Raw genomic sequence first — 53,237 nt, 5'->3', positions numbered from 1 at the left:
GGGCGGCGGCGTTGACGATGACGTCCGGGCGCAGCTGGCGCACGGTGTCGCGCATGCCTTCGGGGTTGGCAAAGTCGCCGCAGTGGTCCTGGCTGTCAAAGTCCAGCGCGGTGACCTGGCCAAGAATGGACAGGCTGCGTTGCAGCTCCCAGCCCACCTGGCCGCCTTTGCCAAGCAGCAGGATGTTCATGCAGCGTTGCCTTCGTATTGCCGGGCAACCCAGTCGCGGTAGGCGCCGCTTTGTACCTGGGCCACCCATTCGGGGTTGTCCAGGTACCACTGCACGGTCTTGCGGATGCCGGTGTCGAAGGTCTCGGCAGGTTTCCAGCCCAGTGCGCGCTCGATCTTGCGCGCGTCGATGGCATAGCGTCGGTCGTGGCCGGGGCGGTCTTTCACGTACGTGATCTGGGTGCGGTAGCTTTGGCCGTCGGCGCGGGGGCGCAGTTCGTCGAGCAAAGCGCACACGGTGTTCACGATGTCGATGTTGGGTTTTTCGTTCCAACCGCCGACGTTGTAGGTTTCACCCAGGCGGCCCGCTTCGAGCACGCGGCAGATGGCGCTGCAGTGGTCTTTTACGTAGAGCCAGTCGCGCACCTGCATGCCGTCGCCATACACGGGCAGGTTCTTGCCGGCCAGTGCGTTGACAATCATCAGCGGGATGAGCTTTTCGGGGAAGTGGTAGGGCCCGTAGTTGTTGCTGCAGTTGGTCGTGAGCACCGGCAGGCCGTAGGTGTGGTGCCAGGCGCGCACGAGGTGGTCGCTGGCGGCCTTGCTGGCGCTGTAGGGGCTGTTGGGCTCGTAGCCATGCGTCTCTGTGAACGCGGGGGCGTCGGCAGCCAGGGTGCCGTAGACCTCGTCAGTGCTCACATGCAGAAGCCTGAATGCTTCTTTATTGATAGCTGGCAGCGCTTGCCAGTATTGCCTTACAGCCTCCAAAAGCCTGAAAGTGCCGACCACGTTGGTCTGTATGAAGTCTTCGGGGCCGTGGATGGAGCGGTCCACATGCGACTCGGCGGCGAAGTTGATCACGGCGCGCGGCTGGTGCTCAGCCAGCAGGCGGGCCACCAGGGGGGTGTCGCCAATGTCGCCTTGCACGAACACGTGGCGCGTGTCGCCCTGAAGGCTGTCCAGGTTGTGCAGGTTGCCTGCATAGGTGAGCTTGTCAAGGTTGACAACGGGCTCACCCGCCGCGGCTACCCAGTCGAGAACGAAGTTGGCGCCGATGAAACCCGCGCCGCCGGTGACGAAGATAGTCATGATCTAGAACCCAAAAAGAATCTTCTGAATATGGAGTGCTCTTGCGCCACCAAGCGGGCATACCCTTTGCGGTAGAAGCGAGGCGTTACACATTGTGTCAATTTGACAGATTGTGCCTGCACGTGTGAGCCAAGTCGTTTGCGCTCTGCCATGAACTCCGGCAGCTTACGCAGCGCGTCTCGGTAAACCCGCCACATCAGCAGAAACCGCCCTGAGAGGGTGTGGCGGGCCACCATTGCGATATGTGCCAGCAGCAGCAGAGGGCCGAAGCGCCATAGCATGCCTGCGGGGATGAGCTTGATATGCATCCACAGCGTGTTTCGAAGCCCGTGGTAAGCGATAAAAGCGTTATAGCCACCGCCGCTGCTCGCTTGGCCTTCATGCAGTGCCATCAACTGGTCTACATAAATAGGGCGATAACCCAGCAGCACAGCACGCAAAACCATATCGGTATCTTCGCAATAGCAAAAAAAGCGCGGGTCAAAACAGTAGCCGGATACGGTCTTGAGGTGCTCTGCGAGTGCACGGGTGAACATACAGCAGCCCCCCGTGGGGCCTATGTAGATGTCATCCAGTGTTTTGCGATCTGCCGGCATCAGGCTGGCATACATGGATATGCCCAGCGTATCTACCTCTGCAGTATTTGCCAGTTTGTGCATGCGCCCTCCGGCCAAGCCTGCCCCGCTGCCTGCAGCAACCAGCGCTTCGCTCAGTGTGGCCAACATTTCCTTCTGTGCAACGGCATCGTTGTTCAGCAACATGATTTGCTGGCATCCCGTTTGGCGAAGCAACAGATCGATGAGTGCATTGCTGCCGCAGGCAAAGCCCAGATTGGTGTCTGAGCGATAAATTTGCAGACTTCCGCCTTGAGGCGGCCGACACCCATTGCACAGGTGTTGGAAATCTTCAGTGGACGACGCGTTATCCAGCACCAGCACCCAGTCTGGCAACAAGGTGGACTGCTGAATGGACTCGAGGCAACGCAAGGTTTGGCGGGCGGTGTTGTAGTTGATGACAAGCACGCCAATCCCCGACCCGGGTGCACACGGCGTATCGTGCCGCGACATCAGAATCAGGGCAGGGGCTTCGGCTACCGTTTGCGGCGCATCGCTCATCTCATTGCACCCGCTCTGTGCGGCCGTACGCGTCTTCCAAACGCACGATGTCGTCTTCGCCCAGATAAGCGCCAGACTGGATTTCGATGATCTCCAAGGGCTCTGTCCCCGGGTTACGCAGCCGGTGTGGGTGGCCGACGGGAATGAATGTCGACTCGTTTTCGTGCAGGCAAAAGCAGCGCTCACCGTGCGTGACTTCAGCAATGCCTTTCACCACCACCCAGTGCTCGGCGCGGTGGTTGTGCATTTGCAGGCTGAGGCTGGCGCCTGGGTTCACCACGATGCGCTTGACCTGAAATCGTTCGCCACGATCGATACTGTCATACCAGCCCCAAGGGCGATGGACCTTGCGGTGCGTGTGCGCCAAAGCATCACCATCACGCGCAAGGTTTGCCACCACCTGTTTGACCTCTTGGGTAAAGCGTTTGTCAACAACCAGCACGGCGTCAGGAGTTTCAACCACGATGAGGTTTTGCAGCCCCACACCTGCTACGAGGCGGCTGCTGGCCAATAGCAGCGAATTGGTGCAGTTTTGCTGCACCACGGCGTCGCCAAGCAGGGCATTGCCTTGAGCGTCATGTGCGCTCACACCCCACAGAGCATCCCATGCCCCCACATCTGACCACCCCGCTTGTAAAGGTACCACGCACGGCGCCAAGCCCCATTCAGGGTGTGTTGGCAGCTTTTCCATCACTGCGTAGTCAATGGAATCAGATGGGCAAAGCGAAAAAGCTGTGGCATCCGGCCGAGTGAAGTCAAGGTCGTGTCGGGCTGCTTGCATCGATTTCTCACAGGCTTGAAGGATGTCGGGGCGGCAAACGCCTATCGCCTTCAACCATGAGCTGGCGCGGAGCATAAACAGGCCGCTGTTCCACAGGTAGTTACCTGCATTCAGATATTGCTGGGCCGTGTCAGCATCGGGTTTTTCGGTGAAACCCTCGACCCAAAAAACTCCTTGCGCCTGAGTGCTCTGATGGCGTATGTAGCCATAGCCGGTTTCGGGATAGTCGGCCTTTACCCCAAAGGTAACAACTCGCCCCTGGCTTGCTGCTGCGTAAGCCGTTTGCACTGCGCTGTGAAATGCTGCCAAGTCTGTAACAACGTGATCTGCCGGCATTGCAAGCATGACGGGGTCTGCCCCCTGGGCGGTAGCTTGTAGCGCGGCAAGGGTTAATGCTGGTGCGGTATTTCGCGCCACAGGCTCCAGAAGAATGGTTGCGCCAAACACGCCCGCTTCTACCAACTGGCTAGCTGCCAGAAACCGATGATCTTCATTGCAAACCAAAACCGGTGCTTTAGCGACTGGGATGACAGACTGCAGGCCCTGTAGGCGCGTAGCGGTCTGCTGCAGCATGGTTTTCGTGCCCGAGAACGCCAAGAACTGCTTGGGATAGCTTTCTCGCGAGAGCGGCCACAAGCGAGTGCCTGAGCCGCCGCACAAAATGACGGGGAACAAGAGGTTTGTCACGGGTTGGACGATTCAGCTGACCCAACCTGGCGAACCGATTCAAGATCTGCCTCCAGCAACGCCAAACGCTGGTTCAAACGGCGCACGTCGCGCTCAATGCGCGTGTTCACCATATCTGCATGCAGGGCTTTGACCACCAGCACCATGCAGGCCAAAAGCAGCAACAGCGCTGGCGGATAGCTGAACCCCGTCCACCTGGCCAGACGATCGATGAGACCAGGCCAGGCGCCTAAAACTGCAGCAGCAGCCGCCACCACAACCCAGAACAGGCCGTGCATGAGGTAAAGATGGTCCCGGCGTATCAGATAGAGGATTAGCACCGCCAAGCCAATGCCCATCAGCGAAGTGGTAATTTGCAAAGATGGCATGAAACTCCAAGCCCGTTCAGGAAACAATTGGGAGGTCCAGAAGACGCTCTTAAGGGCGGGACATGAGTGGTTGCACGGCTGGAGCAAGCACGCAATCCAGATCAGCCAACCACTTCAAACGACCCGAAGTGTAAATGACGACATAGCGACGGCCTCGTTCAAGACTCTGAGGCATACCAAAGCACATCCGCAAGGCCTTCGCCCGCTCATTGGGTAGCCACCAGTTTTCGCGGGAAGCGAAAAACGCGTCTTGAAAACGCCACAAATGCCCGTATCATTAGCACTCACCGCAGTCGAGTGCTAACAATGCCTCGACTGCAGGCAGTTTGGAGGTATCCGGAAGTGCCGGATGCCAGGTCAATCAAGCTTTTTTTACTGAAAACAGGAGCAATGCAATGAACCTTCGCCCTCTGCACGATCGCGTGATCGTCAAGCGTATCGAAAGCGAAACCACGACCGCCTCCGGCATCGTGATCCCTGACAACGCCGCCGAAAAGCCCGATCAAGGTGAAGTGCTGGCCGTCGGCCCTGGCAAGAAGAACGACAAGGGCGACGTGCTTGCCCTGAACGTGAAGGTCGGTGACCGCGTTCTGTTCGGCAAGTACTCGGGCCAGACCGTCAAGGTCAACGGCGACGAGCTGCTGGTCATGAAGGAAGACGATCTCTTTGCAGTGGTTGAGAAGTAATTCTCCCTCTCTCTGATTCACTCATTTTTTCATAGCTGCTAGCGCTTACCAGATAAGCGTCAGCGGCCAATTTGAACCAATTTAGGAGCTCCAAATGGCAGCAAAAGACGTAGTTTTCGGCGGCGAAGCCCGCGCACGCATGGTTGAAGGCGTGAACATCCTGGCCAACGCGGTCAAGGTCACGCTGGGCCCCAAGGGTCGCAACGTGGTGCTGGAGCGCTCGTTCGGCGCCCCCACCGTGACCAAGGACGGTGTGTCCGTGGCCAAGGAAATCGAACTCAAGGACAAGCTGCAGAACATGGGCGCCCAGCTCGTGAAGGAAGTGGCCTCCAAGACCAGCGACAACGCTGGTGACGGCACCACCACCGCTACGGTGCTGGCACAAGCCATCGTTCGCGAAGGCTTCAAGTACGTGGCCGCGGGCATCAACCCGATGGACCTCAAACGCGGCATCGACAAGGCTGTGTCGGCCCTGGTGGAAGAGCTGAAGAAGGCTTCCAAGCCCACCACCACCTCCAAGGAAATCGCCCAGGTCGGTTCGATCTCCGCCAACTCCGACGAAACCATCGGCAAGCTGATCGCTGACGCCATGGACAAGGTTGGCAAGGAAGGCGTGATCACTGTGGAAGACGGCAAGTCGCTGGACAGCGAACTGGACGTCGTGGAAGGCATGCAGTTTGACCGCGGCTACCTCTCGCCCTACTTCATCAACAACCCCGAAAAGCAATCCGCGATTCTGGACAACCCCTTCGTGCTGCTGTTCGACAAGAAGATTAGCAACATCCGCGACCTGCTGCCCACGCTGGAGCAAGTGGCCAAGGCTGGCCGTCCCCTGCTGATCATTGCCGAAGAAGTCGAAGGCGAAGCCCTGGCTACGCTGGTGGTCAACACGATCCGCGGCATCCTGAAGGTTGTGGCTGTGAAGGCTCCAGGCTTTGGCGACCGTCGCAAGGCCATGCTGGAAGACATCGCCATCCTGACGGGCGGCAAGGTCATCGCTGAAGAAGTGGGCCTGACGCTCGAAAAGGTGACGCTGGCCGACCTGGGCCAAGCCAAGCGCATCGAAGTGGGCAAGGAAAACACCATCATCATCGACGGCGCCGGTGCCGCTGCTGACATCGAAGCCCGCGTCAAGCAAGTGCGCGTGCAGATCGAAGAAGCCACCAGCGACTACGACCGCGAAAAGCTGCAAGAGCGCGTGGCCAAGCTGGCTGGCGGCGTGGCCGTGATCAAGGTGGGCGCTGCCACCGAAGTTGAAATGAAGGAAAAGAAGGCCCGCGTGGAAGACGCACTGCACGCAACGCGCGCAGCTGTGGAAGAAGGCGTTGTGGCCGGTGGTGGCGTGGCCCTGCTGCGCGCCAAGCAAGCCGTGGGCGACCGCGTCAAGGGCGACAACGCTGACCAGGAAGCCGGCATCAAGCTGGTGCTCAAGGCCATCGAAGCGCCCCTGCGCGAAATCGTGAACAACGCCGGTGGCGAAGCCTCGGTGGTGGTGAACGCTGTGTTGGCCGGCAAGGGCAACTTCGGCTTCAACGCTGCCAACGACAGCTACGGCGACATGCTTGAGCTGGGCATTCTGGACCCCACGAAGGTCACCCGCACTGCACTGCAGAACGCCGCTTCCGTGGCATCCCTGCTGCTGACGACCGAGTGCATGGTGGCTGACGCACCGAAGGAAGAAGCCGGTGCTGGCGGCGGCATGCCCGACATGGGCGGCATGGGTGGCATGGGCGGCATGGGCATGTAATTGCCCGGCACATACCGGGCAGGCTGCAAGCCCACCCGGTAACGCCAAAAAACAAACCCCGCAGGCTGCAAGGCCTGCGGGGTTTTTTACTATTGTTTCGATAGCTGCCAGCGCTTTACCACAAAGCCTTACAGCCTATTTTTACTCAAATTTTCAGCGCGGCATGCGCAGTGCCGCGCTCTCACGCGCCAGTTGCGTGATGCGCGCCCAGTCGCCCGCGCGCACCGCATCGGTGGGCGTGAGCCACGAGCCGCCCACGCAGCGCACATTGGGCAGCGCCAGGTAGTTGGACGCCGTGGCGTGGGTGATACCCCCCGTGGGGCAAAAGCTCACCTGGCCAAACGGGCTGGCCCAGGACTTGAGCAGCGGGATGCCGCCTACGGCCTCGGCCGGGAAGAGCTTGAGGAACGAAAACCCGTCGGCCAGGGCCGCCATGATTTCGCTGGAGGTGGCCACGCCGGGCAGCAGGGGCAGGTTCAGCCCCTTGCAGGCGCTGCCCACTGCAGACGTATAGCCGGGGCTCACGGCAAACCGCGCCCCGGCCTCGCTCGCGCGGCGCGCGTCGTCAGCGTTGAGCACCGTGCCTACACCCACCACGGCCTCGGGCAAGTTGCGAGCAATGGCTTCGATGGCGGGCAGGCCCGCAGCTGTGCGCAGCGTGACTTCCAGCACCTTCACGCCACCGGCCAGCAGCGACTCGGCCAGGGGGAGCGCGTCTTCCACGCGGTCGATCACGATGACGGGGATGACGGGGCCATGGCTGGCGATGTCGAGGGGATTCACGGGTTTATTCCTTAATTTTGAGTACCGCGAGCGGCATATGAAACTGGCGCGATGCAATGCGAGGGCCACCGTGGAACTGGCTTTGCCAGGCCACGGGTGGCGTCCCCCTGGGGGGATGACGCGAAGCGGCTCAGGGGGGCAGCCTTTACAACCACGTGCAGGCTCCTTGTTCGGCGCCGCCTGCGTGGCGGCGAAAGTTGGTAAACAGTTCACGGCCAAAGCCGGTGGCGGAAGGCGCGGTGTATGGCGCCACGGGGCGTGCCGCCCAGGTGGCTTCATCGACCAGCACATCGAGCGTGCCGGCCACGGCGTCCACCCGCACAATGTCGCCGTCCAGCACCTTGGCCAGCGGGCCGCCAGCCAAGGCCTCGGGTGTGACGTGGATGGCGGCGGGCACCTTGCCCGATGCGCCGCTCATGCGGCCGTCGGTGACCAGCGCCACCTTGAAGCCCTGGTTTTGCAGCACGGCCAGCGGCGGGGTGAGCTTGTGCAGTTCGGGCATGCCGTTGGCCTGCGGGCCCTGAAAGCGCACCACGGCCACCATGTCCTGCTGCACCTCGCCCGCAGCAAAGGCGGCGAGCAAAGCCTCTTGCGAATCGAACACGCGCGCAGGCGCTTCGATGATGTGACGGTCTTCGGGCACGGCCGACACCTTGATCACCGCACGGCCCAGGCGCCCTTGCAGCAGGCGCAACCCGCCGGTGGGCGAAAACGGCCGGGTCACGGGGCGCAACACGGCTTCGTCACCCGACACCGCCGGGGCGCCCTGCCCGCCTGCGGCAATGCCGCCCGCGTTCACGCTCATCACATCGGGGTGCATGAAGCCGCCGGACAGCAGCTCGCGCAGGATCCATGCGGGGCCGCCTGCGGCCTGGAACTGGTTCACGTCGGCATCGCCATTGGGGTACACGCGGGCCAGCAGCGGCACGGCGGACGAGAGTTCGTCAAAGTCCGACCAGTCGATCAGGATGCCCGCGCTGCGCGCAATGGCCACCCAGTGGATCAAATGGTTGGTGGAACCGCCCGTGGCCAGCAGGGCCACCATGGCGTTGACGATGCAGCGCTCATCCACCACGCGCCCGATGGGCGTAAAGCGCTGGCCACGCTTGCCAATGTCGAGCACCGTGCGCACGGCCTGGCGCGTGAAGGCTTCGCGCTCTTCGGTGCCGGGCGGGGCAAACGCCGCGCCGGGCACATGCAGGCCCATGGCTTCCAGCAGCATCTGGTTGCTGTTTGCGGTGCCGTAGAAGGTGCAGGTGCCGGGGCTGTGGTACGCGGCAGACTCTGCCTTGAGCAACTCATCACGCCCCACCAGCCCTTGTGCGTACTGCTCGCGCACCTTGGCTTTCTCCTTGTTCGGCAGGCCGGTGCCCATGGGGCCTGCGGGCACGAACACGCACGGCAGGTGCCCATAGTGCAGCGCACCAATCAAGAGGCCCGGCACGATCTTGTCGCACACACCCAGCAGCAGCGCACCATCGAACACATCATGGGACAGCGCTACCGCAGTGCCCATGGCAATGGCATCGCGGGAGAACAGCGACAGCTCCATGCCGGGCGTGCCCTGCGTCACGCCATCGCACATCGCAGGCACACCGCCTGCCACCTGCACCGTGGCGCCGTGCTGGGCGGCCTCATCCCGCAGAACGGCGGGGTAACTTTGGTAGGGCTGGTGGGCCGACAACATGTCGTTGTAGGCCGTGACCACGCCAATGTTGGGCGCCTTTTCGACCGTGACCTTGAACTTGTCAGAGCCCGGCAGTGCAGCATAGGCGTGGGCCAGATTGGCGCAGCCCATGCGGTCCTGGGTGGGTTTGCGGGCCAGCATGCTGTCGATGCCGGCGAGGTAGGCGCCGCGGGTGTCTGCGCTGCGCTGGACAATGCGCTCGGTCACGCGCGCTACAACTGGGTGCATGGAAGTCTCCATCGGTGGGTGGCAGGACCCCGTGCATGGCGCCGGAGCCCGTTGTCTGAGGCCCTAGAATGTAACTCGATAACCACCCCACTTCAACCCATGTCCCTGCAAACCCTGCCCCTGCCGCCCTCCGAACTGGGCGAATCACCCTTCTGGCACCCCACGGAAAAATCCCTTTACTGGAGTGACATTCAGGGACAAGCAGTACACGCATGGCATCCTGAAAGCGGTCGCCACCGGCAATGGCGCATGCCCAGCGAGCCCGGCTGCTGCGCGCCTGCGGCGGGCGGCGGATTGGTAATCGGGTTACGAAACGGCTTCTACCTTCTCGATACGGCGAAGCACAGTGCCGATCCCACCGCCCTCGCCTGCCTGGCCCTGCTGCCACCTGATCAGCACGACACCGCTGTGCTGCGCCTGAATGATGGCCGGTGCGACACCGCAGGCCGGTTCTGGGCGGGCTCGGTCATCAGCCCTCGCACCGCGCCGGATGCCGCGCTGTGGTGCCTGCAGGCCGACGCGCCCAGTGCCACGGGCTACCGCGTGCGCCAGATGGCCGCCAACAACTTCACCGCCAACGGCCTGGCTTTCAGCCCCGACGACCGCACGATGTACTGGTCCAACACGCCCGAGCACCGCATTGACCGGTTTGACTTTGATGTGGCCACGGGCGACATCACGAACCGCCGCCCCTGGGTGCAGTTCGAACGCAAGGTGGAAGGCAAGCCTTATGGCGGGCGGCCCGATGGCGCGGCGGTGGATGTGGAGGGCCACTACTGGGTGGCGATGTACGAAGGCGGCTGCGTGCTGCAACTCTCGCCCGCCGGGGACGTGCTGCAGCGCATCGCCACGCCCGTGGTGTGCCCGACCATGGTGTGTTTTGGGGGCGACGATTTGCGCACGCTGTACATCACGTCGGCCCGCGCCGGGCGGCCTGCCGAGGAGCAGAACGCCAGGGTGCCCGCCGGCGCCCTGTTCAGCACCCGGGTCAGTGCACCCGGCCTGCCGGTCAACTTCTTTCAACTGCAGCGCTGACCGGGGGTGCACTGGGGTCGCAGATGGAAAATATGGATCAAAAGTGCCTCTAGCGCTTACCCCATATGCGCAAGCAGCTATCAATTTTGCAATCAAGCCGCCCCACCTGCAAACCTGCAGCTATCCCAGCAGCCGCTTCAAAAGCCCTGCGGTGGAGCCATCCAGCCCCGTGGCGTCACCCGAGTCCAGGCGCGCCTCAATGTCCTTGGCCAGCACCTTGCCCAGCTCCACGCCCCACTGGTCAAAGCTGTTGATGCCCCACAGGCTGCCGCTCACGAACACGCGGTGCTCCTGCAGCGCGATCAGCGCACCCAGCGAGGCGGGGCTCAGTTCATCCAGCAGCAGGAAGGTGCTGGGGCGATTGCCCGGGAAGTGGCGGTGGCCGTCCTCACTCTCTTTACCCACCATCAGCGCCTGCGCCTGCGCCAGCGCGTTGGCCAAGAGCTTGTTGTGGTGACCCTTGAGGGGGTGGGTGGGCTGGCGCACGGCGATCAGCTCCAGCGGCAGCACGTCAGTGCCCTGGTGCAGCATCTGAAAGAACGCATGCTGGCCGTTGGTGCCCGGCTCGCCCCAGAGCACGGGCGATGTGGCATAGGGCAGTGGCTGGCCATCCAGACCCACGCGTTTGCCGTTGCTTTCCATTTCCAGCTGCTGCAGATAGGCAGGCAGGCGGCGCAACGCCGCGTGGTAGGGCGCGATGCAGCGGCTGTTGAACCCATGGAAGTTGCGGTACCAGATATCGAGCAGACCCAGGCGCACGGGCAGGTTCTGCGCCAGCGCCGCGGTGCGAAAGTGCTCGTCCATGGCATGGGCGCCGGACAGCAGGTCGCGAAAGCCTGCCGAACCGATGGCGATGGCAACGGGCAGGCCGATGGCCGACCACAGCGAATAGCGCCCGCCCACCCAGTCCCAGAAGCCGAAGGTGGTGGTGATGCCCAGCGCCTGGGCGGCCTCGACGTTGGTGGTGAGTGCCGCAAAGTGGCGCCCCACACCCTGCCCACCCTGCGCAGCAAACCAGGCCAGCGCCGAGCGCGCGTTGGTCATGGTTTCGGCGGTGGTGAAGGTTTTGGAGGCAATGAGGAACAGGGTGCTTTCGGGGCGCAGCGTGCGCAGCGTGGTGTGCAGCTCGTGCCCGTCCACGTTCGACACAAAGTGAAAGCGCTTGCCCGGCACGCGAAACGCCTCCAGCGCCAGCACGGCCATATGGGGGCCGAGGTCTGACCCGCCGATGCCGATGTTCACCACATCGGTGATCGCCTCATCCGCACGCACCGTGTCGGCATAAGCCAGCATGGCATCCAGCGTGGCATGCACGCGCGCCAGGTCGGCGGCTATCGTGCTGGAATCACCCGGCAATGCCATGCCTGCGGGGCGGCGCAGCAGGGTGTGCAGCACCGCACGGCCTTCGGTGGTGTTGACGGGCTGACCACCCAGCAGGGCGTCACGGTGCTGCTCCAGGCCACTGTGTCGGGCCATGCGCAGCAGCAGCGCCTCGGTGTCGCGGTCCCACAGGTTTTTGGAAAGGTCGGCAAACACATGCGGCGCCGACTGGCTGAAATGCGCAAACCGCTGCGCATCCTGCGCGAACGATTGCCGAAGATCCTGCTGGCGGGCACCGGTTGAAAAATGGGCCTGCAACAGGGGCCATTCGGGGGTTTGGTCGCAACGAAGGGTCATGGATTCAGGCGAAAGAAATGGTCAACACGGCCGAAATGGTAACTTGATTACACAAACATCGTCGATTTTCATCGCTCGCAAAATGTCAGATTACGTTTTCGAGCCCTGCTCCTACAGACTCTCCGCACAAGCTGATGTAACGAGATTACAATTTCCAGCCTCAAACGTGCACAACAACACCCTGATACGGAGACCCCATGAGTTTTGACCTTGTCCTGTTTGGTGGAACAGGTGATCTGGCCTGGCGCAAGCTCATGCCCGCATTGTTTCAGGCGTTCCGGCACGGCACGCTGCCCGAGGGGGGCCGCATCATTGCGGTCGCGCGCGACGAGCTGAGCCACGAACAATACCGCAGCCTGATCAAGGCGCGGTTTGACAGCGTGGAACTGGCCAAGCGCCCCACCCCGGACGAGTTCGAACGTTTTGGCGCCCTGCTGCACTACCTGCGCATGGACCTGTCCAAGACCGAGGACTACACCCAGCTGGCCACCATGCTGCGCGAGCGTGGCGCCGACTCGGTGGTGATGTACGTGGCCACCGCGCCCAGCCTGTTCACCAACGTGTGCGAGCAGATCGCCGCCGTGGGCCTGAACGGCCCCACCACCCGCGTGGTACTGGAAAAGCCGCTGGGCCACGACCTCCAATCGAACCAGGCCATCAACGACACCCTGCGCCGCGTGCTCAAGGAAGAGCAGGTTTTTCGCATCGACCACTACCTGGGCAAGCCCTCGGTGCAGAACCTGTTTGCCATGCGCTTTGGCAACGCACTGTTCGAGCCCCTGTGGCGCCGCGAAACCATTGCCAACATCCAGATCACCATTGCCGAAGAACTGGGCGTGGAAACGCGCGGTGCGTTTTACGACCAGACCGGCGCGCTGCGCGACATGGTGCAGAACCATGCGCTGCAGCTCTTGTGCGCGATTGGCATGGAGCCGCCCATCAACTCCAGCGCCAACGCCATCCGCGATGAAAAGCTCAAGGTGCTGCAGTCGCTCAAGCCCTGGAGCATGGAGACCATCGGCCAGCACGTGATTCGCGGTCAGTACGCGGCGGGCAACGTGCACGGCGCGCAAGTGCCCGGCTACCTGCAGGAAAAAGGCGTGGCCCCCGGCAGCACCACCGAAACCTTTGTCGCGCTGCGCACCGAAATCAGCAACTGGCGCTGGGCCGGTGTGCCGTTTTACATCCGCACCGGCAAGCGGCTGGCGGGGCGCGACGCGCACATCGTTGTCAACTTCCGCCCCGTGCCGCATCCCATTTTCAAAACGCCCGTGGGCGCCGCCAACCGACTGGTGATCAACCTGCAGCCCAAGGACGGGCTGGAGCTGCACCTGCTGGCCCAAGGCGCCGCCCAGCACCAGGCCGAGCCCGCGCTGTCGCAGGTGCACCTGAACCTGGACTTCGACCAACGCTTTGGCACCGAGCGCGTGGGCGCCTACGAACGCCTGCTGCTCGACGTGATTGCAGGCCGCCTCAACCTCTTTGTGCGCAGCGACGAGCAGGAAGAAGCCTGGCGCTGGGTGGAGCCCATCCTGCAGCACTGGAAGCACGACCCCGTGGGGCCACGCGCGTACACGGCGGGCAGCTGGGGGCCGAGTTCGGCCAGCGCGATGATTGCGCGCGATGGGTATTGCTGGAGCGAGGAGATGTGAGCCTGCCCCAGGCCTTTGAAAAAAGCAGCCTTCGCGCAGGAGGGCGCTTTTTGCTACCAACTCTATAGCTGATAGCGCTTACTGGGAAAGCGCCAGAGGCCAAGAAAGCACTTCAAACCCAGCCCAAGCAGCCGTCGCCCCAGCCCCCGTCAAGGCACCGGCCCCACCAGCTCAATCGGCAACCCATCAGGGTCGGCAAAGAAGGTCAACGGTGCGCCAGTAAAAGGGTCGATGCGCACCGGCTCTGCCACCACACCGTGCGCGGCCAATGCAGCCACGCTGGCCTCCATGTCGGCCACGCGCAGTGCCAGATGGCGCAGGCCGCAGGCCTCGGGGTACGACGGGCGCGCGGGGGGGTGGGGAAAGGAGAAAAGCTCCACCTGCGTGCCATCGGGCAGTTGCAGGTCCAGCTTGTGCGACTGGCGCTCGGCGCGGTAGTGCTCGTGCACCACCCGCAGACCCAGCACCTCGGTGTAGAAGCGGCGCGAGCGGGCGTAGTCGCTGGCGATGATGGCCACGTGGTGCACACCGCTGACCCGCAGCGCGGGGCCTTGCACAGGCGGCGCGGCCGGGCCGGTGCTCATCCTTCGGAGCCCGCGATGTCAAGCGCGCGTGACGCGCCATACAGCGCTGGCGTGGCGCTCGGGTCAATGATCCAGCAGGGGATGGACGAGAGGTAGGGCTGAAAGCGGCCCTTGGACTCGAACCGTGCGCGGAACGAGGATTTGTCGAACCACGTGCCCAGGCGCGGCACGATGCCGCCGCCAATGAACACACCGCCGCGCGCGCCCAGGGTAAGGGCCAGGTTGCCCGCCACGCTGCCCAGAAAGCCGCAGAAAAGGTCCAGCGCCTCCAGCGCCAGTGCGTCGTTGGACTGCAGGGCCAGCTCGGTCACTTCGGCGGCCGAGCTGATCTCCTTGCCGCCGCGCTGGGCCAGCCTGCGCAGCGCGTGGTATAGGTCCACCAGCCCTGCGCCACACACGGCGCGCTCTGCCGACACATGGCCATAGCGTTCTTGCAGGATGGCCAGCACATCGAATTCGCGCTGCGTCTGCGCGGCCAGCGACACGTGCCCGCCCTCGCCCGACAGCGGCACGCCGTTGCTGGACCCCGGCGGGAACACCAGCCCCGACACCCCCAGGCCCGTGCCCGGGCCCAGCAGCGCGATGGCGGCGCCCGGCACTGCCTCGCCACCGCCCACGGGGCGCAGCAGGTCGGGCGCGAGCAGGGGCAGCGCCAGCGCCAGCGCGGTGAAGTCGTTGATGACCACCAGGCGCTCAAAACCAAACGCGTCGCGCACCGCCCGCTGCGAAAAGCTCCAGCTGTGGTTGGTCATGCGGATCGCGTCGCCCGTGACCGGGTTGGCAATGCCAAACGCCGCCTCGCGCGGGGTGGGCACGCCCACTTCTGTCAGATAGGCCGCCAGCGCAGCATCCACAGTGGGGAACTGCGCACAGGGCAACACGCGCGTGTCGTGCAAGGCGCCGCCAGGCTCGTTCTGCCAGGCCAGTCGGATATTGGTGCCGCCGATGTCGGCAAGAAGGCGCTGAGGGTGCATACGGCAAAAGGAGGAAACCAAAGGCCACACGCCCCCGTTGCCCTGCGGCAAATGGCGGCGTGCGGTTCGCATTTGCTATTGTTTATATAGCTATTCGCGCTTGATGGATAAGCGCTGGAGCCTCTTTTTACCTGAATTACCTCTTCAGGCAAAGACCAAAGCCCCTTCTTGCGGCGACCCAGGGGCCGGGGCTCCCAACCGCTCAGCCCGTCAATCGATCTTCGGACCTGGCGTCGAACCAGTGGGCGTTGGCGGGCTCTACCGCCAGGCCCACGGCGTCGCCGGGCTGCACGCGGGTCTGCGCATCGGTGCGCAGCGTGACGCTGCCTGCGGCGGTGTCCACCATCACATAGGTGTCGGGGCCCGTGGGCTCCACCACACTGACCCGGCCGCGCCAGGTGGCGGACTCCTGCATCACCAGGTGCTCGGGGCGCACGCCCAGCAGCACCTCGTTGGCACTGGCGGGGGCTGCCAGGTTCAACGCTGCGCCCTGGATGCCAAACTGCCCGCCCGTGGCCGCACCGCGCAGCAGGTTCATGGTGGGCGAGCCGATGAAGGTGGCCACGTAGGTATTGGCCGGGCGGTTGTAGATGTCGTCCGGCGTGCCCAGCTGCTGCACCACACCGCCCTTCATCACCGCGATGCGCGAGCCCAGCGTCATGGCCTCGACCTGGTCGTGTGTGACGTACACGCTGGTGATGCCACTGGCTTGGTGCAGGCGCTTGATCTCGGCGCGCATCTCCACGCGCAGCTTGGCGTCCAGGTTGGACAACGGCTCGTCGAACAAAAACAGCTGCGGCTGGCGCGCCAGGGCCCGGCCCATGGCCACGCGCTGGCGCTGGCCGCCAGAGAGCTGGCTGGGCCGGCGGTCCAGCAGGTGGCTGATCTGCAGCATGGCCGCCACTTCGTCGATGCGCTTTTGGCGCTCGGCCTTGGGCATCTTGCGCATCTCCAGCGCAAAGCCGATGTTGTCGGCCACGCTGAGCGTGGGGTACAGCGCGTAGCTCTGGAACACCATCGCGATGTCGCGGTCGCGCGGGGGCATGCCCACCACGTTCTTGCCGCCGATGCGGATCTCGCCCTCGGTGGGTTCATCGAGCCCCGCAATGATGTTGAGCAGCGTGGACTTGCCGCAGCCCGAGGGGCCGACCAGGATGAGGAACTCGCCGGGTGCGACGTGGATGTCCACCTTGCGCAGCACCTCCACGCTCTTGTCGCCCTTGCCAAAGCGCTTGTTGATGCCTGCGATGTCCAATGAAGAAGCCATGATTTATCCCTTCACTGCGCCAGCCGTCAGGCCACGCACAAAAAATTTGCCTGCAAGAACGTAGATCACCATGGTCGGCAGGCCCGCGATGATGGCGGCCGCCATGTCCACGTTGTAGGCCTTCACACTGGAGCTGGTGTTGGCCAGATTGTTCAGGCCCACGGTGATGGGCTTGGACTCGGTGCCCGAGAACACCACACCGAACAGGAAATCGTTCCAGATGTTGGTGAACTGCCAGATCAGCGTGACCATGACGATGGGCGTGGACAGCGGCAGTACGATGCGCCAGAAGATCTGCCAGAAGCTCGCGCCATCCATGCGCGCGGCATTCACCAGTTCCTTGGGGATGGCCGCGTAGTAGTTGCGAAAGAACAGCGTGGTGCCCGCCAGCCCGGCCAGGCAGTGCACCAGCACCAGCCCGGTGATGGAACTCGAAAGCCCTAGCCATCCCAGCACCTGGCTCATGGGCAGCAGCACCACCTGGAACGGCATGAACACACCAAACAGCAGCATGCCGAACAGCGCATCGCTGCCGCGAAACTTCCACAGGCTGAGCACATAGCCGTTGACGGCGCCCCACGCGGTGGAGATGAGCACCGCTGGAACGGCCATGGCCACCGAGTTCCAGAAGAAGGGGCGCAAGCCGTTGCAGTCCACCCCCGTGCAGGCGCTCTGCCATGCCGTGCCCCAGGCCGACCAGTTGAGCGCAGCGGGCAGTGCCAGCAGCGAGGTGCTGCGGATTTCCTCGGCGTCCTTGAACGACGTGACGAGCATCGCATACAGCGGCAGCAGAAAGAAGGCGGTGGCCAGGGCCAGCACCGTGTGGACCAGCAGGCGGCCCACAGAAGGGAACAAGGAGGGCTTAGCGGTCATGGGCTTTGGTCCGCAGTTCGCTGTAAAGGTAAGGAATCACCAGGGCCGCCACGGTGGCCAGCATCATGGTGGCGCTGGCCGCGCCCAGGCCAATCTGCCCGCGCGAGAAGGACATGGTGTACATGAAGGTGGCAGGTACATCGGTGGCAAAACCAGGGCCGCCTGCGGTGAGCGCCATCACCAGGTCAAAGCTCTTGATGGCCAGGTGCGAAAGCACCATGAGCGTGGAGAAGAACACCGGCCTGAGCGCGGGCAGCACGATGCGCCAGTAGATACGCGGCAGCGAGGCGCCATCGACCTGCGCGGCCTTGATGATGCTGTCGTCGATGCCCCGCAGGCCCGCCAGGAACAGCGCCATCGCAAAACCCGCGCTTTGCCAGATGCCTGCAATGACCACGCAGTAGATGGCCATCTCGGTGTCCACCAGCCAGCCAAACTCAAAATTGGGAAAGCCCCAGTCGCGCACCATTTTTTCGATGCCCAGGCCCGGGTTCAGCAGCCACTTCCAGGCCGTGCCCGTGACCACGAACGACAGCGCCATGGGGTACAGGTAGATGGTGCGCAGCGCGCCCTCGGCGCGGATCTTCTGGTCCAGCAGCACGGCCAGCACGACGCCGATGGCCAGGGACCCGCCCACGTAGCCCACGCCGAAGATGCCGAGGTTCTTGAGCGCGACCCACCAGCGGTCCATCTCCCAGAGTTTTTCGTACTGCGCGAGGCCCACCCACTCGTAGTTGGGGAGCATGCGCGATGCGGAGAGGCTCAGCACGCCATTCCAGACCATCAGGCCATAGATGAAGGCAAAGCCCAGTACAAAAGCCGGTGTCACGACCAGCTTGGGCAGCCATGTTTCAAAGGTGTTTTTGCTCATGGCCACGGTATGTGTTTGTCATCGTCCTGCATGTAAAAAAAGCGGGGGACACGCAGGAGTGCCCCCCAAATGAACAAAGTAACCTCTGACTAACTCGCTAACTCACTACCTACTCAACGGATCACCACCACACCTCGTACTGCACGCCCACCAGCGTGCGCGAGGTCTTGCCATTGGCGCCAAAAGTTGCGGCATTGGCCAGTGCCGCCGCCTGGTTCCAGTTGGCCTTGGTCACGTACAGACGCAACTCGGGACGTGACCAGAAGTCTTCCGACAAGGCCAAGGCGCCCGCCAGCGTGACCTTGGACAGGCGCTGGTCAGCACCAGTGCCCTTGCGGGTGGTGGTGGACAGTTCCACCAGGCCCTTGAAGTTCTTGGTGAACGCATAGGAGCCACGGCCACCCAGCGAGAAGTCCTTGGTCTCCACGCCGGTCAGGTCCGCCTTGTTCGTCTGGTAGCCGATGAGGGCCTGGCCGCCGAAGGGGCCGCTTTGCCAGTTGATCGAATCGGCAATGCGCACCACGCGCTTGCCGGGGGTCAGGCCGTCAATCGCCTCGAACTGGCCATCGATGCGGGCATGGCCGCGCGATGTCTGCAGGAACAGTGCGTTGCTCATGCCCGGCAGCAGAAAGTCCTTCTGGTTGTGCGAAATGGAGATGCCCGATCCCGAACCCCCGTTGGCCTGGTTCTTTCCGTTCACCGCTGTCAGCAGCACCCGCAGCTTGCCGCCGGGGTTGGTGTTGATCTCCGACAGGTCAGCGTTGATGCGCTGGGCCTTCACGTTGTTCGGCAGGTTGCCGTCAAACTTGTCGCCGGTGAACACACCCACACCCAGCTTCATGCCACCCACCGGAATGTCGGTGACGCCAGCGCCGATGTTGTCGCCGTAGTTCATCAGGAAGTAATCGACGATGTGCACGTCCTGAATGCGCAGGCGGCGCTGGCCCACCCAGAACTTCGCCTCGGGCGAGAACGAGAAGCCGCTCATTTCCACATAGGCCTGCTCGGTGCTGATGTCGCCGCTGCCCCACTTGGCGGGCATGTAGTTCACTTTCCACTGGATGCCGCCGCTCTCGAAGCCGCGTGCAAAGTTGACTTCGATACCGTTGTCGCCCTCATTGCCCAGCCGGTATTTCTGCAGCTCTCCCCCCAGGCCGATGTGACCCTTGACGCCGTCGGAATGGTTGAACACCGGGCCACCGCGGGAGTAGCCGTTGAACTCGAAGCCTGCGACTTCCATGGCGAACGCGGTTTGCGTCAGGCATGCGGCGGCCAAAGCCACCGCCGTGAGGCGGTTTCTTGTTGTCATGATGAATCCCTCTCAGGTAGGTTTTATTGGGTCTTCGCGGCGGTCGCGATCTTCTTCATGGCGTCGGCGACGCTCACCTTGTCGTCGTTCCAGAACTGGCTGACGACATCCTTGATGGCACCTTCGGTAGCAGGCGCAATCGCCATGCCGTGGGCCACGCTGGGTACCAGGCCACCACTCTTGGCGGTGTCGGCAAAGTCTTTGCTGGACAGCTTGGCGCAGTCGTCAAACTTGTCCATGGGCTGGCCCGCGCGCACGGGGATCGAGCCCTTGTTCAGGTTGAACACCTCCTGGAAGCCGGGGCTCATGATGGCGCTGGCCAGATCGCCCTGCGCCTTCTGTGCGGCGGCATCCTTGAGCTTGAACAGGATGAACGAGTTCACATTGAAGGTGAACGCATTGGCCGTGCCCGGCGCCGCGGCGCACATGAAATCCTTGCCCGGCGCCTTGCCCGCGGCAATGAACTCGCCCTTGGCCCAGTCGCCCATCAGCTGAAAGCCGGCCTTGCCCTGGATGAGCATGGCGGTGGCCAGGTTCCAGTCGCGGCCGGGGGCGCCGGGGTCGGTGTAGGTCTTGATGCGGCGGAAGGTCTCCAGCGACTTCTTCATGGTGTCGCTGGTGAGTGCGGTGTTGTCGAGCCTGACCAGCGCATCCTGGTAGAACCTGGCGCCGCCCACACCCAGCACCACCGATTCAAAGGTGGTGAAGTCCTGCCAGTTCTGGCCGCCGTGGGCCACCGGGATCAGGCCAGCAGCCTTGAGCTTGTCGGCCGCAGCAAAGAACTCGTCCCACGTCTTGGGCATGGCGGCAACGCCCGCTTTCTTGAGGGCATCCGAGCTGGCCCAGATCCAGTTCACGCGGTGCACATTGACGGGCGCCGCCACGTAGTTGCCCTTGTACTTCATCACATCGGCAACCACCTTGGGCAGCACGTCGTCCCATTTTTCGGACTTTGCCAGGGCGTCCATGTTGGCCAGGACGCCTTCGGAGGCCCATTCCTGGATGGCCGGGCCCTTGACCTGCGCAGCCGACGGGGGGTTGCCGGAGATCACACGGCTCTTGAGCACCGTCATGGCGCTGTCGCCGCCGCCGCCCGCCACCGCAAAGTCGCGCCACGTGTGGCCCTTGGCCTGCATGATCTTCTTGAGCTCGACAGCCGACTTGGCCTCGCCGCCCGAAGTCCAGTAGTGCAGGACCTCGACCTCCCCCGCGCTGGCGGCCATCGCGGCCGCCAGGCCCACCGCCAGGGCGGCGGTCTTTGTCATCTTCCACATACCCTTGTCTCCTCGATGTTATGAATCCGGTTGTGCACCGCGAACCCGCTGCCGTCCAGCGCAGTCGGTACTTTAATTACAATAATTAATTTTCTTATCGGGGCTTTCCCTGATCGTCGCTCCGCGGCAACTGCGGGTGCTTTGTTATGCTCATTCGCATGGCCACCATACTGATAGTTGAAGACGATGCACTGCTGCTGGACGCCCTGACCGGGCAACTTCAGCAACTGCAATTCGGGGTCTGCACAGCCTCCAGCGTGGCCGATGCCACGGCCCTGCTGCAGACGCAGGCGGTGGACGGAATCATTCTGGACCTGGGCCTGCCCGGCGCCGACGGCATGGATCTGCTGACCTGGGCGCGCACCCACATCAGCGGCTTGCCCGTGCTCATTCTCACCGCACGCGACGGCGTGGAAGACCGTGTGCGGGGCCTGAACGCCGGGGCCGACGACTACATCACCAAACCCTTCAACATGCAGGAGCTGCAGGCACGCCTGCAGGCCATGCTGCGCCGTGCGCGCCAGCCCGCCTTCACGCAGGCCAGCAGTGCATCCGGCGTGCCCAGCACGGCGCTGGGGCCGCTGCTGCTGGACCACGCCAGCCGGACGGCCGCGCTCAACGGCGAACCGCTGGACCTGACACAACGCGAATGGGAGCTGCTGGAACTGCTGGTGCACCGCAGCGGTGAAGTCGTCACGCGCGACGACGTGCTGGCCGCCTGGCGCGCGGGCCCACCAGAGCCGGGGCAACCCGCAGCACCGCCTGTCAACTCGAACGCGCTGGAGGTCTACGTGCACCGCCTGCGCAGAAAGCTGGACCTGTCGAACCTGGCCATCCGCAACATCCGCGGCCTCGGCTACATGCTGGAAAAGCCGTGACTGCGCCTCTGGGCTTCCGTGCATCTGCCCGCAGTGCGGGGAACGCCTCCGCACCAAGGCGCCGGGCGGCGCCCGCGGTGTGGCTGGTATGGCGCGGCGGCCCTGCCGCAGACCGGCGTCGGTGATTCATGCGCCAGATCCCCGGCGTTTCCCTGCAGCGCAAGCTGCTGCTGTGGCTGCTGCTGCCCCAGCTGGTGCTGTGGCTGTCCGGCGGGTTTCTCGCGTGGCGCATTGCGCTGCAAAACGGCGAGAAAGGCATTGACCAGACGCTGACCCAGTCCGTGCGTGCGCTCGCGCGGCAGATCAAGCCGATTGGCGACGGCCTGCTGGTGGACTTCCCCAAAGCCGCGCAGGACATCCTGGAGCAAGACCCGGCCGACCGCATCACCTACATGGTGTCGTCGCCGCCAGGGCGCTTTCTGCTCGGCAACGCCCAGCTGCCCCCGCCGCCGCCGGTGGAGGTCCGTGTGGGTGACCCGTACCTGTACCACGGCCGCCTGGACGACCGCCCTGTGCGTGTGGCACTGCTCGATGTGGACTACGGCACACCGCAGACACGCCAGACCCTGCGCGTGCAGGTGGCCCAGAGCCTGACGGTGCGCGAGCGCATTGCCCAGGAGCTGCTCGAGCAGATGCTGCTGCCCATGGGCCTCATGGGGCTGGCGCTGAGCGCGCTGGTCTACGCCGGTGTGCTGCACGGCCTGCAGCCCCTCAAACGCCTGGAGGCGCAGATCGAGCAGGCGGGCGCCCGGCCCCAGGGCGGCACAGACCCCCTCACCCCCATCGAGCTCACTTCGGCTCCGCAGGAAGTGCATTCGCTCGCCAGCACCATCAACCGCCTTCTGGAGGCCGTGGCACGCGGCCAGGAGAAAGAAAAGCGCTTTCTGAACGACGCCGCCCACCAGCTGCGCACGCCGCTGGCCGGCCTGATCGGCCAGACCGAACTCGCCCTGCACGAGAGCCACGAAACCGCGGTGCAGGAGCGCTTGAAAAAGGTGCTCTCTGCCGCGCAGCGCAGCGCCCACCTGGTGCACCAGTTGCTGCAGCTGGCGCGGTCAGAGTCCAGCGTGGAGATGCAGTCCATTGACCTGGCCGCGCTGGCCCGCGATGTCGCCCGAGAATGGGCAGCCCGGGCCCTGGCGCAGGGCATGGACTTGGGTTACGAGGGTGAAGACCGCCTGCCCTTGCAGGGCCAGCCACTGCTGGTGCGCGAGGCATTGAACAACCTCATCGACAACGCCCTGCACTACGGGGGTGCAGGCGCCACCGTGACCGTACGCGTAACCCGCGAAGAGCCCGGCCGCTGGGCCCTGCTGGTGGTGGAGGACGACGGCCCGGGCGTGTCGGCCGAGCACCTGGGCGATCTGTTTGCGCGCTTCTGGCGCGGGTCAGACAAGGCGGGCGGGTGCGGGCTGGGGTTGTCGATCGTGGAGGAGATCGCGTTGCGGCACGGGGGGCGAACGGTGGCAGAGGGGATGGTGCCGAAGGGGTTGCGGGTGGGGATGCGGCTGCCTGCGGGGTGAATTTTCGGGGTTATTTGGCTGGATGCGCCAGTGTTTCATGCCTTGGTAGCTATGATTTTTATAGTATTTACCTAGCTACGGGACGGTAGATGGCCGGCGGAAGTTGACGGCTTCATGCGTCTGTTGCGCGTGCTGAGTCTGGGGGCTTGCGCGCATCGAATGGCATGGCTTCGTTGAGGGCGGAGGCCGGGAGTCGCCCGGCGGGCGAGTAACTTTCTTTCGCGTCGGCGAAAGAAAGTCACCAAAGAAAGGGCGACCCTGCTGTCTGCGACCCCTTCGCTGCGCTGCGGGGCAACCTGGGGTGCTCGGTCACGGGGTGCACCGCAGAACTCGCTGCGCGCCTGCGGCGCTCCGCTCAAACAGCTGCGGTGAGTCAGTTCACGAAGCGCGTGTGTCCTTCGGCACTCGCGCCACCCCGCGCCCTGCGCGCCCCAGGCGCATCCAGAAGGGAACCCGAGGGACATCCACACGGGCCATTGCTTCGCTGCGCTACGCTCGGCCCCGTCTCGCGGGCGCAAGCGCCACGCGCTGCGCAAACTGGGCCGAGCGTAGCGATGGCCCGAATGGATGTTCGGCTGCCCAACCCCCTGCTGGCTGCGCCTGTGGTGGGGCGGTTGCGGGGTGAGCATGGGCGTCGGAGCGCCCATGCCTCGTGAACTGACTCGCCGTGGTTGTCCGAGCGGCGCGCGCCAGCGCAAAGCGAGTTCCACGGCGCACCCCGCAACCGCCCCGACGCAGGTTTGCCACTTCGCCCAGCGAAGGGGTCGCAGACTGGGGGTCGCCTTTCTTTTGGGTACTTTTCTTTGGCGAAGCAAAGAACAAGTACCTCGGCCGCCGGGCCGAGACCCGGCCTCTGCCCTCAACACAGGCATGCTGCCCATCAGCGAGCTTGCGAGCAGCACCCAAGCTTCAACAAGCTCTCACGGATAGGGAGGCGCCCTGGCGTGGACAAGCTCCGCCCGAGCGGGTAAGTGCGGAGCCCAAGCCTCAACAGCCCCTCCCTCTGAGAGCAAAACAAGAAGCTACAAAAACAATAGCGGCTAGCGCCCGCCACACAAGCGCTAGCCGCCAATATCACTTCAAACAGGCCTCAAGCCGCCAGAATCATCTTCTCCAGCTTCTCCGCATCCGCAGCAAACGCCCGAATCCCTTCGGCCAGCTTCTCGGTCGCCATCGCATCCTCGTTCAGCGCAAACCGGAACCCTGCCTCGTCATAGTTCACCGCAGGCAGGTCCATGCCCTTGGCCGCCTCTGCATACAGCGCCCGCTGCAACGGCGCCTCATTTGCCGCCAGCTGCGCCAGCAGCTCGGGCGCAATGGTCAACAGATCGCAGCCGGCCAGGGCCGTGATCTGTCCGATGTTGCGAAAACTTGCGCCCATCACCTCGGTCGCGATGCCGAAGTGCTTGTAGTGGTTGTAGATCTGCGTGACCGATTGCACGCCGGGGTCATTCGCACCGGCACGTGCTGCCTCGTCCCAGCTCGCGCCCGCCTGCTTCTTGTACCAGTCGTAGATGCGACCTACGAAAGGCGAGATCAGCTGCACCTTGGCATCGCCACAGGCCACGGCCTGGGCGAATGAGAACAGCAGCGTGAGGTTGGTGTGGATGCCCTTGCGCTCCAGCTTCTCGGCGGCCTTGATGCCTTCCCAGGTGGCGGCGATCTTGATCAGCACGCGGTCGATGTGAATGCCTTCGGCCTGGTACAGCTCGATGATGCGTTCGGCGCGCGTGACGGTGGCACTCGTGTCGAAGCTCAAACGCGCATCGACCTCCGTGGAGACGCGGCCCGGAATGGTGGCGAGAATCTCGCGCCCGAAACGCACCAGCAACCGGTCGATGATTTCATCCATGGGCCGGCCCCGGAACCGGGCCACGGTGTCCTGCAACAGCGGCGCGTATTCGGGCTTTTGCACGGCCTTCAGGATGAGCGACGGGTTGGTGGTGGCATCCTGGGGCTGGAACTGCGCCAGTTGCTTGAAGTCGCCGGTGTCGGCAACCACGGTGGTGAACTGTTTGAGGGCGTCGAGTTGGTTCATGGCGCCATTATTCCGTATCGGCTGCGGGCCACGTTCAGCGCCCGCGGATCCGCCATGCACAGCGTGTAATTGGTTTACCAAATACGATGGAACGCAGTTACCATTTCTGGCTTCTTTGTTGCCATACTCCGGGCCGACTGCTGCGCCCTTCCCAGGAACACCGCCGACATGCTGGATCGCATCACCGCCTCGCTCACGTCCCTGGCCCCCGCCGAGCAGCGCGTAGCCAAACTGGTGCTGGCCGACCCCCGCGCCTTCGCCCGGCTGCCGGTGCGTGAGCTGGCCGACCGCGCGCATGTGAGCAAGCCCACCGTGGTGCGCTTTTGCCGCAGCATGGGCTACGACGGACTGGCAGATTTCAAGCTGAAACTGGCGGGCAGCGTGAGCGAGGGCGTGCCTTTCATCCACCGCAGCGTGGATGCCGACGACAAGACCGGCGACGTGCTCGTGAAGGTGGTCGACAACGCCGTGGCGGCTTTCCTGCAGTACCGCAACGCCGCCAGCACCGTGGCGCTGGAGCGCGCGGCGGAAGCCATTGCCGCCACCTGGAAAACCGGCAAACGCATCGAGTTCTATGGCGTGGGCAATTCAGGCATCGTGGCGCAGGACGCGCAGCACAAGTTCTTTCGCCTGGGTGTCACGTCGATTGCCACCAGCGACGGCCACATGCAGGTGATGAGCGCCACGCTGCTTCGCCCCGGCGACTGCGCCGTGATCATCTCCAACTCGGGCCGCACCCGCGACCTGATGGATGCCGCCGACATCGCGCGCAAGAACGGCGCCACCACCATCGCCATCACCGCCAGCGGCTCGCCGCTGGCCAGCACCTGCCAGATCCACCTGGCGGCCGACCACCCCGAGGGCTACGACCGCTACAGCCCGATGGTGTCGCGCCTCATGCACCTGCTGATCATCGACGTGCTGGCCACCTGCGTGGCGTTGCGTATTGGCAGCTCGCTGCAACCCATCCTGCAGCAGATGAAGGAGAACCTGCGGGCCAAGCGGTACGCTTGAGCTAGCGGCACAGCGAAAGCAGGAATCCGGCGAAAAGCAGGTACCGCCTTCGGTGCGGGACCCGTGCCAGCCAGAACATCACAGGCTCCTTGGGGAGCCTGTGATGCGGGTGATGAGCGAATGCCGTCGTCAGTTGATCTTGACGTGGCGCATGTCGACACGGTTGTCAGCCCTGTGCACCAGCTCGATGTTCTTTTTTACGGCCCAGGGAATGACCTGATCATGAAGTGGAATGTAGGCCACCGTGTCTTTGGCAAGCTGCAGTGCCTGCGTCATCAACCGGGTGCGCGCCGCAGCATCGGTTTCGATCTTGATACGGTCTACCAGCTTGTCCATCTCCGGATTGCTGTAGCGACCAAGGTTGTATTCGCCATCGCCACCGCTGCCCACCGTGCGCACCAGTGACTGGAGGCTGTACAGGGCGTCAAACGTCGGAACGCCCCAGCCCAGCAGGTAGATACTGGCTTCGTTGCGCTGGATGATCGGGAAGAACGTCGCCATCGGCATGGTGCGCACCTTGGCCATCACACCGATGCGCGCCCACATGAGCATCACGGTCTGGCAGATGTCCGCATCATGGATGTAGCGGTTGTTGGGGCATGCCAGATCCACCTCGAAACCCTCCACGTACCCAGCGGCAGCCATCAGCCGTTTTGCCCCCTCTACATCGTAGGGAAGGCGCTTGCCAATTTCCGGGCCCCATCCCGCGGCTTGGGGCGCCACAAGTGCTCCCGTCGGTTTCCCCAGCCCGCGCATGATGCTGCGTGTGATCACGTCTGTGTCGATCGCCTGATAGAGTGCCTTGCGCACGCGCACGTCTTTCAACGGGTTTTTGCCTTTGACGTTGGAGCCCACGAGTTCGTCGCGAAACTGGTCCATCCCGAGAAATATGGTCCGGTTTTCCAGGCCGTCTATGACCTGAAGGTTCGCATCCGAACGCAAGCGGCGCAGCTCCTGCGGTGCAGGGTCAAGCACCATGTCCACTTCTCCCGACAGCAAGGCTGCGGTACGGGCCGCAGTGGACTTGACTGGGGTGTAGACAATTTCCGTCACATTGCCCGCCATGGCCCCCCACCACTGCGGGTTGCGCTTGAAAACCATGCGCACACCGGGCTGCCAGGATTCCAGCATGAAAGGGCCGGTGCCCATGGCATTGCGGTGGGCAAACGTTTCATTCGCCTTGTCTGCCAGGTTGCTGGTGTTGAGCGGTTCCGTGGCCTTGTGTTTCTCGGCCCAGGCACGGCTCATCATGCGCAATTCGGTCATCTGGCGCAGCAACACCGGGTTGGGGCTGTTGAGAAACACATCCACCGTGCCGGAATCCACTTTGACCACCTTGGCGATACCCTGCGCATAGGGGCCAAACTGCGAGGTTTTGGCCTGCGCCCGCCCCAGCGAGAACACCACATCGTCTGCGGTGAACGCTGAGCCGTCATGGAATTTGACGCCCTGGCGCAGCACGAACCGAATCTGAGTGGGGCTGATCTCCCTCCAGGAGGCCGCCAGCATCGGCTCGACTTCGAAAGTCCTGCTGTTGTAGTACACCAGGCTTTCATACACGTTGGCGTGCAGGCCGTTTTGCAGCGCGAGGTTCTGCGCGTGGATGTCCCACGTGGTGATGTCCCCCTGGCTCGTCCACTTGAAAGTCTTGGCATGGGTGACAGGAGCCCCCACACACAGGCACAGCAGAGCCACCGCCAGCGCCTTGCGAGGCGAATATTTCATCTTTGGGTTTCCTTGAGAGTGGCGTGACTGGAAGGAAACTTTCAGATCCGACCTTCTTCCACCGCGTGGCACGCGATGCGGATGCCGCCAATGGTCAACAGCTTGGGGCGCTCGGTGCGACAGCGGTCGTTCACGTGCGGGCAGCGGGGGTTGAAGGCGCAGCCGGGCGGCGGGTTGAGCGGGTTGGGCACCTCGCCCTGCACGGGGGTGCGCGCCTTGCCGGTGTCGTGCATCTTGGGGATGGCATCGAGCAGCATGCGCGTGTAGGGGTGGCGTGGCGTGTCAAACAACGTGTGCTTGTCGGCCAGCTCCACCAGGCGGCCCAGGTACATCACGCCGACCTGGTCGCTCACGTGGCGCACCACCGCCAGGTTGTGGCTGATGAACAGGTAGGTGAGCTGCCGCTCGCGCTGCAGGTCCTTCATGATGTTGAGCACCTGCGCCTGCACCGAAACGTCGAGCGCGCTGGTGGGCTCGTCGCACACCAGAAACTCGGGCTCGGTAGCCAGGGCGCGCGCAATCGAGATGCGCTGGCGCTGCCCGCCCGAGAACTGGTGCGGGTACTTCACCATGTCCAGCGGCGACAGGCCGACGGACTTGAGCAGCTCGCCCACGCGCTGCTTGAGCTCGGCCTTGTCGGTGATGAGGCCGTGTTCCTTGAGCGGCTCGCCGATGATGTCTTCCACCAGCCAGCGGGGGTTCAGGCTGGCGTACGGGTCCTGGAAGATCATCTGGATGCGGCGGCGCATGGCGCGCGCATCGTTGCCCTTGAAGGCGGCGTGCGCATCCTGGTTGTCGAACGTCAGGCCGCCGCGAGTGGGCTCATACAGGCCGACCAGCAGGCGTGCCACGGTACTTTTGCCACAACCGGACTCTCCCACCAGGGCCAGGGTCTTGCCTTTTTCGATCTCGAAGCTCACGCCGTCCACGGCGTGCAGCAGGGTACGCGGCTTGCGTTCGATCACGCGGTTGAGCCAGGGAGCGGACACATCAAAGGTCTTGGCCAGGTCGTGTGCCTGCACCAGAGCCTTGCTCTTCACGGCGGGGCTTGTAGGGGCGGCGCTCATGCTGTCACCTCGGCAGTCTTCGTCGTGGCGCCAGCGTGCAGCCAGCAGGCGGCTCGGGTGGAGCCGGCATCCATCAGGTCGGGGCGGTCTGTCATGCAGCGGTCAAAGGTCTTGGGGCAGCGCGGGTTGTAGGCGCAGCCCTGGGGGATGGCGTTCAGGCGGGGCATGGCTCCGTCAATCTGGTTCAGGCGCTCGCGGTCCACCGTCATGTCGGGGATGGACGCCATGAGGCCGCTGGTGTAGGGGTGCGAGGGTTTGTTGATCACGTCATGCACAGGGCCGATCTCGGCCACGCGGCCGGCGTACAGCACGGCCACACGGTCGCAGGTCTCGGCAATCACACCCATGTCGTGGGTGATCAGCATGACGGCAGCGCCGCGCGATTTGCAGATGTTTTTCAGCAGCGTGATGATCTGCGCCTGAATGGACACGTCGAGCGCGGTGGTGGGCTCGTCGGCCACGATGAGCTTGGGCTCTGCGGCCAGGGCCAGGGCAATCACCACGCGCTGGCGCATGCCACCCGAGAACTGGTGCGGGTAGTGGTCGATGCGCTCTTCCGCGGCAGGGATGCCAGTGTCCTTGAGCAGTGCAATGGCACGCTGACGCGCCTCGGCAGGCGTGACCGGCAAGTGCGCAAGAATGGTTTCAGTGATCTGCCGGCCCACGGTGTAGAGCGGGTTCAGCGAGGTCAGTGGGTCCTGAAAGATGGCACCGATGCGACGGCCACGGATGTGGCGCATCTCTTCATTGCCGAGGTTGTCGATGCGCTGGCCTTCCAGCAGGATCTGGCCGGATGCGACGCGGCCCGGCGGTTCCAGCAGGCCGATGATGGCGGCGCCGGTAAGCGACTTGCCCGCGCCGGACTCCCCCACGACGCCCAGGATCTCGCCGGGTGCGATGGAGAAGGAAATGTCGTCCAGGGCGCGCAGGGTACCGCGGCGGCCCGGAAATTCGACTACGAGGTTTTTGACTTCTAGGAGAGACATGGGTTGTGTGCCTGCTTCAAAAATACTGCGAATGCCACTTAACGCAGGCGAGGATTCAGCGCGTCGCGCAGCCAGTCGCCCAGCAGGTTCACGGACAGGGCGATCAGCACCAGCATGGCGCCGGGGAAGACGGTGATCCACCATTCGCCGGAGAACAGGTAGTCGTTGCCGATGCGAATCAGGGTGCCCAGCGAGGGCGATGTGGGTGGCGCGCCTACGCCCAGAAACGACAGCGTGGCCTCGGTGATGATGGCCGTGGCCACCTGGATGGTGGCGAGCACCATCACGGGGCCCATCACGTTGGGCAGCACATGCTTGCGCATGATGCGCAGGGGCGACACGCCGGTGACGCGGGCGGCCTGCACATATTCCTTGTTGCGCTCCACCAGCGTGGAGCCACGCACCGTGCGGGCGTACTGCACCCAGCCGGTGAGGGAGATGGAGATGATCAACACACCAAAGGCCAACGACTCGTGCGCGTTCGGGAACAGCGCGCGACCGACACCGGCAATCAGCAGGGCCACCAGGATGGCGGGGAACGACAGCATCACGTCGCACAGGCGCATCAGAACGGCATCGATCCAGCCGCCCCGAAAGCCGGCCAGCAGGCCGAACGCCACGCCCACCACCACGGACAGCACCACCGAAGCGAGGCCCACCACGAGGGAGATGCGCGCGCCATAGATGAGCGCGGAAAGGATGTCACGGCCCTGATCGTCGGTACCCAGCGGGTACTTCATGGAGCCTTCGGCACTCCAGGCCGGGGGCAACCGGGCATCGCTGAGCTCCAGCGTAGCCAGATCAAACGGGTTGTGGGGCGCGACCCATCCGGCAAAAAGCGAACAGAACACGCAAATCAGGGCAATGGCAGCTGCCACCATCGCCATGGGCGATGTACGGAAGCTGTAGCCGATATCGCTGTCAAACCAGCGGGCAAGGGTAGTTTTCATTGTGGGAAACCAGTAAACATGCAACAACGCACGGCGCGGGTAGCAGCCGTGCGTTGCTTCCAGGCTGTCAATTAGCGATAGCTAAGTCGTACCTTCGTACTACCTCTCTACGACCTGTCGGTGTCGGTCTTTATTTCTCGATGCTCATCCACTTGAACGGCATGTAGTTGTCGGCCAGCTGCACGAGCTTGACCTTCTTGCTCACGCCCCAGGCCAGGGATTGCTGATGCAGTGGCAGATGACCGATATCGGCCGAGTGCAGGTCAAACGCTTCCTTGATCATCGCGTCACGTTTGACCTTGTCGGTCTCCGCCTGGATCTTCTTGGTCAGCTCGTCCACCTTGGGATTGCAGTAAGCACCCAGGTTGAACTGCCCCGCACCCTTGTCGTCGACACAGGCCATCAGCGCGTTCAGGGCGTTGTGTGCGTCGTAGGTGGAAGGCGTCCAGCCCAGCATGTAGAAGCTGGTGTCGCGGCGCAACACCTTGGGGAAATAGGTTCCCTTGGTCTCCGCCTGGAGGTTCACCTTGACGTTGATGCGCGACAGATTGGCGGCCACCGTCTGGCAGATGCGGCCATCGTTCACGTAGCGGTCATTGGGGCAGTTCATGGCCACTTCAAAACCGTTGGGATATCCGGCTTCCACCATGAGCTTCTTGGCGGCTTCCACATCGAAGGGCAGGCGCTTTGCATCAGGCTGGAAACCATTGATGCCAGGGCCGACCATGAGCGCAGATACGTTGGAGGCGCCGCGCATGACCGTGCGCTTGATGCCCTCGATGTCGATGGCCTGGTAGAAAGCCTGGCGCACGCGCTTGTCCTTGAAGGGGTTCTTGCCCTTGACGTTGGAGTAGAGCAGTTCATCGCGCTTTTGGTCCATGCCCAAAAAGATCGTGCGCAACTCGGGGCCCGTGATGGCGCGCGTATTTGCGCTGGCGTTCACCCGCTCGATGTCCTGCACCGGAATCGGTTCCATCACATCCACCTCGCCCGAGAGCAGGGCAGCCACGCGGGTTGCGTCGTTACCGATGGGCGTGAAGACCACTTCCGAGACATTCCCCTCGATGGTGCCCCAGTAAGTGCCGTTGCGGGTGAAAACCGAGCGGACATTCGGCTGGCGCTCGCGCAGACGGAACGGGCCGGTGCCGTTGGCGCGGAACGATGCCGCATTCTCGATGCCCTTGCGGCGATCCACCGGGCCCATGGCCTGGTTGGTCTCGCACCACTTCTTGCTCATGATGAAGACTTGCGAGATCACGTCGGGCAGGATGGGGAATGGCGTCTTGGTCTCGATTTCTACCGTATGGTCATTGATCTTGCGGACTTCCTTGAAATCATTGGTGTAGCTCTTCATGTCAGAGCCGTCCACCTGAGTCCGGGCAAAGCTGAAAACCACGTCGTCTGCAGTGAAAGGCGTTCCGTCATGAAACTGCACGCCCTTGCGCAGTTCGAAGCGCCAGACCGTAGGCGAAGTCTGCTTCCAGCTGGTCGCGAGCGCGGGGGCCAGGCTCAGATCCTTGTTGCGACCCACCAAGGGCTCGTACACATTGCTGGTCACGCTCAGCTGAAGCGACTCGTTGAGCGAGTGCGGGTCCATCGACAGGGCATCGCCCTGGTTTGCGATACGGATGGTTTGTGCGTTGGCTGCGAGCCCGGCCGCAGCCAGGGCAGCAAAGACAGCAGTAAGGGCGACTTTCTTCTGGAATTTCATAGAAATCTCCTGGTGATGAAATGGGGGCGAAGGAACGGGACAGTCGGATCGGTCTTGGTAGTGGCGTTTGTGGACGCTGTTTACAGTCAGGGTGTTGCCAGTGGCATGGCCTGCTCGATCAAGCTGGCATGCAAGGCGGAGCCCAAGGGCAAGATATCGTCGTTGAAGTCGTACCGGCTGTTGTGCAGGGCACTGCCGCTGGCGCCAGTGCCCTGGCCAATGCGCAAGTAGGCTCCCGGCTTGTTCTGCAGCATGAAGGAAAAGTCTTCTGCGCCCATGCTGGGCTCCAGGTCGCGCACCACATGGTCGGCGCCCAGCAGAGACTCGGCCACATCGCCCGCAAAAAGGGCTTCACTTTCACTATTGATCGTGGCGGGGTAGATGCGCTCGTAGTGCACGGTAGCGGTTGCGCCAAAGCCCAGTGCAATCGCGTTGCACAGTTCCTTCAGGCGCTTTTCCACCATCTCCTGCACCACGGGATCGAACGTGCGCACCGTACCCACCAGCGTGGCGGAGCCGGGCAGCACGCTGAAGGCGCCGAGATCGCCCGCCTGCGCGGCGCAGATACTCACCACGGCGCTTTCAATGGGGCGCACGTTCCGCGACACGATGCTTTGGGCCGCTGTAATGATGTGCGCTGCAACGACCAGCACATCCACGGTCTGGTAGGCATGGGCACCGTGTCCGCCGCGTCCGGTGATCTCGATGGTGAAGCGGTCGGCCGCTGCCATCATGGGGCCGGAGTTGATACCCACGGTGCCGGGCTTCATGGCAGGCCAGTTGTGCATTGCGTAGATCGACTGCACCGGAAACCGGTCAAACAAGCCGTCTTCCATCATCACGCGCGCACCCGCAAACCCCTCTTCACCCGGCTGAAACACCAGCACGGCGGTGCCGTCGAAGTTGCGTGTCTCGGCCAGATAGCGTGCAGCCCCCACCAGCATGGTGGTGTGGCCGTCATGACCGCAACCGTGCATGAGGCCTGGCTTGCAGGACTTCCAGGAGAAATCGTTGTGCTCGGCCAGCGGAAGTGCGTCCATGTCGGCGCGCAAGCCGACCATGCTGCCGCTGGAAGTGCTGCGCCCCCGGATCACGCCCACCACGCCGGTGCGGCCAATCCCTTCATGGATCTCATCCACACCGCAGAGCGCCAACGCCTCCTTGACGCGTTTGCTGGTGTAGATCTCCTCAAAGCCCAGTTCAGGGTGGGCATGCAAATCCCTGCGCAGCGCAGTCAGCTCAGGGTGGTACTGCGCAATGTGCGCAAACGCCCGGCCGCCGGCCTTCAGGCGTGGGCCCTGCATCAGTGGCCTCCTGCCTTGCCCACGCGCAACCGCGGATCGACGGCGAAGTACAACAGGTCCACCACCAGGTTGATCACCACGAAAATCAGCGCAATCAGACACAGGTAGGCGGCCATCACCGGGATGTCGGCGAACGTTACAGCCTGGATGAACAGCAGACCCATTCCAGGCCACTGGAACACCGTCTCGGTGATGATCGCAAAGGCGATCAGACCACCCAGTTGCAACCCCGTGATGGTCATCACAGGCACCAGCGTGTTCTTGAGCGCATGGCCAAAGTGGATAGCGCGATTGGACAAGCCCCGTGCACGCGCGAACTTGATGTAATCGGTGCGCAGCACCTCCAGCATTTCTGCACGCACCAGACGCATGATCAGCGTGAGCTGGAAGATGGCCAAGGTGATGGCCGGCAGGGTGATGTGGTGCCAGCCCTTGGCCTTGAGCAGGCCCGTGCTCCACCAGCCCATCTGCACAACTTCGCCGCGGCCGAAGCTCGGGAACCAGCCCAGCGTGACGGCGAACACCAGAATCAGCAGGATGCCGATGAGGAATGTAGGCAGGGAAACGCCCAGCAACGACAGCGTCATGAACACCTGGCTGGTGAACGTGCCGCGCTTGAGTGCGGCATATACGCCCATCGGCACGCCAATGACCAGCGCCAGGAAGGCGGCAACCAGCGCCAACTCCAGCGTTGCAGGGAAACGTTCGGCAATCAGGCGTGACACCTTGGCACCTTGGCGCAGGCTCAGGCCAAACTCACCTTGAGCGGCATTCACCAGAAAGTGCCAGAACTGCACGAAAAACGGTTTGTCCAGCCCCAGCGAAGCGCGCAGCTCGCGAATCTGTTCGGGAGTGGCATCCTGGCCCAGCAGGAACACCACGGGATCTCCTACGTACTGGAACAGCATGAAGGAGATGAAGGCCACCGTGACCATGACAATCACAGCCTGTATCAGGCGGCGCAATATAAAGGCAAGCATCGGAGAGTCGAGTGAGTGTTCGATGGGAACGCCGCAGCCACTTTTGATGGCGGGGGCGCTGTCAGGCAATACGTCGTCAAACTAAACCAAAGAGAGCAAGGGCCGCAGGGCCCTTGCTCTCAGTGTGTCGAGGATAAATCAGTTCACCTTGACCGTACGCATGTCCACGCGGTTATCTGCGCGATGGACGAGCTCAATATTCTTCTTTACCGCCCATGGGATCACCTGGTCATGCAAAGGAATGTGAGACACCGTGTCGTTGGAAAGCTGCAGTGCTTCCGTCAGCATGCGGGCGCGCACAGGAGCATCGGTCTCCGCCTTGATGCGGTCCACCAGATAGTCCATGCGCTGGTTGCTGTAACGGCCTACGTTGTAATTGCCGTCGCCACCCTGGCCGACCGTGCGCACGAGGGACTGCAGGCTGTACAGCGCATCAAAGGTAGGCACACCCCAGCCCAGCATGTAGATGCTGGCTTCGTAACGCTGGATCATGGGGAAATAGTTCACCAGCGGCATGGTGCGAAGCTTGGCTTTCACACCCACGCGGGACCACATGGCAGTGACAGCCTGGCAGATGGCTTCATCATTGATGTAGCGATTGTTCGGACAGGCAAAGTCGACCTCAAAACCGTCCGGGTAACCGGCTTCTGCAAGCAGCTTCTTGGAAGCTTCTACGCTGTACGGAAAGCGCTTGCCAACAGCCTCGGTATAACCGGCCACCTGAGGCGCCACGATGGTGCCCGTGGGCTTGCCCAACCCACGCATGATGTTGCGTGAAATGGTTTCTGCGTCGATGGCCTGGTACAGCGCCTTGCGCACGCGAACATCCTTGAGCGGGTTTTTGCCCTTGATGTTGGAGCCTGGCAACTCATCGCGGAACTGATCCATACCCAGGAAGATGGTGCGATTCTCAATACCATCGATCACCTTCAGGTCGGGGCTGGCACGCAAGCGACCCAGATCCTGCGGTGTAGGATCAAGCACCATGTCCACTTCGCCTGACAGCAGCGCCGCTATGCGCGTGGCAGCGGACTTGATCGGCGTGTACACGATCTCAGTCACGTTGCCATCCATCTTGCCCCACCAGTTGGGGTTGCGCTTGAACACCATCTTCACGTCAGGCTGCCAGGATTCCAGCGTGTAGGGGCCGGTGCCCATTGCGTTGCGGTGTGCGAAATTTTCGTCGGATGCCTTCATGTCCTTCGGGTCTACCGACTTGTTCTTTTCAGCCCACGCCTTGCTCATCATGCGCAGCTCGGTCATCTGGCGCAGCAACACCGGATTTGGTGCAGTCAGAATGACGTCAATGGTTTGCGCGTCCACCTTCACCACTTTACTGATGCCCTGCACGTAGGGCGTGAAGTTGGAAGTCTTGGCCATGGCGCGCTGTATTGAATACACAGCATCATCGGCCGTGAACGCGGAGCCGTCATGGAACTTCACGCCCTGGCGGAGCGTAAAACGCATCTGCGTGGGGCTAATCTCCTTCCACGCAGTGGCAAGCACGGGCTCCACGTCAAATGTCTTGCTGTTGTAGTACACCAGGCTTTCGTACACATTCGCATGCAGCCCGTTTTGCAGCGCATTGTTCTGCGAATGAATATCCCAAGTGGAAATTTCCCCCTGGCTGGCCCACTTGAATGGCTTGGCATGCAAGGCGGGGGCTGCGAGCAAGGCCACAGCAGCGGCCACCGACAACAGACTGAAATTGAGTTTCATGGAACCCTCTTGATTAAAAGTTTTACTATGCAGTAAAGGTTGCTCTATAGCTAACGGGAAATCCCTGAATACCAAGCTGCAGTGGGGTTTTGTACCGTTGTGATAGCAGTGATATCAAGGCCGAAATTCCATTTTCGCAACTCAAAACAAGCAAAAATCGCGCCACAACGATTACTCATAAAAAAACCGCCAACCCGAAGGGTGGCGGTTTTTTTGACTAATGGTCACTGGCTTACGCCAGCACCCCATCAGAAGTTGTGGCGAACACCCACGGAGAAGTGGTTCTTTGCGCCGGTAACCAGCTTCTTGTCGCCGTCCTTGTAGTAGGCAGCGTAAGCGAACGTGCGCTTGGACAGAGCGTACTTGCCTTCCAGCAGCACGTCGGTGTCCTTGAACTCGGTATCGCGAGCGATATCGAGGGTCAGAGCGAATGCACCCAGGGGCACGGTAGCGCCGAGGGTGAAGCCCTTGGGATCTGCATCCGTACCAGCGATATCAGAATCTTGCAACGAACCGGCGATCTTGAATGCACCGAAGTCATACGAAGCACCCAGTGCCAGACCGTCATTGCCGTTCTTCACGCTGTTGTACGACAGAGCAGTAGCCAGAGGGCCGTTTGCGTAGATCAGGTTCAGGTCGTACTTGGCATTGCCACCGTTGTCAGGCTTCATCACGTAGCCGAACGAGCCGGAGAAACCGCCCATCTTGGGCGTGTTGTACATGAACATGCTGTTGTTACGAGGACCAGCGGCAGCGTAGCCGAATTGGGTGCCCACAACAGAGTAGTTAGCGGTGCCGGTCAGTTCCCAGGCAGCGATACCGAAGAAGCTGGGGTTCAGGGCACGACCCATTTGGAACTTACCAAAACCACCCGACAGAGCCACGAAAGCAGCACGATTCCAAGCACCTGCAGCGCCGCCCGTCAGAGCGCCGTCTTCCAGGTTCACGCCTTGTTCGAAGTTGAAGGAAGCCGTCAGACCGCCGCCCAGATCTTCAACGCCACGCAGGCCGATACGGCTAGTACCGTTGTTCATGATGCTGGCCGAACCCATTTGGGCGCTAACACCGCTGGACTTGACCAGGGCTGCATCGGCCACGCCGTACAGGGTCACGGACGATTGAGCCATTGCAGCGCCGGAAGCAGCCAGCACGGCCAGGGCAATCAGGGATTTTTTCATTGCGAGTTACTCCAAGGTTAAACATAGGGCGCCGGTACGGGGGGTCTATGGTGAATGCACACCTGCACAGTCCCGCCGGTTCCCCGGGCCAACCTCCTGGTGGGGAAGTTGCTCTTATTGCACCAGACCCGGCCCGGTTTCGCAAAGGAATTCACCCACAATCGGGTCGAAAGGGGAAATTCGTTGCAGTGTTGCAACATTTCACCAAGTCCCGTCAAAATCGGGGAGTTGACGCACCGGGGAGGTGCCCCGCCCGGCTTTTATTTGTATCGGAGTGCAATTTGTGTTGCACATCCCGCCACCTCAAAGGTTTACATGGACGCGCTCCTGACCGCAGCAGACAACGCATTGCGCACACTCTTTGCCAAGCCCCTGGCTTCCGAGAAGTCACCGGCCCACGGCGTGCCCGAGGCAGCCCTCGATCCGGCACAGAAGAAGCTGGCCGGAGCCTTAATGCGGGTCAATCACGTGGGTGAAGTGTGCGCCCAGGCGCTGTACACGGCGCAGGCCGCCGTCACGCGGGACCCGCAGTTGCGCGCCCATCTCCAAGAGGCCGCAAGAGAAGAAACGGACCACCTCGCGTGGACACAGCAGCGCCTGGATGCCCTGGGCGCCCGCCCCAGCATTCTCAACCCGGTCTGGTTTGCGGGCGCCTTCGCCCTGGGCCTGGTGGCCGCCAAGGTCAGCGACCGGGCCAGCCTGGGATTTGTGGTGGAAACCGAGAAGCAGGTGGCGGAACACCTGAGCGGACATCTGGGCCGGCTACCGCTGCAGGATGTGGCGTCCCGGGCCGTGGTGGCGCGCATGAAAGAAGATGAAGAGCGGCATGCAGCACAGGCCCGGGCGTCGGGGGCGCTGGAGTTGCCCGCGCCTGCCCGTGCAGCCATGCGTGCGGCCGCAAAGGTCATGACCACCACGGCGCACTACCTCTGAAGTGGTTGCGGGTCGGTCCCGCAGGTCGGCCGCTTCAGGCTTCGTTCACCTCGAAACTGGTGGTGATGTCGGCCGTCTTGCCCAGCATGATGCTGGCCGAGCAGTATTTGTCATGGCTCATCGCGATGGCCCGCTCAACTGCTGCAGCTGGTATGGCCTTGCCGGCCACCGTGAAGTGCATGTGGATTTTGGTGAAAACCTTGGGATCGGTGTCGGCACGCTCCGTGGTCAGTTTGACGGTACAGCCACGCACATCGTGGCGGCCGCGCCTGAGGATCAACACCACGTCATACGCCGTGCAGCCGCCGGTGCCGGCGAGCACGGTTTCCATGGGGCGGGGGGCGAGGTTCTGACCGCCGTTGGCGGGGTGGGTGGCATCCGGGGCGCCGTCCATGGTCAGGACATGGCCGCTGCCGGTTTCGGCCACAAAACCCATGCCCGACCGTGTTCCGGCCCCGCCCGTCCAGCTGACTGTGCATTCCATTTGTATTTCTCCTTGGTGACTGTGTTTTGACGTGGTTTTTTCGCACGGAATCATCCGGTGCGACAAATTTGATGAGGATTTTGCTGCAATGCAACACAACTCGCGCTAAACTTCGACCCAAGCGCTGCTTTTCAATCAATAACGAAGCAGATGGAACAAAGACCGAAACGAAGTTTCCAGCTTTTTCCCCGCACCGATTGTCTCCTCCATCTCCTCAAAGGATGGATTCAGCCCCAGGCCTCACGGCCCGGGGCTTTTTTTTGGCCCGGCGCGCGGCGCGCGTGCGTTCACCGCTTGGCGCCCTTGGAAACCGACCCCCTATGATGTGGCCCCGCCCACTGCGCTGCGGCGGTCTTCACCTTGCTCCTGCCATGCCCCTGCACCTCACCCCCGCCGACTACCTCAAAAAAATCCTGACCGCCCGCGTGTACGACGTGGCCGTGGAGTCGGCGCTGGAGCCCGCCAGGAACCTCAGCCGCCGCCTGCACAACAAGGTGCTTCTGAAGCGCGAAGACCAGCAGCCCGTCTTCAGCTTCAAGCTGCGCGGCGCCTACAACAAGATGGCGCACCTCACGCCAGAGCAGTTGGCACGCGGGGTGATCTGCGCCTCGGCCGGCAACCACGCGCAAGGCGTGGCCATGAGCGCCCACCGGCTGGGCACGCGCGCCGTGATCGTGATGCCCACCACCACACCGCAGCTCAAGATCGACGCCGTGAAGACGCTGGGCGGCGAGGTGGTGCTGTTTGGCGAGAGCTATTCCGATGCCTACGGCCATTCGGTGAAGCTGGAGAAGGAACAGGGCCTGACCTTCGTGCACCCGTTCGATGACCCGGACGTCATTGCCGGCCAGGGCACCATCGCCATGGAGATCCTGCGCCAGCTGCAAAGCCTGGGCAGCAACCGGCTGGATGCCGTGTTCGTGGCCATTGGAGGCGGCGGGCTCATCTCAGGCGTGGCCAACTACATCAAGGCCGTACGGCCCGAGATCAAGATCATTGGCGTGCAGATGAACGACTCGGACGCGATGATCCAGTCGGTGCAAGCCCACGAGCGCGTGACGCTGGCCGATGTGGGTTTGTTCTCGGACGGCACCGCCGTCAAGCTGGTGGGCGAGGAGACCTTCCGCATCGCCCACAGCGGCCTGGTGGACGAGTTCATCACGGTGGACACCGATGCCGTCTGCGCTGCGATCAAGGACATCTTTGTGGACACGCGCAGCATCGTCGAGCCCGCGGGCGCGCTGGCCGTGGCGGCCATCAAGCAGTATGTGGCCAAGAACAAGACCCGGGGCGAGACCTACGCCGCCATCCTCTGCGGCGCCAACATGAATTTCGACCGCCTGCGCTTCGTGGCCGAGCGCGCCGAGGTGGGCGAAGAGCGCGAGGCGCTGCTGGCCGTCACCATTCCGGAAGAACGCGGCAGCTTCCGCCGCTTTTGCGAAGTGATCGGCGCACTGCCGGGCGGCCCGCGCAATGTGACCGAGTTCAACTACCGCATCAGCGACGCCGCCCGGGCCCATGTGTTCGTGGGCCTCACGACCAACGGCAAGGGCGAATCGGAAAAGATTGCGAAGAACTTCGGCCGCCACGGCTTCGAGGCGCTGGACCTGACGCACGACGAACTGGCCAAGGAGCACCTGCGCCATCTGGTGGGCGGGCATTCGGCCCTTGCGCAGGACGAACGCCTGATGCGCTTCACCTTCCCCGAGCGGCCGGGCGCGCTGCTCAAGTTTTTGAGCCTGATGCAGCCGACCTGGAACATCAGCCTGTTCCACTACCGCAACCAGGGCGCCGACTATGGCCGCATCCTCGTGGGCATGCAGGTGCCGGCCGAAGACGCCGCCACGTTCGACGCCTTCCTGGCCACGCTGGGCTATCCGTATGTGGAAGAGACGCTGAACCCGGCGTACCGGCTGTTCCTGCGGTCCAAATAGCCAAATATGAGTCAAATTGGCCTCCAGCGCTTATCCATCAAGCGCTGGCAGCTATCAAATTTGTTGATATAGCCCCAGCCCGCCTATGCAAGCCCTGCGCCACTACCTGCTGGCCGTGCAGTTCTTCACGCGCATACCGATCACCGGGCGGCTGGCAGCGTGGGTGGGCTACAGCCCGGCCATGCTGCGCGCCAGTGCGGCGCACTTTCCGGGCATTGGCTGGCTGGCGGCGTTGCTGTCCACGGCCGTGTATGCCGCGCTGCACTGGGCCCTGGCGCCCAACCCGCTGGCCCCGGCTGTGGCCGCCGTGTTCTGCACCATTGCCACGGTGCTGATGACCGGCGGTTTCCATGAAGACGGCCTGGCCGACGTCGCCGACGGCCTGGGCGGCAGCTACGACCGCGAACGCGCGCTGGACATCATGAAGGACTCGCGCATCGGCGCGTTTGGCGCCATGGCGCTGGTGCTGGCGCTGCTGGCCAAGCTCAGCCTTCTGGCGCTGCTGGGTGCCCACAGCCTGCTGGCCGCCGTGGCCGCGCTGGTGGGGGCGCATGTGCTGTCGCGTTTCTGGCCCCTGCTCATCGTGCGCAGCCTGCCGCATGTGGGTGACACGGCGCGGTCCAAAAGCAAGCCGCTGGCCGACCAGATTTCAGGCCCTGCGCTGGTGGCAGCCGTTTTATGGTGTTTTGTGCCGCTGGCGCTTGTCTGGAAAGCGCAAGCAGCTATATTTTTGATAGCATCCGTGCTGGCAAGTGCCTTTGCGGCCGCCTGGATGGCCCGGTGGTTCGCGCGCAGGCTGCAGGGCTTCACGGGCGACTGCCTGGGCGCCATGCAGCAGGTCAGCGAAATCGGCTTTTACCTGGGCGCGGCGCTGGCCCTGCGCTGGGTGTGAGGCCCGTGGCCCGCCTCTGGCTGGTGCGCCATGCAGCACCGTTGGTCGCGCCGGGCACCTGCTACGGGGCGCTGGACCTGGCTGCCGACATCACCGCCACCCGAGCTGCCGCACAGCGCCTGGCCCGCGAGCTACCTCCGCAGGCCAGACTGGTGCATTCAACGCTACAAAGATGTGAGCTGCTCGCGCAATCACTGAAAGCGCTGCGGCCTGATTTGACCTCAAAATCCGACGCCCGTCTGCGCGAGATGGACTTTGGCGACTGGGAGGGGCGCCCCTGGGACGCCATTGCCCGTAGCGACATCGACGCCTGGACCGCCGCCTTCGCCAGCTACCGCCCGGGCCACGGGGAAAACCTGTCGGCCGTGCTGGCCCGCGTGGCGGCTGCGCTGGAGGACCATTGCACCGGGGCCACGCAGGATGTGGTGTGGGTCACCCACGCCGGGGTGATCCGCAGCGTGGCGTGGCTCATGAAGCACGGCGCCAGCTTAATACCCCGCTCGGAAGAATGGCCCACTGCCGCGCCGGGCTGGGGCGAGTGGGAGCGGATCGAGCTGGGTTAGCCCCCGGACCTGCGCCCCCGACAGGAATCACCGCTGAAGCGGCATGTCCAGCGTGAGGGTGGCCGGCCCCGCCGCATCAGGGCCCAGCTGGGCCTGGCGGGGGCCCAGTGCCTGCAGCACCAGCCCTTCCTCCACCGCAGCGCCCACCCGGAACGGCTTGGCAGGTTTGCCGTCCACCGCAATCAGCGCCGCGCCCCCGCCGCTGCTGCGCCCCGAAAGCACGCCAATCAACACAAACCGGCTGGCCAAAGAAGCCACAGGCGCCGCGGGCGCAGCACCCGGCGCTTCGGGCGCCGCGCCCAGCAGGCGGGCGAGGGCCTGGGCGTCGGGCACCACAGACGCGGGCAGCACCACGGGAGCGCCGGGGCCGGCCGCCGGGGCCGACAGACGCAGTCCCCAAAAGACCACACTGACGCCTGCGGCGGCCCACAGTGCCAGAGTCCCCAGACGGACGCCCCATTTGCTGTATGTGTTGGTCACCATGCGCGGATTATGATTCACGCGATCCGACCCTCCGAGAGACCGCCTGCAGTGAACACTTCCTTTCCTCTCTTCGTGCGCTCCGCCCCCCGCCGTCTGGCCCGGACCGTGGCCCGTGGCTTCACCCTCATCGAGCTGATGGTGGTTCTGGTCATCATCGGCGTGCTGGCCGCCCTCATCGTGCCCAATGTGCTGGACCGCGCCGACGACGCCCGGGTGACTGCCGCCCGCACCGACATCACCAACATCATGCAGGCGCTCAAGCTCTACCGCCTGGACAACCAGCGCTACCCCACGGCCGAGCAGGGCCTGCAATCGCTGATCAACCGGCCCACCGCGGGCCCGGCGCCGATCAACTGGAAGCTGTACCTCGAAAAGCTGCCCAACGACCCCTGGGGCCGCCCCTACCAGTACCTGAACCCCGGCATCAAGGGGGAGATCGACGTGATGTCGTTCGGCGCCGACGGCCAATCGGGCGGCGAAGGCAAGAATGCCGATATTGGCAGCTGGCAGTGAAGATGGCCCCCACGGTCGCGCACTGCGTGTCGCTCCCTGCCCCCCGAGGGGGCCGCGTTTCGCCTTGGGGCGGCCCGGCGGCGAAACAGTTGGCCCCCACGGTCGCGCACTGCGTGTCGCTCCCTGCCCCCCGAGGGGGCCGCATTTCGCCTTGGGGCGGCCCGGCGGCGAAACCGTTGGCCCCCACGGTCGCGCACTGCGTGTCGCTCCCTGCCCCCCGAGGGGGCCGCATTTCGCCTTGGGACGGCCCGGCGGCGAAACCGTTGGCCCCCACGGACGCGCACCGCGTGTCGCTGTTCACCTCCACCGCGCGCCACAAGCGCCCATGAACCGCTCATGAACCGCTCACGCGGCTTCACGCTTCTGGAGTTGCTGGTGGTCGTCAGCATCGTCGCGCTGGCCACTGCTGGCGTGGGGCTGGCCCTGCGCGACAGCGGGCAGGCGCTGATCGAGCGCGAGGCGGCACGGCTGGCAGCACTGCTCGAATCGGCACGGGCGCAGTCGCGGGCTGGCGGCATTCCGGTGCGCTGGCGCGGCGACGCAGGCGGTTTCCGCTTCGAAGGATTGCCACCCAGTGCCCAGGCGGCACTGCCCAGCCAGTGGCTGGACGCGGGCACCACGGTGCTGGCACCCACGGTGCTGGTGCTGGGGCCCGAGCCGCTCATTGGCCCGCAGCAGGTGCTGATCACCCACCAGGCCCATCCCGAACGCACGCTGCGCGTGGCCACCGACGGCGTGCGCCCCTTCACCGTCGAGCCCGCCCGGTGAGCACACGGCGCGCCCCTCTCCGCCGCGCGCCGCAGCGCGGCTTCACGCTGGTGGAGGTGCTGGTGGCACTGGGCATCGTCGCGATCGCGCTCATGGCGGGCTTGCAGGCCACCACCGCCCTCACCCGCAATGCCCTGCGCCAGTCCGACATCGTGCTGGCCCAGCTGTGCGCCGAGAACGAACTGGTCGCTGCGCGCCTGTCGCGACAGATGCCCAGCGTGGGCGACAGCACGGTCACCTGCGAGCAGGCGGGGCGCCAGCTCACGGTGGCGCTGATCGTGCGCCCCACGCCGAACCCGAGTTTTCGCCGGGTCGATGCGCAGGTGCTGGATGGCAGCAACTCCATCCTGCGGGTGTCCACCATCGTGGGAAGGTACTAGCGATGCCCCCCTGAGCCGCTTTGCGGCATCCCCCCGAGGGGACGACGGCCTTTGCTGCGGGGCGGCCCTTGCTGGCCGTCCTCGCGATGGCGCCACGCCGGTTTCGAAGGCCCGGGGCTCGCGCGGCTTCACCCTGGTCGAGCTGCTGCTGGCCATTGCGGTGATGAGCCTGCTGGCCATCCTGAGCTGGCGCGGGCTGGATGGCATGGTGCGGGCGCAGGAGATCACGCGGCAGCGGGCCGACGAGATGCTGGTGCTGCAGGCCGCGCTGGGCCAGTGGGGGGCGGACCTCGATGCGCTGCTGCCGATTGCCAACACCACACCGCTCGATTGGGACGGCCAGGTGCTGCGCCTGACCCGGCGCAGCAGCGCGGTGCCCGACGAAGGCGCGCTGGTCGTGGCCTGGACGCGCCGGGGCACGCAGGGTGCGGGCCAGTGGATGCGCTGGCAGTCGCCGCCCGTGCGCACCCGCGCCGACTGGCAGGCGGCATGGCAGCTGGCCGCGCAGTGGGCGCGCAGCCCCGGCGAGGCCGAGCGACGCTACGAAATGACGCTGATGCCCCTGCAGGAATGGCAGATCTTCTACTACCGGGGCGGGGCGTGGACCAACCCCCTCTCCAGCACCGGCACCAGCCCGGCGGGCACCACGGCCCTTCCGGATGGTGTGCGCCTGCAGATCACCCTGCCGCCCGGCCAGGCCCTGGCCGGACGGCTGACGCGCGACTGGATCAACCCCGTTCTGGGCGGGGGGCGGTCATGAGCGCCCGGCCCGGCGAGCGCCGGATTCGAACGCAGCATGGCGCGGCGCTGCTGCTGGCCATGCTCACTGTCACGCTGGTGGCCACGTTTGCGGCGTCGGCCATGTGGCAGCAATGGCGTGCTGTCGAGGTCGAAACCGCCGAGCGCGGCCACGTGCAATCGGCCTGGATTCTGGTGGGCGCGCTGGACTGGTCGCGCCTCATCCTGCGGGAGGACGGGCGCGCGGGCGGCGCGGACCACCTGGCAGAGCCCTGGGCCGTGCCGCTGCAGGAGGCCCGGCTGTCCACCTTTCTCGCGGCCGACAGGAACGTGAGCCAGGTGGATGACGCCAGCACCGACACCACCGAGGCCTTTCTTTCCGGCCAGATTTCGGACCTGCAGGGCCGCCTGAACCTGCGCAACCTGACGGGAACCGCGGCCGACCAGGCCGTGACGCTGGCGCAGTTCACCCGCCTGTTCGAACGCCTGGGGCTGCCCCGGCAAGAGCTCACCCTGCTGGCCAGCGGCCTGCAGCGTGCCCAGGCCGCGCCCGCAGAGGACAGCAGCACCGACGCCCCGCTGATGCCCCCCTCCGTCTCGCAGCTGGGCTGGCTGGGCCTGGCGCCGGCCACCATTGCCGCGCTGAGTCCGCACGTAACTCTGCTGCCGGTGCGCACGCCGGTCAACATCAACACGGCCAATGTGGACGTGCTGATGGCCGCCATTGAAGGGCTGGACATGGCGTCTGCCCAGCAGATCGTGCAGACCCGCGAAACCCGCCACTTCCGCACGCTGGAAGATGCGCGCCCGCTGCTGGGCGCCGGCTACGACCGTTCCGTCGGCTCGCTGGCGGTCGCCTCGTCCTATTTCGAGGTGCGCGGGCGCCTGCGACTGGGTGATGCCATGGTGGACGAGCGTTCGCTGGTGCGAAAGATCGGCATGGAGGTCACCACGCTGTGGCGCGAACGCGGCGCGTTCGACCGCGAAACTGCCGACACCCCGCAACAGGCCCTGCGATGAGAAGTGCGCCCACCACAACCCGACCCCGGCAGGACCGGGCGCCGTCATGCCTGCCCCCTAAAATGGCCTGCAAAACCCGTCCATGAGCACCCTCATCCTTTTCCTGCCATCGGCCCGCCCGGGCCCCGCCACCGAATACAGCTACACGCTGACGGCGGACGGCCACACCGCCCTTCGCCACGCCACGGCCCCGGCCGCCCTGCTGCCCGAGCCCACCCGCCCCGGCGGCGAGGTGGTGGCCGTGGTGCCCGCGCGGGCACTGTCGTGGCAGCGCGTACAGCTCCCCCCGGGCCTGCCGCTGGGCGCAGGCCAGCAGACACCGCGCCTGCGGTCGGTTCTGGAGGGCCTGCTGGAAGACCGTGTGCTGGACGACGCCGCCCAGCTGCACTTTGCCATCGAGCCCGGCGCGCACGCAGGCGCGCCTGTGTGGGTGGCCGTGTGCGACCGGGCCTGGCTGCGGGAACACCTGCAGGCCCTGGAAGCTGCGGGCCGCCGCGTGGCCCGTGTGGTGCCCGAATTTGCCCCCGGCCCCACGCCCAGTGGCCGCCCCGAACTGTGTGCACTGGGCACGCCTGAAGACGCCTGTGTGGTGCTGACCGGCCAGGGGGCGGACCTCGGCGTGGCCGTGCTGCCCCTGTCCAGCATGGCCATGGCACTGGCCCGCGCCGGCACGGTGGCGGGCACAGGGCCCGACGAAGAGGATGACGCACCCCTGGTGCGCGCCGAGCCTGCCGTAGCCGCACTGGCCGAGCAAACGCTGGGGCAGCGCGCCACGCTGCACACGGCCAGCCAGCGCGCGCTGGAGGCCGCGCGCGGCGACTGGGATCTGGCGCAGTTCGAACTGGCCAGCACGGGCCGCACCCGGGCCCTGCGCAAGGCTGGCAGCGTGGCCAGTGCCCTGCTGCATGCCCCGCAGTGGCGCGCTGCGCGCTGGGGTGCCGTGCTGCTGGTGGTGGCGCACCTGGTCGGGCTCAATGCCTGGGCCTGGAAGGAGCGCCAGACACTGGCCGCCAAACAGACCGCCGTGCGCACGCTGCTGACCCAGACCTTCCCCAAGGTGCAGGTGGTGGTGGACGCACCGTTGCAGATGGAGCGGGAGCTGGCGCAACTGCGGCAGGCAGCAGGCAGCGTTTCACCGCGCGACCTGGAACCGCTGCTGGCTGCCGCCGGCACGGCCCTGCCCGCAGGTCGCCAGCCGACCACCATCGAATACTCGCCCGGCGAGCTGCGCCTGCGCGGCGTTGCCCTGGCCCCGGATGAAGAACCCGCACTGTCGGCCCGCTTGCAGGCCGCCGGCTACCGGGCGCAGCTGGACGACGGCAGCCTGCTGCTGCGCGCGGAAGGCACCCCATGACACGCAAGACCCCCTCCCCCACCTCTGCAGCACTGGCCGCCCGCTGGCAGGCACTGGCCCCGCGCGAGCAGACGCTGGTGCTTGCGGCCTGCGGCCTGGTCGCGTTCGCGCTGCTGTGGTGGCTGGCGCTGGCCCCGGCCCTGTCCACGCTGCGTGACGCACCCGCGCGCCATGCCGAGCTGGACGCGCAACTGCAGCGCATGCAAAGCCTGCGCGCCGAGGCCCAGCAGCTGCAGGCAGCGCCCGCCACCGGGCGCGGCGACGCAGCCGGTGCACTGCGCACCGCACTCGCGCAGCGCCTGGGCAACACGGCGCAGCTCAACATGGTGGGCGACCGCGCCACGGTCACGTTCAAGGGGGCCCCGGCCGATGCGCTGGGCCAGTGGCTGGCACAGGCCCGCAGCAATGCCCGGGCCGCCCCGGTCGAGGCACGCCTCACGCGCAGCACAGCGGCACCCGTTGCAGGCACTGCACCAGCCATGCTGGGCAATCCCCCACCCGACATGCCCCGCTGGGATGGCACCCTGGTGCTCGCGCTGCCCCCCGGCCAGCCTTGAGCACATCCTTCTCATTTCTGCCAAGCACCCGTGGTCAGCCCCTCCCGCCCTCGCAAAGCCCCTGCAGCCGCCCGTGCGCCCCTGAGCGCCTGGGGCTGGGCGCTGCTGGGCGCAGTGGCGGGCGTGCTCCCGGCGGTGGTGGTGTTTGCCCCTGCCCACTGGCTGGCCGGTGCGGTGGCCGGCGCCACCGGCGGCCAGGTGCAGCTGCTGCAGGCGCGCGGCACGGTCTGGACAGGCTCGGCACAACTGGTGCTGACCGGCGGCGCTGCCAGCCAGGACCGCGCCGCCCTGCCCGGCCGCGTGGACTGGAAGCTGCGCCCCGCACTGGGCGGCGTGCGTGCGCAGCTGAACACCAGCTGCTGCACCCCCGCGCCCCTGCAGGCACAGGCGCGCGTGCGCTGGGCCGGTGTGCAGCTGGCGGTGGCCGATGGCCAGAGCCAATGGCCCGCCGCCTTGCTGGCCGGGCTGGGCACCCCCTGGAACACGCTGCAACCCCAGGGCCAGCTGGCCCTGCGCACCCAGGCCCTGACTGTGAACTGGGCCGCGGGCCGCATGGTGCTGGGGGGCCAGGCCGAGGTGCAGGCACGGGCCATGTCCTCGCGCCTGTCCACCCTGCGCCCCATGGGCAGCTACCGGCTTGTGTTTCAGGGTGGTGATGTGCCCACGCTCACGCTCAGCACCCTGGACGGGCACCTGCAGCTCAGCGGCACCGGCCAGTGGGTGGGCCAGCGCCTGCGCTTTGCGGGCGAGGCCAGCGCCAGCCCGGAGCGTGAGGCGGCCCTGTCCAATCTCCTGAACATCATCGGACGGCGCAGTGGCGCGCGCTCCATCATCACCGTAGGTTGACTTTATGAACTTCCTGTTTTCGCCACACCTGCGATTCGCTCTCAAAACAATAGCTGCCAGCGCTTTACTGGCAAGCGCCAGCGGCCAAATTGTTGCTCAAACTGCTGTGAACACGGGCACCGGCAGCGTGCGCCAGAGCGAGCCGGTGACGCTGAACTTTGCCAACGCCGAGATCGAGGCCGTGGCGCGCACCATGGCCACCATCACCGGCCGCAACGTGGTGGTGGACCCGCGCGTCAAAGGCCAGCTCAACCTGGTGACGGAACGCGCTGTGCCCCCGGCTGCGGCGTTCCAGCAGTTCCTGGCGGCGCTGCGGCTGCAGGGCTTCACGGTGGTGGAGGCGGCCGGCCTGTACAAGGTGGTGCCCGAGGCCGACGCCAAGCTGCAGGGTGGCAGCGTGAGCGTGGTGCAAGGAAGCAGCGGCAGCGCGCCCGCGGGCGGGCAGATCGTCACGCAGATCTTCAAGCTCAACTTTGAAAACGCGGCCAACCTGGTGCCGGTGCTGCGCCCGCTCATCAGCCCCAACAACACCATCAACGTGAACCCCGGCAACAACTCGCTGGTGATCACCGACTACGCCGACAACCTGCAGCGCCTGGCGCGCATCGTGGCCGCCATGGATGTGTCCAACGCCAGCGATGTGGAGGTGATCCCGCTGCGCAATGCCATTGCCACCGACATGGCGCCGCTGGTGGCGCGCCTCATCGACGGCAGCGGCACCGCGGCGGCGCCCGCGGCGGGCGCAGCACCCGGCCAGGCCGACACCTCGTTCAAAACCACGCTCATTGCCGAGCCGCGCAGCAACTCGCTGATCCTGCGCGCCGCCAACCCGGCCCGCGTGGCCCTGGTGCGGTCGCTTGTGGAGCGGCTGGACCAGCCGCCTGCGCCGGGCAGCAGCGCGGCCAGCGGCAACATCCATGTGGTCTATCTGAAAAACGCCGACGCCACCAAGCTGGCCACCACGCTGCGCGCTGCCATGGCAGCGATGGGCACCGGCGGCGGTGCGGGCGCCAGTTCGGCGGGCAGCACGGCACCGGCACCGTCCGGTGGCGGGCTCAGCGGTAACAGCGCAGGCGGCCTGTCGGCGGGCGGCGGGCTGTCGGGCTCCAGCACCAACACAGGGCTGGGCATGGGCAGCAGCATGGGCAGCGGTACCAGCAACGAGCCGTCCACCGGTGGGCAGATCCAGGCCGACCCCACCACCAACTCGCTGATCATCACCGCACCCGAGCCCCAGTACCGCCAGCTGCGCGCCGTGATCGACAAGCTCGACGGGCGCCGCGCCCAGGTGCTGGTGGAAAGCCTGATCGTCGAAGTCTCGGCCAACAAGCTGGCCGAGTTCGGCATCCAGTGGCAGGGCATCCTCGGCAAGCAGGGCGATGGCACGGTGGGCGTGATCGGCACCAACTCCGGCCAGGCCGGGGCGAACATCCTGGGCATTACCGCAGCCCTCGCATCGGGCAACCCGGCCGCCATTGGCAGCGCGGTAACAGGCTCCAACGGCCTGAGTCAGGGTCTGAACCTCGCCCTGGCGCCGCGCATCAATGGCCAGTACTACCTGGGCGCCCTGGCCAATTTTCTGCAAAACAGTGGCGATGCCAACGTGCTCTCCACCCCCAACCTGATGACGCTGGACAACGAGGAAGCCAAGATCATCATTGGCGACAACGTGCCGTTTGTCACCGGCTCGTACGCCAACACGGGCAACAACAACACCGTCAACCCGTTCACCACCGTGGAGCGCAAGGACGTGGGGCTGATGCTCAAGGTGCGCCCGCAGATCAGCGAGAACGGCACCGTCAAGATGTCCATCTACCAGGAGGTCTCCAAGATCGACCGCGCCACGCTGGGCTCCATCAACGGGCCCACGACGAGCAAGCGCGCCATCGAGTCGAATGTGGTGGTGGACGACGGCAGCATCATCGTCATCGGCGGCCTGCTGGAGGACAGCTACTCGCAAAGCCAGGACAAGGTGCCCGTGATGGGCGACATCCCCGTGCTGGGCAACCTCTTCAAGAGCGAGAACCGCTCGCGCAACAAGACCAACCTCATGGTGTTCCTGCGTCCCATCGTGGTGCGTGACAACGCCACCAGCGAGGCGCTGATGATCGACCGTTACGAAGCCATCCGTGCATTGCAGCAGGCCACCCAGCCGGCGCCCAGCACGGTGATGCGCTCGGTGTCCGGTGCGCCTGTGCTGCCGGCCTTGCCGCCCAGGCCGGACGCCACCGGCGCCACCGCCGCATCGCTGCCAGCCAGCCCCGTGCAACCCCGTTTGCCCTGACCCCCATGCGCCACCCCCTGCCCTACGCCTTTGCGCGCACGGCCCAGCTGCTGCTGGAAGATGACGGCCACCAGCTGGTGCTGTGGCACGGCCCCAGCCCCGATGCGGGGGCGCTGTCCGAAGTGCTGCGCAAGCATGCCGTGCAGCAGCTGCTGCCGCTCGATGCCCCGGCCCTGGCCCAGCGCATCAGCGCCGCCTATTCGCACAGCGAATCGAGCGCCGCCACCGTGGTGAGCGAGGTCGAAAGCGATGCCGACCTCTCCCGCATGATGCAGGAGCTGCCTGCCGTGGAGGACCTGCTGGAATCGGCCGGCGACGCGCCCATCATCCGCATGCTCAACGCCCTGCTCACGCAGGCCGCGCGCGATGGCGCAAGCGACATCCACATCGAGCCCTACGAGCGCCACTCGAGCGTGCGTTTTCGCGTGGACGGCTCGCTGCGCGAGGTGGTGCAGCCCAACCGCGCCCTGCATGCCGCGCTGATCTCGCGCCTGAAGATCATGGCCGACCTGGACATCAGCGAAAAGCGCCTGCCGCAGGACGGCCGCATCAGCCTGCGCCTGGGCACCCGCGCCATCGATGTGCGCGTGTCCACCCTGCCCAGCGCCCATGGCGAGCGCGCCGTGCTGCGCCTTTTGGACAAGAGCGAAAGCAAGCTGAGCCTTGAAGCCGTGGGCATGCAGGGCGACACGCTGCGCCGCTTCGAGGGGCTGATCAGCCAGCCGCACGGCATCATCCTGGTGACCGGGCCCACCGGCTCGGGCAAGACCACGACGCTGTATGCGGGCCTGGGGCGCCTGGACGCCACGCGCAACAACATCATGACGGTGGAAGACCCCATCGAGTACGAGCTGCCGGGCGTGGGCCAGACGCAGGTCAACAGCAAGATCGAGCTGACCTTCGCCAAGGCCCTGCGCGCCATCCTGCGCCAGGACCCGGACATCATCATGATCGGCGAAATCCGCGACTTCGAGACCGCGCAGATCGCCATCCAGGCCTCGCTCACCGGCCACCTGGTGCTGGCCACGCTGCACACCAACGATGCGGCCAGCGCCGTCACGCGCCTGACGGACATGGGGGTCGAGCCCTTCCTGCTGTCGTCGTCCCTGCTGGGTGTTCTGGCGCAGCGCCTGGTGCGCAAGTACTGCAGCCATTGCCACGGTGCGGGCTGCGATGCCTGCGGCCACACGGGCTACGCGGGCCGTACGGGCGTGTTCGAGCTGCTGGTGACCACGGATGCGATCCGGGCGCAGATCCACAACCAGGCGTCCGAAGCCAACATCCGCACCGCCGCCATCGCCGATGGCATGGCGCTGATGCGGGAAGACGGCGAACGGCTGATCGCCGCCGGCATCACCAGCCGCGAGGAAGTGCTGCGGGTCACGCGGGATTGAAGCGCCGCAGCTGAGCGCAGGCTTCGCCCCACCGGCGGCTCACCCGCGGGCCTGGCACGTCGGCTTGGGTGCGAACCCTGCGAGCGCAAGCCCTGCCAGCCAAAGATTGCTATTAATTTAATAGCTGCTAGCGCTTACTGGATAAGCGCTAGCAGCCAAAAAGTCT

48 protein-coding genes are annotated in these 53,237 nt (G+C 64.6%); 21 read left to right on the top strand and 27 right to left on the bottom strand.

The genetic code is table 11. The features are described from left to right. The 5 genes from KYG_RS14315 to KYG_RS14295 all read right to left on the bottom strand — a co-directional run. On the bottom strand, positions 1-190 hold a 190-nt coding region (locus tag KYG_RS14315; RefSeq protein WP_008905631.1), incomplete at its 3' end, for a sugar nucleotide-binding protein. Further along, complete coding sequence (rfbB, locus tag KYG_RS14310) at positions 187-1,257, bottom strand: dTDP-glucose 4,6-dehydratase (protein WP_008905630.1); 1,071 nt, start codon at positions 1,255-1,257, stop codon at positions 187-189. The genes KYG_RS14315 and rfbB, both read right to left, overlap by 4 nt. Next, positions 1,254-2,372 (bottom strand): glycosyltransferase family 2 protein, encoded by a 1,119-nt coding sequence (locus KYG_RS14305; RefSeq protein ID WP_008905629.1) that lies wholly within the window; start codon positions 2,370-2,372, stop codon positions 1,254-1,256. Before KYG_RS14305 ends, rfbB begins: the two co-directional genes overlap by 4 nt. A gap of 1 nt (position 2,373) precedes the next feature. Next, on the bottom strand, positions 2,374-3,840 hold the full coding sequence (locus KYG_RS14300; protein WP_085942586.1) for a mannose-1-phosphate guanylyltransferase/mannose-6-phosphate isomerase: 1,467 nt from the start codon (positions 3,838-3,840) through the stop codon (positions 2,374-2,376). Then, complete coding sequence (locus tag KYG_RS14295) at positions 3,837-4,208, bottom strand: DUF2304 domain-containing protein (protein WP_008905627.1); 372 nt, start codon at positions 4,206-4,208, stop codon at positions 3,837-3,839. Before KYG_RS14295 ends, KYG_RS14300 begins: the two co-directional genes overlap by 4 nt. A 395-nt stretch (positions 4,209-4,603) precedes the next feature. Here KYG_RS14295 and KYG_RS14290 point away from each other — a divergent pair, with 395 nt between their 5' ends. Both KYG_RS14290 and groL read left to right on the top strand, forming a co-directional pair. Next, complete coding sequence (locus tag KYG_RS14290; protein ID WP_008905626.1) at positions 4,604-4,894, top strand: co-chaperone GroES; 291 nt, start codon at positions 4,604-4,606, stop codon at positions 4,892-4,894. A 94-nt stretch (positions 4,895-4,988) separates the two neighbouring features. Continuing rightward, on the top strand, positions 4,989-6,641 hold the full coding sequence (gene groL, locus KYG_RS14285) for a chaperonin GroEL (RefSeq protein ID WP_008905625.1): 1,653 nt from the start codon (positions 4,989-4,991) through the stop codon (positions 6,639-6,641). Between the two features lie 153 nt (positions 6,642-6,794). Here the strand turns inward: groL and KYG_RS14280 are convergent, their stop codons facing one another. Together KYG_RS14280 and edd are read right to left on the bottom strand one after the other, a co-directional pair. After that, entirely contained in the window at positions 6,795-7,424 is a 630-nt protein-coding gene (locus tag KYG_RS14280; protein WP_008905624.1) for a bifunctional 4-hydroxy-2-oxoglutarate aldolase/2-dehydro-3-deoxy-phosphogluconate aldolase, read from the bottom strand. A 145-nt stretch (positions 7,425-7,569) separates the two neighbouring features. Further along, positions 7,570-9,339 (bottom strand): phosphogluconate dehydratase, encoded by a 1,770-nt coding sequence (gene edd, locus KYG_RS14275; protein WP_008905623.1) that lies wholly within the window; start codon positions 9,337-9,339, stop codon positions 7,570-7,572. A gap of 99 nt (positions 9,340-9,438) precedes the next feature. On the opposite strand from edd, the gene KYG_RS14270 reads away from it, so the two are divergent. Beyond that, positions 9,439-10,374, top strand: coding sequence for an SMP-30/gluconolactonase/LRE family protein (locus tag KYG_RS14270; protein WP_034694728.1), 936 nt, complete (start codon positions 9,439-9,441; stop codon positions 10,372-10,374). A 120-nt stretch (positions 10,375-10,494) separates the two neighbouring features. Here KYG_RS14270 and pgi read toward each other — a convergent pair whose 3' ends face one another. Next, positions 10,495-12,051, bottom strand: a complete 1,557-nt coding sequence (pgi, locus tag KYG_RS14265; RefSeq protein ID WP_008905621.1) for a glucose-6-phosphate isomerase — start codon at positions 12,049-12,051, stop codon at positions 10,495-10,497. Positions 12,052-12,248: 197 nt separating this feature from the next. Here pgi and zwf point away from each other — a divergent pair, with 197 nt between their 5' ends. Continuing rightward, positions 12,249-13,703 (top strand): glucose-6-phosphate dehydrogenase, encoded by a 1,455-nt coding sequence (zwf, locus tag KYG_RS14260; RefSeq protein ID WP_008905620.1) that lies wholly within the window; start codon positions 12,249-12,251, stop codon positions 13,701-13,703. Between the two features lie 149 nt (positions 13,704-13,852). On the opposite strand, the gene KYG_RS14255 is transcribed toward zwf, so the two are convergent. The 7 genes from KYG_RS14255 to KYG_RS14225 all read right to left on the bottom strand — a co-directional run bounded on the left by KYG_RS14255 (position 13,853) and on the right by KYG_RS14225 (position 20,855). Beyond that, a complete protein-coding gene (locus KYG_RS14255) occupies positions 13,853-14,287 on the bottom strand; it encodes a VOC family protein (protein WP_008905619.1) in 435 nt (144 codons plus the stop codon). Beyond that, positions 14,284-15,261, bottom strand: coding sequence for a glucokinase (gene glk / locus KYG_RS14250; RefSeq protein ID WP_034694727.1), 978 nt, complete (start codon positions 15,259-15,261; stop codon positions 14,284-14,286). Before glk ends, KYG_RS14255 begins: the two co-directional genes overlap by 4 nt. Positions 15,262-15,463: 202 nt before the next feature. Next, positions 15,464-16,528 (bottom strand): ABC transporter ATP-binding protein, encoded by a 1,065-nt coding sequence (locus tag KYG_RS14245; RefSeq protein WP_034694725.1) that lies wholly within the window; start codon positions 16,526-16,528, stop codon positions 15,464-15,466. 3 nt (positions 16,529-16,531) lie between these two features. Beyond that, on the bottom strand, positions 16,532-17,401 hold the full coding sequence (locus tag KYG_RS14240; protein WP_008905616.1) for a carbohydrate ABC transporter permease: 870 nt from the start codon (positions 17,399-17,401) through the stop codon (positions 16,532-16,534). Next, positions 17,391-18,272, bottom strand: a complete 882-nt coding sequence (locus tag KYG_RS14235) for a carbohydrate ABC transporter permease (RefSeq protein ID WP_034694723.1) — start codon at positions 18,270-18,272, stop codon at positions 17,391-17,393. The genes KYG_RS14240 and KYG_RS14235 overlap by 11 nt, the downstream gene beginning before the upstream one ends. 121 nt (positions 18,273-18,393) lie before the next feature. Continuing rightward, positions 18,394-19,512, bottom strand: coding sequence for a carbohydrate porin (locus tag KYG_RS14230; protein ID WP_034694735.1), 1,119 nt, complete (start codon positions 19,510-19,512; stop codon positions 18,394-18,396). A gap of 92 nt (positions 19,513-19,604) precedes the next feature. After that, on the bottom strand, positions 19,605-20,855 hold the full coding sequence (locus tag KYG_RS14225; protein WP_008905613.1) for an ABC transporter substrate-binding protein: 1,251 nt from the start codon (positions 20,853-20,855) through the stop codon (positions 19,605-19,607). A gap of 158 nt (positions 20,856-21,013) precedes the next feature. On the opposite strand from KYG_RS14225, the gene KYG_RS14220 reads away from it, so the two are divergent. Next, on the top strand, positions 21,014-21,733 hold the full coding sequence (locus tag KYG_RS14220) for a response regulator transcription factor (protein ID WP_034694732.1): 720 nt from the start codon (positions 21,014-21,016) through the stop codon (positions 21,731-21,733). A 128-nt stretch (positions 21,734-21,861) separates the two neighbouring features. After that, entirely contained in the window at positions 21,862-23,256 is a 1,395-nt protein-coding gene (locus KYG_RS14215; RefSeq protein ID WP_008905611.1) for a sensor histidine kinase, read from the top strand. Between the two features lie 1,090 nt (positions 23,257-24,346). On the opposite strand, the gene tal is transcribed toward KYG_RS14215, so the two are convergent. Then, positions 24,347-25,294: a transaldolase gene (gene tal, locus KYG_RS14210; protein WP_008905610.1), complete on the bottom strand. Its 948-nt coding sequence runs from the start codon at positions 25,292-25,294 to the stop codon at positions 24,347-24,349. A 168-nt stretch (positions 25,295-25,462) separates the two neighbouring features. On the opposite strand from tal, the gene KYG_RS14205 reads away from it, so the two are divergent. Further along, on the top strand, positions 25,463-26,308 hold the full coding sequence (locus KYG_RS14205; protein WP_008905609.1) for a MurR/RpiR family transcriptional regulator: 846 nt from the start codon (positions 25,463-25,465) through the stop codon (positions 26,306-26,308). A 129-nt stretch (positions 26,309-26,437) separates the two neighbouring features. Here KYG_RS14205 and KYG_RS14200 read toward each other — a convergent pair whose 3' ends face one another. The 9 genes from KYG_RS14200 to KYG_RS14160 all read right to left on the bottom strand — a co-directional run bounded on the left by KYG_RS14200 (position 26,438) and on the right by KYG_RS14160 (position 37,928). Continuing rightward, the gene (locus KYG_RS14200; RefSeq protein ID WP_008905608.1) at positions 26,438-28,033 is read right to left on the bottom strand and encodes an ABC transporter substrate-binding protein; all 1,596 of its coding nucleotides are present in this window, start codon (positions 28,031-28,033) and stop codon (positions 26,438-26,440) included. Between the two features lie 41 nt (positions 28,034-28,074). Then, complete coding sequence (locus tag KYG_RS14195; RefSeq protein ID WP_008905607.1) at positions 28,075-29,100, bottom strand: ABC transporter ATP-binding protein; 1,026 nt, start codon at positions 29,098-29,100, stop codon at positions 28,075-28,077. Then, positions 29,097-30,086 (bottom strand): ABC transporter ATP-binding protein, encoded by a 990-nt coding sequence (locus KYG_RS14190; protein ID WP_008905606.1) that lies wholly within the window; start codon positions 30,084-30,086, stop codon positions 29,097-29,099. Before KYG_RS14190 ends, KYG_RS14195 begins: the two co-directional genes overlap by 4 nt. A 38-nt stretch (positions 30,087-30,124) precedes the next feature. Then, a complete protein-coding gene (locus tag KYG_RS14185) occupies positions 30,125-31,036 on the bottom strand; it encodes an ABC transporter permease (RefSeq protein ID WP_008905605.1) in 912 nt (303 codons plus the stop codon). Between the two features lie 130 nt (positions 31,037-31,166). Beyond that, complete coding sequence (locus KYG_RS14180) at positions 31,167-32,747, bottom strand: ABC transporter substrate-binding protein (RefSeq protein ID WP_008905604.1); 1,581 nt, start codon at positions 32,745-32,747, stop codon at positions 31,167-31,169. Between the two features lie 86 nt (positions 32,748-32,833). Beyond that, a complete protein-coding gene (locus KYG_RS14175; protein ID WP_008905603.1) occupies positions 32,834-34,051 on the bottom strand; it encodes a M20 aminoacylase family protein in 1,218 nt (405 codons plus the stop codon). Further along, positions 34,051-35,031: an ABC transporter permease gene (locus KYG_RS14170; RefSeq protein ID WP_008905602.1), complete on the bottom strand. Its 981-nt coding sequence runs from the start codon at positions 35,029-35,031 to the stop codon at positions 34,051-34,053. The genes KYG_RS14175 and KYG_RS14170 overlap by 1 nt, the downstream gene beginning before the upstream one ends. A 138-nt stretch (positions 35,032-35,169) precedes the next feature. Further along, complete coding sequence (locus tag KYG_RS14165; RefSeq protein ID WP_008905601.1) at positions 35,170-36,750, bottom strand: ABC transporter substrate-binding protein; 1,581 nt, start codon at positions 36,748-36,750, stop codon at positions 35,170-35,172. A 248-nt stretch (positions 36,751-36,998) separates the two neighbouring features. Continuing rightward, positions 36,999-37,928 (bottom strand): porin, encoded by a 930-nt coding sequence (locus KYG_RS14160; RefSeq protein ID WP_008905600.1) that lies wholly within the window; start codon positions 37,926-37,928, stop codon positions 36,999-37,001. A 315-nt stretch (positions 37,929-38,243) separates the two neighbouring features. On the opposite strand from KYG_RS14160, the gene coq7 reads away from it, so the two are divergent. After that, on the top strand, positions 38,244-38,861 hold the full coding sequence (gene coq7, locus KYG_RS14155; protein ID WP_008905599.1) for a 2-polyprenyl-3-methyl-6-methoxy-1,4-benzoquinone monooxygenase: 618 nt from the start codon (positions 38,244-38,246) through the stop codon (positions 38,859-38,861). Between the two features lie 34 nt (positions 38,862-38,895). On the opposite strand, the gene KYG_RS14150 is transcribed toward coq7, so the two are convergent. Then, positions 38,896-39,345 (bottom strand): OsmC family protein, encoded by a 450-nt coding sequence (locus KYG_RS14150; protein ID WP_008905598.1) that lies wholly within the window; start codon positions 39,343-39,345, stop codon positions 38,896-38,898. A 371-nt stretch (positions 39,346-39,716) separates the two neighbouring features. Here KYG_RS14150 and ilvA point away from each other — a divergent pair, with 371 nt between their 5' ends. The 3 genes from ilvA to KYG_RS14135 all read left to right on the top strand — a co-directional run bounded on the left by ilvA (position 39,717) and on the right by KYG_RS14135 (position 42,734). After that, positions 39,717-41,279, top strand: coding sequence for a threonine ammonia-lyase, biosynthetic (gene ilvA / locus KYG_RS14145; RefSeq protein WP_034694719.1), 1,563 nt, complete (start codon positions 39,717-39,719; stop codon positions 41,277-41,279). Positions 41,280-41,364: 85 nt separating this feature from the next. Beyond that, entirely contained in the window at positions 41,365-42,171 is an 807-nt protein-coding gene (gene cobS, locus KYG_RS14140; protein ID WP_008905596.1) for an adenosylcobinamide-GDP ribazoletransferase, read from the top strand. Between the two features lie 5 nt (positions 42,172-42,176). Then, on the top strand, positions 42,177-42,734 hold the full coding sequence (locus KYG_RS14135; protein ID WP_008905595.1) for a histidine phosphatase family protein: 558 nt from the start codon (positions 42,177-42,179) through the stop codon (positions 42,732-42,734). Between the two features lie 27 nt (positions 42,735-42,761). On the opposite strand, the gene KYG_RS14130 is transcribed toward KYG_RS14135, so the two are convergent. Further along, positions 42,762-43,217, bottom strand: a complete 456-nt coding sequence (locus tag KYG_RS14130; protein WP_008905594.1) for a type II secretion system protein N — start codon at positions 43,215-43,217, stop codon at positions 42,762-42,764. 48 nt (positions 43,218-43,265) lie between these two features. Here KYG_RS14130 and gspG point away from each other — a divergent pair, with 48 nt between their 5' ends. The 10 genes from gspG (at position 43,266) to KYG_RS14080 (ending at position 53,071) form a co-directional block, all read left to right on the top strand. Then, positions 43,266-43,730: a type II secretion system major pseudopilin GspG gene (gspG, locus tag KYG_RS14125; RefSeq protein WP_008905593.1), complete on the top strand. Its 465-nt coding sequence runs from the start codon at positions 43,266-43,268 to the stop codon at positions 43,728-43,730. 336 nt (positions 43,731-44,066) lie between these two features. Next, the gene (locus tag KYG_RS14120; protein WP_008905592.1) at positions 44,067-44,498 is read left to right on the top strand and encodes a prepilin-type N-terminal cleavage/methylation domain-containing protein; all 432 of its coding nucleotides are present in this window, start codon (positions 44,067-44,069) and stop codon (positions 44,496-44,498) included. Next, entirely contained in the window at positions 44,495-44,878 is a 384-nt protein-coding gene (gspI, locus tag KYG_RS14115; RefSeq protein ID WP_008905591.1) for a type II secretion system minor pseudopilin GspI, read from the top strand. The genes KYG_RS14120 and gspI overlap by 4 nt, the downstream gene beginning before the upstream one ends. After that, positions 44,829-45,638 carry a type II secretion system protein J gene (locus KYG_RS14110; protein WP_085942585.1) on the top strand — a complete coding sequence of 270 codons (810 nt, stop codon included), beginning with the start codon at positions 44,829-44,831 and terminating at the stop codon, positions 45,636-45,638. The genes gspI and KYG_RS14110 overlap by 50 nt, the downstream gene beginning before the upstream one ends. Next, the gene (gene gspK, locus KYG_RS14105; protein ID WP_008905589.1) at positions 45,635-46,636 is read left to right on the top strand and encodes a type II secretion system minor pseudopilin GspK; all 1,002 of its coding nucleotides are present in this window, start codon (positions 45,635-45,637) and stop codon (positions 46,634-46,636) included. Before KYG_RS14110 ends, gspK begins: the two co-directional genes overlap by 4 nt. 82 nt (positions 46,637-46,718) lie before the next feature. Next, positions 46,719-47,990, top strand: a complete 1,272-nt coding sequence (gene gspL / locus KYG_RS14100; RefSeq protein ID WP_008905588.1) for a type II secretion system protein GspL — start codon at positions 46,719-46,721, stop codon at positions 47,988-47,990. Continuing rightward, positions 47,987-48,547, top strand: coding sequence for a type II secretion system protein GspM (gene gspM / locus KYG_RS14095; RefSeq protein WP_008905587.1), 561 nt, complete (start codon positions 47,987-47,989; stop codon positions 48,545-48,547). Before gspL ends, gspM begins: the two co-directional genes overlap by 4 nt. Positions 48,548-48,577: 30 nt before the next feature. After that, positions 48,578-49,393, top strand: a complete 816-nt coding sequence (gene gspN / locus KYG_RS14090; protein ID WP_008905586.1) for a type II secretion system protein N — start codon at positions 48,578-48,580, stop codon at positions 49,391-49,393. A 4-nt stretch (positions 49,394-49,397) separates the two neighbouring features. After that, positions 49,398-51,677: a type II secretion system secretin GspD gene (gspD, locus tag KYG_RS14085; RefSeq protein WP_034694714.1), complete on the top strand. Its 2,280-nt coding sequence runs from the start codon at positions 49,398-49,400 to the stop codon at positions 51,675-51,677. Positions 51,678-51,682: 5 nt separating this feature from the next. After that, positions 51,683-53,071, top strand: a complete 1,389-nt coding sequence (locus KYG_RS14080) for a GspE/PulE family protein (RefSeq protein ID WP_008905584.1) — start codon at positions 51,683-51,685, stop codon at positions 53,069-53,071. Positions 53,072-53,237 lie beyond the last annotated feature (166 nt).

It is taken from the genome of Acidovorax sp. NO-1 (genome assembly GCF_000238595.1).
Classification (GTDB): domain Bacteria; phylum Pseudomonadota; class Gammaproteobacteria; order Burkholderiales; family Burkholderiaceae_C; genus Acidovorax.
The sequence above is the reverse complement of the archived record's forward strand: the minus strand, read 5'-3'. Positions and strand labels throughout refer to the sequence as shown.

Excerpts from the sequence above, each read along its gene's own strand:
- rfbB (WP_008905630.1), bottom strand. The coding sequence starts at position 1,257 with ATGACTATCTTCGTCACCGGCGGCGCGGGTTTCATCGGCGCCAACTTC.
- KYG_RS14305 (WP_008905629.1), bottom strand. The coding sequence starts at position 2,372 with ATGAGCGATGCGCCGCAAACGGTAGCCGAAGCCCCTGCCCTGATTCTG.
- KYG_RS14295 (WP_008905627.1), bottom strand. The coding sequence starts at position 4,208 with ATGCCATCTTTGCAAATTACCACTTCGCTGATGGGCATTGGCTTGGCG.
- KYG_RS14290 (WP_008905626.1), top strand. The coding sequence starts at position 4,604 with ATGAACCTTCGCCCTCTGCACGATCGCGTGATCGTCAAGCGTATCGAA.
- groL (WP_008905625.1), top strand. The coding sequence starts at position 4,989 with ATGGCAGCAAAAGACGTAGTTTTCGGCGGCGAAGCCCGCGCACGCATG.
- edd (WP_008905623.1), bottom strand. The coding sequence starts at position 9,339 with ATGCACCCAGTTGTAGCGCGCGTGACCGAGCGCATTGTCCAGCGCAGC.
- KYG_RS14270 (WP_034694728.1), top strand. The coding sequence starts at position 9,439 with ATGTCCCTGCAAACCCTGCCCCTGCCGCCCTCCGAACTGGGCGAATCA.
- pgi (WP_008905621.1), bottom strand. The coding sequence starts at position 12,051 with ATGACCCTTCGTTGCGACCAAACCCCCGAATGGCCCCTGTTGCAGGCC.
- zwf (WP_008905620.1), top strand. The coding sequence starts at position 12,249 with ATGAGTTTTGACCTTGTCCTGTTTGGTGGAACAGGTGATCTGGCCTGG.
- KYG_RS14255 (WP_008905619.1), bottom strand. The coding sequence starts at position 14,287 with ATGAGCACCGGCCCGGCCGCGCCGCCTGTGCAAGGCCCCGCGCTGCGG.
- glk (WP_034694727.1), bottom strand. The coding sequence starts at position 15,261 with ATGCACCCTCAGCGCCTTCTTGCCGACATCGGCGGCACCAATATCCGA.
- KYG_RS14245 (WP_034694725.1), bottom strand. The coding sequence starts at position 16,528 with ATGGCTTCTTCATTGGACATCGCAGGCATCAACAAGCGCTTTGGCAAG.
- KYG_RS14240 (WP_008905616.1), bottom strand. The coding sequence starts at position 17,401 with ATGACCGCTAAGCCCTCCTTGTTCCCTTCTGTGGGCCGCCTGCTGGTC.
- KYG_RS14235 (WP_034694723.1), bottom strand. The coding sequence starts at position 18,272 with ATGAGCAAAAACACCTTTGAAACATGGCTGCCCAAGCTGGTCGTGACA.
- KYG_RS14230 (WP_034694735.1), bottom strand. The coding sequence starts at position 19,512 with ATGGAAGTCGCAGGCTTCGAGTTCAACGGCTACTCCCGCGGTGGCCCG.
- KYG_RS14225 (WP_008905613.1), bottom strand. The coding sequence starts at position 20,855 with ATGTGGAAGATGACAAAGACCGCCGCCCTGGCGGTGGGCCTGGCGGCC.
- KYG_RS14220 (WP_034694732.1), top strand. The coding sequence starts at position 21,014 with ATGGCCACCATACTGATAGTTGAAGACGATGCACTGCTGCTGGACGCC.
- KYG_RS14215 (WP_008905611.1), top strand. The coding sequence starts at position 21,862 with ATGCGCCAGATCCCCGGCGTTTCCCTGCAGCGCAAGCTGCTGCTGTGG.
- tal (WP_008905610.1), bottom strand. The coding sequence starts at position 25,294 with ATGAACCAACTCGACGCCCTCAAACAGTTCACCACCGTGGTTGCCGAC.
- KYG_RS14205 (WP_008905609.1), top strand. The coding sequence starts at position 25,463 with ATGCTGGATCGCATCACCGCCTCGCTCACGTCCCTGGCCCCCGCCGAG.
- KYG_RS14200 (WP_008905608.1), bottom strand. The coding sequence starts at position 28,033 with ATGAAATATTCGCCTCGCAAGGCGCTGGCGGTGGCTCTGCTGTGCCTG.
- KYG_RS14195 (WP_008905607.1), bottom strand. The coding sequence starts at position 29,100 with ATGAGCGCCGCCCCTACAAGCCCCGCCGTGAAGAGCAAGGCTCTGGTG.
- KYG_RS14190 (WP_008905606.1), bottom strand. The coding sequence starts at position 30,086 with ATGTCTCTCCTAGAAGTCAAAAACCTCGTAGTCGAATTTCCGGGCCGC.
- KYG_RS14185 (WP_008905605.1), bottom strand. The coding sequence starts at position 31,036 with ATGAAAACTACCCTTGCCCGCTGGTTTGACAGCGATATCGGCTACAGC.
- KYG_RS14180 (WP_008905604.1), bottom strand. The coding sequence starts at position 32,747 with ATGAAATTCCAGAAGAAAGTCGCCCTTACTGCTGTCTTTGCTGCCCTG.
- KYG_RS14175 (WP_008905603.1), bottom strand. The coding sequence starts at position 34,051 with ATGCAGGGCCCACGCCTGAAGGCCGGCGGCCGGGCGTTTGCGCACATT.
- KYG_RS14170 (WP_008905602.1), bottom strand. The coding sequence starts at position 35,031 with ATGCTTGCCTTTATATTGCGCCGCCTGATACAGGCTGTGATTGTCATG.
- KYG_RS14165 (WP_008905601.1), bottom strand. The coding sequence starts at position 36,750 with ATGAAACTCAATTTCAGTCTGTTGTCGGTGGCCGCTGCTGTGGCCTTG.
- KYG_RS14160 (WP_008905600.1), bottom strand. The coding sequence starts at position 37,928 with ATGAAAAAATCCCTGATTGCCCTGGCCGTGCTGGCTGCTTCCGGCGCT.
- coq7 (WP_008905599.1), top strand. The coding sequence starts at position 38,244 with ATGGACGCGCTCCTGACCGCAGCAGACAACGCATTGCGCACACTCTTT.
- KYG_RS14150 (WP_008905598.1), bottom strand. The coding sequence starts at position 39,345 with ATGGAATGCACAGTCAGCTGGACGGGCGGGGCCGGAACACGGTCGGGC.
- ilvA (WP_034694719.1), top strand. The coding sequence starts at position 39,717 with ATGCCCCTGCACCTCACCCCCGCCGACTACCTCAAAAAAATCCTGACC.
- cobS (WP_008905596.1), top strand. The coding sequence starts at position 41,365 with ATGCAAGCCCTGCGCCACTACCTGCTGGCCGTGCAGTTCTTCACGCGC.
- KYG_RS14130 (WP_008905594.1), bottom strand. The coding sequence starts at position 43,217 with ATGGTGACCAACACATACAGCAAATGGGGCGTCCGTCTGGGGACTCTG.
- KYG_RS14120 (WP_008905592.1), top strand. The coding sequence starts at position 44,067 with ATGAACCGCTCACGCGGCTTCACGCTTCTGGAGTTGCTGGTGGTCGTC.
- KYG_RS14110 (WP_085942585.1), top strand. The coding sequence starts at position 44,829 with ATGGCAGCAACTCCATCCTGCGGGTGTCCACCATCGTGGGAAGGTACT.
- gspK (WP_008905589.1), top strand. The coding sequence starts at position 45,635 with ATGAGCGCCCGGCCCGGCGAGCGCCGGATTCGAACGCAGCATGGCGCG.
- gspL (WP_008905588.1), top strand. The coding sequence starts at position 46,719 with ATGAGCACCCTCATCCTTTTCCTGCCATCGGCCCGCCCGGGCCCCGCC.
- gspM (WP_008905587.1), top strand. The coding sequence starts at position 47,987 with ATGACACGCAAGACCCCCTCCCCCACCTCTGCAGCACTGGCCGCCCGC.
- gspD (WP_034694714.1), top strand. The coding sequence starts at position 49,398 with ATGAACTTCCTGTTTTCGCCACACCTGCGATTCGCTCTCAAAACAATA.
- KYG_RS14080 (WP_008905584.1), top strand. The coding sequence starts at position 51,683 with ATGCGCCACCCCCTGCCCTACGCCTTTGCGCGCACGGCCCAGCTGCTG.